Annotated in this window: 45 protein-coding genes and 2 tRNA genes (2 of these 47 running past the window's edge); 16 read left to right on the top strand and 31 right to left on the bottom strand. The window is 66.2% G+C overall.

Going from position 1 to position 57,671, the window contains the following annotated elements; all coding sequences use genetic code 11:
* Window positions 1-930 carry the 5' portion of a hypothetical protein gene (locus J2S97_RS01900; protein WP_307046026.1) on the bottom strand. 711 nt of this gene lie to the left of the window's left edge, so 930 of the gene's 1,641 nt are visible here — the first part of the coding sequence; the start codon lies at window positions 928-930; the stop codon falls past the left edge of the window.
* A gap of 147 nt (window positions 931-1,077) precedes the next feature.
* On the bottom strand, window positions 1,078-2,199 hold the full coding sequence (mnmA, locus tag J2S97_RS01895; RefSeq protein WP_307046542.1) for a tRNA 2-thiouridine(34) synthase MnmA: 1,122 nt from the start codon (window positions 2,197-2,199) through the stop codon (window positions 1,078-1,080).
* A gap of 242 nt (window positions 2,200-2,441) precedes the next feature.
* Here mnmA and J2S97_RS01890 point away from each other — a divergent pair, with 242 nt between their 5' ends.
* Window positions 2,442-3,692, top strand: a complete 1,251-nt coding sequence (locus J2S97_RS01890; RefSeq protein WP_307046024.1) for an NAD(P)/FAD-dependent oxidoreductase — start codon at window positions 2,442-2,444, stop codon at window positions 3,690-3,692.
* On the opposite strand, the gene J2S97_RS01885 is transcribed toward J2S97_RS01890, so the two are convergent.
* Complete coding sequence (locus J2S97_RS01885; RefSeq protein WP_307046022.1) at window positions 3,671-4,900, bottom strand: cysteine desulfurase family protein; 1,230 nt, start codon at window positions 4,898-4,900, stop codon at window positions 3,671-3,673. The genes J2S97_RS01890 and J2S97_RS01885 overlap by 22 nt on opposite strands.
* A 57-nt stretch (window positions 4,901-4,957) precedes the next feature.
* Here J2S97_RS01885 and J2S97_RS01880 point away from each other — a divergent pair, with 57 nt between their 5' ends.
* Entirely contained in the window at window positions 4,958-5,836 is an 879-nt protein-coding gene (locus tag J2S97_RS01880; RefSeq protein WP_307046020.1) for a DMT family transporter, read from the top strand.
* On the opposite strand, the gene J2S97_RS01875 is transcribed toward J2S97_RS01880, so the two are convergent.
* On the bottom strand, window positions 5,823-6,485 hold the full coding sequence (locus J2S97_RS01875) for a helix-turn-helix transcriptional regulator (RefSeq protein WP_307046018.1): 663 nt from the start codon (window positions 6,483-6,485) through the stop codon (window positions 5,823-5,825). The two genes, J2S97_RS01880 and J2S97_RS01875, sit on opposite strands and share 14 nt — an antisense overlap.
* A gap of 89 nt (window positions 6,486-6,574) precedes the next feature.
* Here J2S97_RS01875 and J2S97_RS01870 point away from each other — a divergent pair, with 89 nt between their 5' ends.
* Window positions 6,575-6,997, top strand: coding sequence for a hypothetical protein (locus J2S97_RS01870; protein ID WP_307046016.1), 423 nt, complete (start codon window positions 6,575-6,577; stop codon window positions 6,995-6,997).
* Window positions 6,998-7,007: 10 nt separating this feature from the next.
* Here the strand turns inward: J2S97_RS01870 and J2S97_RS01865 are convergent, their stop codons facing one another.
* Complete coding sequence (locus J2S97_RS01865) at window positions 7,008-7,661, bottom strand: hypothetical protein (protein WP_307046014.1); 654 nt, start codon at window positions 7,659-7,661, stop codon at window positions 7,008-7,010.
* Window positions 7,662-7,943: 282 nt separating this feature from the next.
* Here J2S97_RS01865 and J2S97_RS01860 point away from each other — a divergent pair, with 282 nt between their 5' ends.
* The 4 genes from J2S97_RS01860 (at window position 7,944) to J2S97_RS01845 (ending at window position 11,153) form a co-directional block, all read left to right on the top strand.
* Window positions 7,944-8,891 (top strand): J domain-containing protein, encoded by a 948-nt coding sequence (locus J2S97_RS01860; RefSeq protein ID WP_307046011.1) that lies wholly within the window; start codon window positions 7,944-7,946, stop codon window positions 8,889-8,891.
* A 48-nt stretch (window positions 8,892-8,939) separates the two neighbouring features.
* Window positions 8,940-9,407, top strand: a complete 468-nt coding sequence (locus J2S97_RS01855; RefSeq protein WP_307046009.1) for a tRNA (cytidine(34)-2'-O)-methyltransferase — start codon at window positions 8,940-8,942, stop codon at window positions 9,405-9,407.
* Between the two features lie 245 nt (window positions 9,408-9,652).
* The gene (gene sigK / locus J2S97_RS01850; RefSeq protein WP_307046007.1) at window positions 9,653-10,258 is read left to right on the top strand and encodes an ECF RNA polymerase sigma factor SigK; all 606 of its coding nucleotides are present in this window, start codon (window positions 9,653-9,655) and stop codon (window positions 10,256-10,258) included.
* A gap of 10 nt (window positions 10,259-10,268) precedes the next feature.
* The gene (locus J2S97_RS01845) at window positions 10,269-11,153 is read left to right on the top strand and encodes an anti-sigma factor (protein ID WP_307046004.1); all 885 of its coding nucleotides are present in this window, start codon (window positions 10,269-10,271) and stop codon (window positions 11,151-11,153) included.
* A 247-nt stretch (window positions 11,154-11,400) separates the two neighbouring features.
* Here J2S97_RS01845 and J2S97_RS01840 read toward each other — a convergent pair whose 3' ends face one another.
* From J2S97_RS01840 to J2S97_RS01820, 5 genes are all read right to left on the bottom strand, one after another.
* Window positions 11,401-11,934, bottom strand: coding sequence for a gluconokinase (locus tag J2S97_RS01840; protein ID WP_307046002.1), 534 nt, complete (start codon window positions 11,932-11,934; stop codon window positions 11,401-11,403).
* Between the two features lie 74 nt (window positions 11,935-12,008).
* Window positions 12,009-12,785 (bottom strand): PIG-L deacetylase family protein, encoded by a 777-nt coding sequence (locus J2S97_RS01835; protein ID WP_307046000.1) that lies wholly within the window; start codon window positions 12,783-12,785, stop codon window positions 12,009-12,011.
* A 4-nt stretch (window positions 12,786-12,789) separates the two neighbouring features.
* Window positions 12,790-13,743 carry an electron transfer flavoprotein subunit alpha/FixB family protein gene (locus tag J2S97_RS01830; protein ID WP_307045998.1) on the bottom strand — a complete coding sequence of 318 codons (954 nt, stop codon included), beginning with the start codon at window positions 13,741-13,743 and terminating at the stop codon, window positions 12,790-12,792.
* Between the two features lie 13 nt (window positions 13,744-13,756).
* Window positions 13,757-14,557, bottom strand: coding sequence for an electron transfer flavoprotein subunit beta/FixA family protein (locus tag J2S97_RS01825; RefSeq protein ID WP_307046541.1), 801 nt, complete (start codon window positions 14,555-14,557; stop codon window positions 13,757-13,759).
* Between the two features lie 262 nt (window positions 14,558-14,819).
* Window positions 14,820-16,475, bottom strand: coding sequence for a trypsin-like peptidase domain-containing protein (locus tag J2S97_RS01820; protein WP_307045996.1), 1,656 nt, complete (start codon window positions 16,473-16,475; stop codon window positions 14,820-14,822).
* Window positions 16,476-16,775: 300 nt separating this feature from the next.
* Here J2S97_RS01820 and J2S97_RS01815 point away from each other — a divergent pair, with 300 nt between their 5' ends.
* Both J2S97_RS01815 and J2S97_RS01810 read left to right on the top strand, forming a co-directional pair.
* Window positions 16,776-18,815 carry a TPM domain-containing protein gene (locus J2S97_RS01815; RefSeq protein WP_307045994.1) on the top strand — a complete coding sequence of 680 codons (2,040 nt, stop codon included), beginning with the start codon at window positions 16,776-16,778 and terminating at the stop codon, window positions 18,813-18,815.
* Between the two features lie 113 nt (window positions 18,816-18,928).
* The gene (locus J2S97_RS01810; RefSeq protein WP_307045992.1) at window positions 18,929-19,720 is read left to right on the top strand and encodes a PspA/IM30 family protein; all 792 of its coding nucleotides are present in this window, start codon (window positions 18,929-18,931) and stop codon (window positions 19,718-19,720) included.
* A gap of 102 nt (window positions 19,721-19,822) precedes the next feature.
* Here J2S97_RS01810 and J2S97_RS01805 read toward each other — a convergent pair whose 3' ends face one another.
* Entirely contained in the window at window positions 19,823-21,064 is a 1,242-nt protein-coding gene (locus tag J2S97_RS01805) for a hypothetical protein (RefSeq protein WP_307045990.1), read from the bottom strand.
* Between the two features lie 209 nt (window positions 21,065-21,273).
* On the opposite strand from J2S97_RS01805, the gene J2S97_RS01800 reads away from it, so the two are divergent.
* Entirely contained in the window at window positions 21,274-22,698 is a 1,425-nt protein-coding gene (locus tag J2S97_RS01800; RefSeq protein WP_307045988.1) for a cryptochrome/photolyase family protein, read from the top strand.
* Window positions 22,699-22,746: 48 nt separating this feature from the next.
* Here J2S97_RS01800 and J2S97_RS01795 read toward each other — a convergent pair whose 3' ends face one another.
* From J2S97_RS01795 to J2S97_RS01775, 5 genes are all read right to left on the bottom strand, one after another.
* Entirely contained in the window at window positions 22,747-23,685 is a 939-nt protein-coding gene (locus tag J2S97_RS01795; protein ID WP_307045986.1) for a cytochrome b/b6 domain-containing protein, read from the bottom strand.
* A 341-nt stretch (window positions 23,686-24,026) separates the two neighbouring features.
* Window positions 24,027-24,103: transfer RNA gene (locus J2S97_RS01790), tRNA-Met, on the bottom strand.
* A gap of 201 nt (window positions 24,104-24,304) precedes the next feature.
* Window positions 24,305-24,378, bottom strand: a tRNA-Met gene (locus J2S97_RS01785).
* A gap of 279 nt (window positions 24,379-24,657) precedes the next feature.
* Window positions 24,658-27,663 (bottom strand): UPF0182 family membrane protein, encoded by a 3,006-nt coding sequence (locus J2S97_RS01780; protein ID WP_307045984.1) that lies wholly within the window; start codon window positions 27,661-27,663, stop codon window positions 24,658-24,660.
* Between the two features lie 157 nt (window positions 27,664-27,820).
* Window positions 27,821-28,984, bottom strand: a complete 1,164-nt coding sequence (locus tag J2S97_RS01775; RefSeq protein ID WP_307045981.1) for a YlbL family protein — start codon at window positions 28,982-28,984, stop codon at window positions 27,821-27,823.
* A 220-nt stretch (window positions 28,985-29,204) separates the two neighbouring features.
* On the opposite strand from J2S97_RS01775, the gene J2S97_RS01770 reads away from it, so the two are divergent.
* Entirely contained in the window at window positions 29,205-30,653 is a 1,449-nt protein-coding gene (locus tag J2S97_RS01770; protein ID WP_307045979.1) for a zinc-dependent metalloprotease, read from the top strand.
* A gap of 20 nt (window positions 30,654-30,673) precedes the next feature.
* Here the strand turns inward: J2S97_RS01770 and J2S97_RS01765 are convergent, their stop codons facing one another.
* From J2S97_RS01765 to nudC, 3 genes are read right to left on the bottom strand one after another with little or no spacing between them, the layout of a single operon-like run.
* Window positions 30,674-31,360 carry a M48 metallopeptidase family protein gene (locus J2S97_RS01765; protein ID WP_307045977.1) on the bottom strand — a complete coding sequence of 229 codons (687 nt, stop codon included), beginning with the start codon at window positions 31,358-31,360 and terminating at the stop codon, window positions 30,674-30,676.
* Window positions 31,360-33,540, bottom strand: a complete 2,181-nt coding sequence (locus tag J2S97_RS01760; RefSeq protein WP_373460479.1) for an ATP-dependent DNA helicase UvrD2 — start codon at window positions 33,538-33,540, stop codon at window positions 31,360-31,362. Before J2S97_RS01760 ends, J2S97_RS01765 begins: the two co-directional genes overlap by 1 nt.
* Window positions 33,541-33,596: 56 nt before the next feature.
* On the bottom strand, window positions 33,597-34,688 hold the full coding sequence (gene nudC / locus J2S97_RS01755) for an NAD(+) diphosphatase (RefSeq protein ID WP_373460478.1): 1,092 nt from the start codon (window positions 34,686-34,688) through the stop codon (window positions 33,597-33,599).
* Between the two features lie 176 nt (window positions 34,689-34,864).
* Here nudC and J2S97_RS01750 point away from each other — a divergent pair, with 176 nt between their 5' ends.
* Window positions 34,865-36,205 carry a macrolide 2'-phosphotransferase gene (locus tag J2S97_RS01750; protein ID WP_307045975.1) on the top strand — a complete coding sequence of 447 codons (1,341 nt, stop codon included), beginning with the start codon at window positions 34,865-34,867 and terminating at the stop codon, window positions 36,203-36,205.
* On the opposite strand, the gene J2S97_RS01745 is transcribed toward J2S97_RS01750, so the two are convergent.
* Genes J2S97_RS01745 through J2S97_RS01735 form a run of 3 tightly spaced genes read right to left on the bottom strand, consistent with a single transcriptional unit; the run spans window position 36,177 to window position 43,689 of the window.
* On the bottom strand, window positions 36,177-39,839 hold the full coding sequence (locus tag J2S97_RS01745; RefSeq protein WP_307045973.1) for an ATP-dependent helicase: 3,663 nt from the start codon (window positions 39,837-39,839) through the stop codon (window positions 36,177-36,179). The genes J2S97_RS01750 and J2S97_RS01745 overlap by 29 nt on opposite strands.
* Window positions 39,836-43,276, bottom strand: a complete 3,441-nt coding sequence (locus tag J2S97_RS01740) for an ATP-dependent helicase (protein ID WP_373460477.1) — start codon at window positions 43,274-43,276, stop codon at window positions 39,836-39,838. The genes J2S97_RS01745 and J2S97_RS01740 overlap by 4 nt, the downstream gene beginning before the upstream one ends.
* Complete coding sequence (locus J2S97_RS01735; protein ID WP_307045971.1) at window positions 43,273-43,689, bottom strand: MGMT family protein; 417 nt, start codon at window positions 43,687-43,689, stop codon at window positions 43,273-43,275. Before J2S97_RS01735 ends, J2S97_RS01740 begins: the two co-directional genes overlap by 4 nt.
* 129 nt (window positions 43,690-43,818) lie before the next feature.
* Between J2S97_RS01735 and J2S97_RS01730 the strand changes: the two genes are divergently transcribed.
* The 4 genes from J2S97_RS01730 (at window position 43,819) to J2S97_RS01715 (ending at window position 47,598) form a co-directional block, all read left to right on the top strand.
* Entirely contained in the window at window positions 43,819-44,598 is a 780-nt protein-coding gene (locus J2S97_RS01730; RefSeq protein ID WP_307045969.1) for a 3'-5' exonuclease, read from the top strand.
* 295 nt (window positions 44,599-44,893) lie between these two features.
* Complete coding sequence (locus J2S97_RS01725) at window positions 44,894-45,943, top strand: methionine ABC transporter ATP-binding protein (RefSeq protein ID WP_307045967.1); 1,050 nt, start codon at window positions 44,894-44,896, stop codon at window positions 45,941-45,943.
* A complete protein-coding gene (locus J2S97_RS01720; RefSeq protein ID WP_307045965.1) occupies window positions 45,940-46,611 on the top strand; it encodes a methionine ABC transporter permease in 672 nt (223 codons plus the stop codon). The genes J2S97_RS01725 and J2S97_RS01720 overlap by 4 nt, the downstream gene beginning before the upstream one ends.
* Window positions 46,612-46,755: 144 nt before the next feature.
* Entirely contained in the window at window positions 46,756-47,598 is an 843-nt protein-coding gene (locus J2S97_RS01715; protein WP_307045963.1) for a MetQ/NlpA family ABC transporter substrate-binding protein, read from the top strand.
* 105 nt (window positions 47,599-47,703) lie between these two features.
* Here J2S97_RS01715 and hemL read toward each other — a convergent pair whose 3' ends face one another.
* The 9 genes from hemL to J2S97_RS01670 form a co-directional block, all read right to left on the bottom strand.
* On the bottom strand, window positions 47,704-49,044 hold the full coding sequence (gene hemL, locus J2S97_RS01710) for a glutamate-1-semialdehyde 2,1-aminomutase (protein ID WP_307045962.1): 1,341 nt from the start codon (window positions 49,042-49,044) through the stop codon (window positions 47,704-47,706).
* 13 nt (window positions 49,045-49,057) lie between these two features.
* A complete protein-coding gene (locus J2S97_RS01705; RefSeq protein WP_307045960.1) occupies window positions 49,058-50,200 on the bottom strand; it encodes an LLM class flavin-dependent oxidoreductase in 1,143 nt (380 codons plus the stop codon).
* The gene (gene hemB / locus J2S97_RS01700; protein ID WP_307045958.1) at window positions 50,200-51,180 is read right to left on the bottom strand and encodes a porphobilinogen synthase; all 981 of its coding nucleotides are present in this window, start codon (window positions 51,178-51,180) and stop codon (window positions 50,200-50,202) included. The genes J2S97_RS01705 and hemB overlap by 1 nt, the downstream gene beginning before the upstream one ends.
* Window positions 51,177-52,103: a uroporphyrinogen-III synthase gene (locus J2S97_RS01695; protein WP_307045956.1), complete on the bottom strand. Its 927-nt coding sequence runs from the start codon at window positions 52,101-52,103 to the stop codon at window positions 51,177-51,179. The genes hemB and J2S97_RS01695 overlap by 4 nt, the downstream gene beginning before the upstream one ends.
* Before the next feature lie 18 nt (window positions 52,104-52,121).
* On the bottom strand, window positions 52,122-53,120 hold the full coding sequence (hemC, locus tag J2S97_RS01690) for a hydroxymethylbilane synthase (protein ID WP_307045954.1): 999 nt from the start codon (window positions 53,118-53,120) through the stop codon (window positions 52,122-52,124).
* Complete coding sequence (locus J2S97_RS01685; protein ID WP_307045953.1) at window positions 53,117-54,388, bottom strand: ferrochelatase; 1,272 nt, start codon at window positions 54,386-54,388, stop codon at window positions 53,117-53,119. The genes hemC and J2S97_RS01685 overlap by 4 nt, the downstream gene beginning before the upstream one ends.
* A complete protein-coding gene (hemQ, locus tag J2S97_RS01680) occupies window positions 54,385-55,086 on the bottom strand; it encodes a hydrogen peroxide-dependent heme synthase (protein WP_307045950.1) in 702 nt (233 codons plus the stop codon). The genes J2S97_RS01685 and hemQ overlap by 4 nt, the downstream gene beginning before the upstream one ends.
* A 128-nt stretch (window positions 55,087-55,214) precedes the next feature.
* Entirely contained in the window at window positions 55,215-56,135 is a 921-nt protein-coding gene (locus J2S97_RS01675; protein ID WP_307045948.1) for a hypothetical protein, read from the bottom strand.
* 72 nt (window positions 56,136-56,207) lie between these two features.
* On the bottom strand, window positions 56,208-57,671 hold the 3' portion of the coding sequence (locus J2S97_RS01670; RefSeq protein ID WP_307045946.1) for a protoporphyrinogen/coproporphyrinogen oxidase. 75 nt of this gene lie beyond the right edge of the window; only the last 1,464 of its 1,539 coding nucleotides appear in the window; its start codon lies beyond the right edge, outside the window; its stop codon occupies window positions 56,208-56,210.

Below are 57,671 nucleotides of genomic sequence, written 5' to 3'. Positions count from 1 at the left end.
CCTTTCCAGCCGCTGCAGCCAAAGCCTGACAACGGCGTCCAGCACCCCCTTCACGGCGATCTCACCCCGGCGATGAGGTTCAGGATCCAGCTGCCACTCGAACGGCACATCGATATCGAGCGGGCGCCGGGCGGCACTCCGGGAGAACAGTCCGTCAGCCAGCCCGAACAGCCCTGACGTCAGAACTTCCTTTTCCATGTTTCGGGCGGGCACGCCAGCCCGCTTTCCCTCTGCGCCCGGAACGGCAACTGACAACTGTTGTTCCACACGCTCGGGAGATGAAAAAACGCTCAGCATGGCCACGACATCCGCTATGCACTCGTGCAGGGCATAGCCGTCGAGTAAGGCATCGTTGTCCGTCCACTGCCGCCGGTAACCGTCCAGGACCGCGTGTGTCACCTCATGGGCCACAAGGTCGTGATAGAGCGCCAGCGGGACGGAACGCTGAGAACGGTTGTCGGTTCTGTGCCCAAAACGGATCAGACCGCGCTCGCGGTCATAGCCCGTGGATGTGTAGGGGATTTTGTCATAGACGCTGATGACCAGCCGGTGCCCCGAGGCCCAACCCATTCGACGTCCCAAGGTGACTTCAAAGGCCTGCAGAGTGGCCGTCGCCACCGCATAAACATGCTGTGCCAGGAACCGGCTGTCGGCCAGCAGCTCTTCGAGCCCGGAAGGTGCGGGTTGGTCGTCGATGCACCATTCGTTGCGGTCTACGGACAGGGAAATAGGCCGTGGCCCGTCAGCCCCCGGAGCCCTGACCCGGAGCGCCAGACGTGCACCGGCCGGGCCGTTGACGACTCGTTCCACGGGAACCCGGATGCTGGTGGTGAGCGGTTTTCCTGATTTGCGCGTAAAGGGGCCCTCAGCGAGCGCAGTAAGCGCGACCATTTCGAGGCCATGCCCGATTCCGAGCGCTGCAGAGACCATGGCGGACCCGCTTTCCTCAACTGTGCAGCCTCACCTGGTGAAGGGGCGGTCTGCATCAAGTCTGGTTCCCCAAGCCTCAATTATTGCGGTCACGGGCATAATTGACCACGGCGCCACGCGCCGGAGGTTCAGGAAAGTGCCGCCTTGCTAGAGGGCCGCGCGCTGCAGCGAACGCGCTGCGTCGATGGTGGCCTGCCCCAGGACCCGGCTTCCCTGGTAAAGCACCACGGTCTGCCCGGGAGCAACACCGCGCAGCGGCGTGGTGAGCGTGACCACAAGGTTCGTCCGCTCCGCGCCGTCGTCGTCCGTCAGCAGCTCCGTGTGGGCCGTAGCAGGGACGGGGTCACCGTGGGCACGGACCTGGGCGTGGCAGTCGAACTCTTCGCCGGTGGCGATTTCCGCAATCGGCAGGCCGGCCCAGGAAACTTTGATGCCGCGGATTTCGTCGATGGCCAGGAGCGCCTCCGGCCCCACCACCACTTTGTTTTCCTTGGGCCGGATCTCCAGCACGAACCGCGGCTTGCCGTCGGCTGCGGGGGTGCCCAGCTTGAGGCCGCGGCGCTGGCCAACAGTGAACGCGTTCGCGCCGGGGTGCTCGCCCACCTTCGCCCCGGACTCGTCCACGATGTCGCCCGTGGTCATGTCGATTTTTTCCGCCAGCCAGCCGGCGGTGTCTCCGTCCGGAATGAAGCAGATGTCGTGGCTGTCCGGCTTGTTGGCCACGGACAGCCCGCGGCGCTCGGCTTCCGCCCGGACTTCCGCCTTGGATGGCGTGTCCGCCAGCGGGAACATGGAGTGCTTGAGCTGCTCGTGGGTGAGGACACCGAGCACATAGCTCTGGTCCTTGGCCCAGTCGGCCGCGCGGTGAAGTTCAGGATTTCCGTCGGCGTCGGTGATGACCTTGGCATAGTGGCCGGTGCAGACGGCGTCGAAGCCCAGGGCGATGGCCTTCTCCAACAGCGCCGCAAATTTGATGCGTTCGTTGCAGCGCATACAGGGATTCGGCGTCCGTCCGGCAGCGTATTCGTCGATGAAGTCCTGGACCACATCCTCCTTGAACCGCTCCGAGAAGTCCCACACGTAGTAGGGAATGCCCAAGACGTCGCAGGCGCGCCAGGCATCACGGGAGTCCTCGATGGTGCAGCACCCGCGGCTGCCGGTCCGGAGCGTCCCGGGCATCCTGGAGAGCGCCAGGTGGACACCGACGACGTCGTGTCCCGCCTCGACGGCGCGGGCGGCGGCAACGGCGGAATCGACTCCGCCGCTCATGGCTGCAAGAACTCGCATGCTGGCTTTCTTTAGGGGAAGGGTTTGATTGTGGGGCTGCAGGGCGTCCCAGGCCACGGCCGGACACACTGCATGCCCGTCTATTCTACTGCCTCGGTAAAGGGGCGATTGTAATCCGGTGTGCGGGACCCTTGACGGCCGAGCCCCCGGCTTCTATGGTCAGGATTACTGTTTTTAGAAAGCCCCGGCCGGATGCGCCGGCTTCCAAGGAATCGAGGGGCACCATGCCTGTCGAACGAACCATCGAAAGCATCGTGATCGCCGGAGCGGGCCTGGCTGGCGCCACCGCTGCCCGCACCCTGCGCGGCGAGGGATTTTCCGGCCGGATTACCCTCATTGGCGCGGAGCTGCATCACCCCTACCTACGGCCGCCGCTGTCCAAGGAGTACCTGCTCGGCAAAGCCGGTGAGGAAGCCGTCCCCGTTGCGCCCGAGTCCTGGTACGAAGAGAACAACGTCGACCTCCGCCTGGGCGTGCAGGTCGCCGGCATCGATCCTGGCCCGCACACGGTACGGCTCAGCAGCGGCGATTCTCTGGACTACGGCGCCCTCCTGCTGGCCACCGGCGCCCTCCCCCGGCACATTCCATTGTCAGGGAGCACATTGGATGGGGTCACCACGTTCAGGACGCTGGATGACAGCCGCCGCCTCCGGGAACGGTTGTCGCCGGGCGGACGGGACGTCGTGATGATCGGCTCCGGCTGGATCGGGATGGAACTTGCCGCCGCGGCCAGCAGCTACGGCAACCGCGTGACACTGCTCGGCCTCGAGGACATTCCGCTGGCAGCCGCCATCGGACCCGAACTGGGATCGTTCTTCCGCTCGCTCCATGAAGCCAACGGGGTGCAGTTCCGGCTGGGCGCGACTGCCGCCGGCATGCTGGGCGAGTCCGGCCGCGTCACCGCAGTGGTGACCGGATCGGGTGAGGCGCTGCCGGCCGACGTGGTAGTCATTGCCGTGGGCGTGGCCCCCGAAACCGCCCTCGCGGAACAGGCCGGCCTGGCCCTGCACAATGGAATACTGACCGACGCTGCGCTGCAGACCAGCGGACCGGACATCTTTGCGGCCGGGGACGTGGCAAACCCCCTGCACCCCTTTACCGGCCAGCACCACCGCAGCGAGCACTGGTCAAATGCGCTGAACGGCGGCAAAGTCGCAGCAAAGTCGATGCTTGGCCAGGACGCCGCGCTGGACACCATCCCCTATTTCTACACCGACCAGTACGACGTCAGCATGGAGTACTCGGGATTTCCCACCCTGGCGGCGGGCGCCGAGCCGGTCATCCGCGGCTCGTTGGCCAGCAGGGAGTTCATCGCATTCTGGCAGCACGAGGGCAAGGTGGTCGCAGGCATGAACGTCAATGTTCCCCGCACGCAGAAAGCCATCAAGGCACTGATCTCAAGCCGGACCGCCATCAGGGCCAGCCGCCTGGCAGACCCTGCCGTCGCGCTGGATCAGCTCCTGGCGGACGACTGACGGGCCACGGTGGCGGCTGTCTGTATGGTCGATTCGTGGCCGGCCATCCCTGCCTGGCGGGCACGCTCATAGGCGCCCGGAAGCGCTGCCAGGAGGGCCTCGACGTCGGCTTCCGTGGAGGAGTGGCCCAGGGAGAAGCGCTGTGCACCCCGGGCGGTCTCCTCGTCCAGCCCCATGGCCAGCAGGACATGGGAGGGCCGCGGAACGCCGGCCGTGCAGGCGGAACCCGTGGATGATTCAACGCCGGCAAGGTCCAGCAGGAACAGCAGGGAATCGCCCTCGCAGCCCGGAAATGTGAAGTGTGCGTTGCCGGGCAGGCGTCCATCCCCGGGCGCGCCGCGCAGGACCGCGTGCGGGACGCAGTCCAGCACGCCGGCAATCAGCCTGTCCCTCAGCCCCGCGATCCGTGCCGACTCCCCGGGGAGGTCCTTCGTCACGGCTTCCGCCGCGGCGGCGAAGGCGGCGATCGATGCCGTGTCCAGGGTCCCGGACCTGACATCGCGTTCCTGCCCTCCCCCGTGCTGCACCGGTGTCAGCTTTACGGAGCGGCCGAGCAGCAGGGCACCCACTCCTACCGGGCCGCCGATCTTGTGGCCGGAGACGGACATGGCGTCCAGTCCGCTCGCCCGGAAATCCACGGGAACCGACCCAAAGGCCTGGACGGCGTCGGAATGCACGGGCACGCCGACGGAATGGGCCGCCTCAACCACCTCCCGCACCGGCTGGATGGTACCCACCTCATTGTTGGCCCACATCACCGACACGAGCGCGATGGACTCCGGGTCCCGGCGGAGCTCAGACCTCAGCACCCCAAGGTCCACGACGCCGTTGGAATCTACGGGCAGCCAGGAAACTTCTGCCTGCTCGTGCCGTTCCAGCCATTCAACGGTGTCCAGGACAGCGTGATGTTCGACGGCGGAGCAGAGGATGCGCGTGCGTCCCGGATTTTCGGCGCGGCGGGCCCAGTAAAGTCCCTTCACGGCCAGGTTGTCCGCCTCCGTGCCGCCTGACGTGAAGATGACCTCTGATGGGTGGGCGCCCGCGGCGGCGGCAATTGCCTCGCGGGCGTCTTCTACCGATCGGCGGGCACGGCGTCCTGATCCGTGCAGCGATGAAGGGTTTCCGGTCCTGGCAAGCTCGCGGGTGAGTGCTGCCAGAGCCTCAGCGGCGATGGGCGTGGTGGCGGCATGATCGAGGTAAACGGACACAAGCCAATTCTAGCCGCGGCAACGCGGGAGGCTCCGGCGCCGGTGTAGATTCGAGCGGTGAAGGCCTCGATTTACCTGGTGCTGGCCACCCTGTTCTGGTCCGGCAACTTTGTGGTGGGGCAGGCGGCTGTGGCCACCATGACGCCGCTGGAACTCACCTTCTGGAGATGGGCACTGGCCGCGCTGCCGCTCGTGTTGCTGGCCCACTTCGTGGAACGTCCGGACTGGCGTGCCGTGCTGGGCCGTTGGCGCGTGCTCCTGCTCCTGAGCTTGCTGGGCATGAGTGGCTACACCCTGCTCCTCTACACTGCCCTCCAACACACCTCGGCGCTGAACGCTTCCCTGATCACTGCCGCCAATCCGGCGCTCATCGTGGTCATGGCGATCTTCTTTCTCGGGGAAAAACCCGGCCCGTACGGCTGGCTGGGCATCGCCCTCGGCCTTGCCGGCGTCGTCCTGGTCCTGACCCGGGGCGAGCTGCACCGAGCTTTCAGCATTACCTTCAATGCCGGCGAGCTGCTCATGATCGGTTCGATTGTGGTGTGGGGCTTCTACACCATCATTGCCCGCAGGCTTGGGCTCCCCGCCATTGCCGCCACGGCGGTGCAGGTGGTGCTGGCCACTGCCATCCTCTGTCCGTTCGCCCTCGTGGCGGGAACTGAATTCCCCGCGACGGCGGCCGAACGATGGTCGCTCGCGTACATCGCCGTCTTCCCGTCCTTGGGGGCGTACCTTTTCTGGAACCTCGCACTCAAGACAACGGCCCCGGCGACGGCGGGAAACTACCTGAACCTTATGGTCGTCTTCACGGCGGCCATCACCGTCATCATGGGGATCCCGGTCAGCGTGCCCCAGGTCATCGGCGGGCTGCTAGTCATAGCGGGCGTCCTGATGGCCAGCCGGCCCAAGCAGCCGCTGGAGGTCAGGGCGGCGTAACCCTGGCGCAGCACTCGCCAGGAACGTTGTTGCCCGCTATGCGGCCTTCCGCCAGACCGCAACCGGCAGCAGCGCCGCTCAGGAAGGCGCCGTTCATTGCGCAGACCACTTCCGAATGGCTGTCCGCGAGCCGGTGGAACGGGCAGTTCCGGAGGGCGTAGCCTCCGGCGCCGTCGGGCTCCGGCACGTAGCCTTCCGCCGAGAGGAACTCCTCGAGGCTTCCACTCCCCTCCGCCATTGCCAGGCCCTTCGCGTAGGAAGTGGCCAGCAGTGCGTCCCGGACCGGCTCCCCGGCGGCACTGGACTGTTCGATGGCCGTTGCCATCAGTTCGCCGGCCAGGTCGTAGTTGCGGTCCGGCACGGAAGCGCCCACCTCTGGCTGGGCCATCCCGTACATTTTCGCCGGCCGGCCTGAGCCGGGCCCGGCCTTGCCGCCGAGCTTGCGGAACTCAACGGTGAGCACGCCGTCCTGGACCATCCTGTCCAGGTGGAACGACGCCGTGCTTCGCGGGATTCCGAGCGCGCCGGCAGCATCGTCGCGCCCCACCGGGCGGGGCGATGAAGCGACGAATCCGAAAAGGTTCCGGCGGTTCTCATCGCCCAGGGATGCCACGGCTGCGATCCGGCGGGCCCAGGGAAGTCTGCGCATGGAACACCCTAACTCTAAAAACAAGATTCATTGCTTTATACCCCAAAGCTCTCTAAAATTATGATACCTACTTTTAGAAGGAGCCCGTCATGAAATCCTCCTCGGTGTTGAGTTCGTCCGGCAGCACGCTGGCTGCCGACCCGGGCCGGCAGGCCTTCCTGCTGCTGCGCACGGTCTTCACGGTCGCCCCGATTGTTTTTGGCCTCGACAAGTTCACCAATCTCCTTGCCGACTGGACCGTCTATCTGGCCCCGGTGGCAACTTCAGTGGTTCCACTCCCGGCCCAGACCATCATGTACATCGTGGGCGCGGTGGAAATCATCGCCGGAATCGCGGTCGCAGTCCGGCCGCGTTTCGGATCGATGCTGGTGGCCGTGTGGCTGCTGGGCATCATCATCAACCTGCTGCTGCTGGGCAGCTTCTTCGACATCGCACTTCGCGATTTTGGCCTGCTCGTGGGCGCGTTGGCCCTCAACCGGCTGTCACCGCTGAATTCCCGCAGGCAAAGATAGCTGGGCCGGTTCAGTTCGACGGCGGAACTACAACCAGGCGTTCCGCCACATCCGCCCGGGCCGCGGCGAGCGCGGCCCGGTCCGGGCACGAGAGCGAAATGTAAACGGACGAACCCGCTTTACCAAAAAGCCTCGCCAGCACTGCGGTGGGCTTTGCCCCCGGCGCGGAGCCGCTCTCAAAGACCAGGACCTCGACTTTGGGCCCCGGCTTTTCCGGTTCACCGCCCCAGCGGAGGGTGTCGGTTGTCAGGCGGTTGGGGAGGATCGTGGGATCCAGATATTCGAACAGTTCGACCGTGGAGGCCCTGTCATCTCCGGACACGGCAAGTGGCGTTTGGTTCACACGGACGCGGGCCGATACCAAGCAACCGTCGGCTTTGAGGTAGCGGTTCTCCCCCGCCACGTTCTCCTTGACCGGCTTCCATCCCGGTGCCTCACGGAGCCCGTCCGAGAGGCCCACTGCGACCCCTGCGGCCAGCGAATCACCGGCCGTGAAAGGAAGGTCCCTGGCCGCCACCGCCGCCGCATCGTGGCCCGGGGTAATCGTCGGGGTTGCAAGCGCGGGGGTGGTCTGGACATCGCGCGGAGCGGCCGGATCCGGAACGCCCACGCTGCACCCGGCCGCGCCGGCAAGTATCACCGCCAAGGTGAGGGGCAGGGCCATCCGCCGCCCCACCCCGTAAATAGCTTGTGTCCGGTTCGCAGCGAGTCGCCTGCCCATCGCTGTCACATCGCCCCCACATACCGTCTGCCGGCGGCGCTGCCCCGGCCGGTCCTCCGCAAGAGTCTAGACGCTGCAGCCGTCCACGGTGACATCAAGTGTTTCCGCCCGCACAGGAAGGGCGGGAACCAAGGCCACCGGCACGAACGTTGAGTGTTCAGACGGTTAAACTGGGCGGACCGGACTGCCTGAGTGGACTGGAATCAACAAGAAAAGGATCAGTGCTTGACCCAGGGCAGCAGCTCCCATTACCAAGTCCTTCGGCTTCCTGTGACGGCGACCGACAAAGAGATCAAGGTGGCCTACCGCAAGGCTGCCCGGCGGGCGCATCCCGACCACGGCGGGGACGCCGCCGTCTTCCGGCAGGTAACGCTGGCCTATGAGACCCTGATCGATCCGAAACGACGAGCCGCCTATGACCGCTCGTATGCCCACGGGTCAGCGGAAGCGGCAACCGCCGACGGCGCGCATTTCGACGCACCGGCCGCCGGGAGCCGTGCTTCGGCGACTGTCCATCGGCCCAACACCCCTCGCAACACGGCGGGCGATCCGCCGGTGTACGTTCCGCCGTTCGAGCACCCTGAATCCGGCAGCGTCCCGCTGATTCCGGAGGAACTGGCCAGCCGGCAGGTCCATGGAATGCCGCGGAAACGCGGAATCTTCGGGGCGGAAGCCCGCATCCAGCGGGAGATGCGGACAGTCCAGCTGATCAGCCGGCAGGTCCTCCCCGCCATTCCCGCGGCCCGGCTGATCAACGGGCTGCAGTCACCCGCAGACAACAGCGACATCGACCACGCGCTGCTGTCCGGCTACCGGCTGGCGCTGATTGGATCCATGCTGTTGCCGAAGGGTGCCTACGCCTGGAACGGAAGCACGCTGACGCACGGAGGCCGTGCCATTGCGCCGCCGCAGCTTGCCCATATCGTGCGGCGCATGCAGGACATCTTCCCGGAGCTCAACGTGACGGGCTGGACCGTGATCCATAGCCCTGATGGCAATCTCCATGAACCGGTGATCGACCACCACCGGCGCTCACCCCGCGGGCATGAAACGGTCCAGGTGGTCAACGGAGCCGGGCTGGTCCGCGGGCTCAAGGAGTTCCTGAGTTCAGGGCCGGCGCCCAATACAGTCAACGTCCCGGCCCTGGCACGGCTGCTCCGCGGTATGCACTAACGCTTCGGCTGCGCGCAGGAGGGCGCCCGCCTTGGCTAGGATGGGACGGTGTTCCGCATCCTCTTCCACACCCCTGAAATCCCGGGCAATACGGGCAACGCCATCCGGCTCGCTGCCATCACGGGCGCCGAACTGCACCTGGTGGAGCCACTGGGCTTTGACTTTTCCGATGCCAAGCTCCGCCGGGCCGGACTGGACTACCACGACCTCGCGGTGGTGACGGTGCATAGGAGCATCGAGGCTGCCTGGGAAGCGTTGCAGCCCGAGCGCGTCTATGCCTTCACGTCCGACGGCGAAACGTCCTACGCGGACATCAGTTACCTTCCCGGCGACGTTCTCCTCTTCGGCCAGGAGTCCGTCGGACTTCCCGAGGACCTCAAGCATGACCCGCATGTCACGTCCCGGGTGCGGCTACCAATGCTGCCGTCCCTCAGGTCGTTGAATCTTGCCAACGCGGCCTCCATCGCGGTCTTTGAAGCCTGGCGCCAGAACGGCTTTGCCGGCGCCAAACTTTAGGGTCCTCTTCCCGGGTTACCCCTTGACCCGGGGGCCGCCGTCGGTGGAACTCCCGCCCATCCATCCGCCCACGCACTCCGAACTACCTGTAAAGGCCAATCCGGGCCCTACAGGATCGCGAGGTGCGGCAGGTGGCTACGTTGCAGGTCCGCAGGTCCCCTTCGAAGGAAGTCGCCCCGCACAGCGCGCCCGCATCCGGTGCCGATGCCAGCGGGACGTCCAAGACCGACTTATGCTTGAGAGTGATGGAAACCCCCAACGCCGCAAACCCAGAGGCTACCGCTTCCCCTGGCACCGCTACCGACGTGAACCGCCGGCTCGGTGACCTGCTGGCACAAATCGCCACCGGGGACCAGGGTGCCTTCGCGGAGTTCTACGAACTGACGTCCCGGCGGGTCTTCGGCATGGCGCGGCGCGTCCTGATAGACCCCGAGCTCAGCGAGGACGCCACGCAGGAAGTCTTTCTCCAGGTCTGGCAGAACGCTGCGAAGTTCAATCCGGAGGCCGGCAGCCCGCTGGCATGGCTCATGACTATTTCGCATCGGCGGGCAGTGGACAAGGTCCGTTCCTCGCAGTCATCAAACGACCGCGAGGCGAAATACGGCGCGAGCAGCCAGGAAATTGACCATGACTCCGTCTCCGACGAGGTCGGAAGCAGGCTGGAAGCCGAGGCCGTCGTCAGGTGCCTGGACACCCTCACCGAGACGCAGCAGCAATCCGTCCGGCTGGCGTACTATGGCGGGCTGACGTACCGCGAAGTCGCGGAGAAACTGGACGCTGCCGTGCCCACCATCAAGTCCCGCATCCGTGATGGACTGATCCGCTTGAAGACCTGTCTGGGGGTGAGTTGAGATGACCGACATGAACCAACCGAACAGCAGCAGCCGTTCCTCCGGGATGTTTGCCCACGATATCGCCACGGACCTGGCCTCCGGCCGGGCAGTAGAGCTGGCCGAGCTGTATGCACTGGACGCTGTGAGCCCCGCAGAGCGGGCTGCCATTGAGGAATACCTCTCGGCCGCGCCGGGGCCGGAACGGAACACATTCTATGAGCGCGTCCGCCAAGCACGGGAAACTCTGGCCGCCACCTTCACAGCGGAAGAGGAACCGCCGGCAGGTCTTTTCGACCGGATCGTGGCCCAGCTCCCTGCCCAGCCGGAAGCAGCCCAGCCGGAAGCAGCCCAGCCGGGAGCGGCGCCAGTTCCTTCTCCTGCCACTCCGGGGCATCCCGTCGAAACAGACAGCACTCCGGTCGCCGATGACCTCAGTGCCGCCCGCCAGCGCCGTGAGGAGCGGCGCCGGGCTCCCGGGCTCCGCAACTGGCTGGTGGGCGTGGCCGCTGCCGCCGTCATCGCGCTTGGCGGCGTGGGCGTCGGGGCCTACGTGGCCAACCAGAACGATCCGCTCAACCAGGTCCTCCAGGCGCAGGATGTCCGGCAGGCAACCGTTGAGGTGAGTGGCGGAGGCACGGCGACCGTCTCCATTTCGTCGTCCAAGGACGCTGTGGTGGTCAAGATGAACGGAGTCCCGGCACCTCCCGCCGGCAAGGTGTACCAGATGTGGCTGATCCCGAAGGATGGTTCCGCCCCGGTTTCACAGGGGCTCATGGATGCCGAAGCATTGTCCAAGCCCGCTGTAGTGAAGGGCATTGGTTCGGCGGCTGCGTTGGGTATCACCGTTGAACCTGTGGGCGGCTCCGCTTCGCCCACACTGCCGACAGTGGCCGCAGCCCCTCTCGGAGCCTAGCCGGCCGGGCGCCGGCATCACATCACCGGGCCTGCCGGTACCCGCCTTCGCGGCGCGTACCGGCAGGCCGCGGCATTTAGGACACCTGTATGAGGACGAAGGCCGGCAACGCCGGGGCGACCAGGCCGCCGTCGACCGCCCCTACAAGTGGGTGTACGTTGCCCAGCGCCAGCGTGGTGCCAAACTCTGCCTTCACCGCGCTGATCGCAATCAGGGGTCCGGGGCGCGGCCGTTCGAGACCGTGCAGCTATAGGGTCGCGGCGTCTGCCGTTTCCAGGTTGAGCCGTTCGATGACTTCCTGGGCCTCTTCCGACGGCGTGGCCGAAACGCACAGGGAAATGTGGTTTTCGTCCGCAGTCGGTTCTTCCAGCGCGTCAAACTGTGATTCGAGCAGTGCGGGAGGCATGAAGTGCCCGTGCCGCGACGCCAGGCGGTCGGAGATCCTGTCCTTGCTTCCCTGCAGGAAGACAAACATCACGCCCTCGCCGCGCAGGACGTCCCGGTAGCGCTTTTTCAGAGCGGAACAGGTGACGACGCCGGGAGTTCCGTCCTGGGTGTGCGCCCGGATCCATTCGGCGATGGATTCCAGCCAGGGCCACCTGTCCTCATCGGTAAGGGGCTCACCGGCCTGCATTTTTGCGACGTTCGACGCCGGGTGAAGGTCGTCGCCCTCCGCCAGGTCCCATCCGAGCTTCCCGGCCACGAGGCCGGCCACAGTTGATTTGCCGGATCCTGAGATGCCCATGATCACCAGTACCGGCTGCTGTGCAGTCTTCGCCATCAAAGTCTGCCTTTCCCGAATAAATATGATTTAAAGAGAGGCCAGCATATGACATGGGTTACACCCGGGCAACCTTAGAACCCGGCGATGGTCCCGGAACCGTTGATTGTGACGACATGAAACGCCTCGGCACTGCGCCCGTCGGCCAGCCCCGCCCGCGCTCCGGTCTCCAGCATGAGCGCGCGGACTGTGCGGTCCATGGCGTCCAGGTCCGGGTGCTGGCTGGCGTGCACATGGATCGCCGCCAGCTTTTCCTCCACGTGGCCGGTGACATCCACAAAATGGTTTTCACGCTCCTCGGGCCCGGCAAACAGCCATAGCCATGGCAGTTTGTAGGCCTCAAGGCCCGCCTCCGCCAGGTCCGGATAGGCGAAGGGGTTTTCCAGGGCCGGATAGACCGCCCGTGTGACGGCCTCGCCGACGGCAAGGTGGTCCGGGTGGCTCTTCTGGATGCGGTTCCAGTTTCGTTCGGGATGCATGGAAAGCACGACGTCGGGCCGGATCTCCCGGATCAGCTTCACCACTCCCCTCATCACCTCGTGCGTCGGCTCCAGGTAGCCGTCCCGCTCATGGAGATAGTGGATATCGGTGACCCCGACCAGCGCAGCGGCCCGGAGTTGTTCCTCGGCCCGCATGGCCACGATCTCTTCTCGCTGCGCCGGGTCGAAGCCGCCGGCGTCGCCGTCGGTCATGATGCAGTAGCTGACCTCAACTCCTGCCGCGGTCCAGGCAGCGATTGTTCCGGCGGCGCCGAAGTCGACATCGTCCGGGTGGGCGGTAAAACAAAGGACCCGCTCAACCCGGTGGTGATCCGGGCTGAACGGGCTCTGCGCCGTGGCGTTGATGCTCAACTAATCAGCCTTTGCGTTTCTTGATCTCTTCGGTCGCCTGCGGAAGGACCTGGAAGAGGTCACCGATGATGCCGAAGTCGGCGATCTCGAAGACCGGCGATTCGGCATCCTTGTTGACGGCCACAATGACCTTTGCAGTCTGCATGCCGGCCTTCTGCTGGATGGCGCCGGAGATGCCGGCGGAAATGTACAGCTGCGGGGAAACCGTCTTGCCGGTCTGGCCCACCTGCGCGTCGTGGCCGATCCAGCCGGCGTCGGTCGCGGCGCGGGACGCACCCACGGCGGCACCGAGGGCGTCGGCCAGTTCCTCCACGGGGCCGAAGTCGCCGTCGACGCCGCGGCCACCGGCCACCACGATCCTGGCTTCCGTCAGGTCCGGACGGCCGCTGGCGGGCTTGTCCTTGCGGCCCGTAATGCGGGCAGCGCCGGCCGAGGCCGACTCGGGAACGTCGACAGTGAGGATTTCCGGGTTCGCTGCTGCAGCGGCGGGCTCCGGGGTGACGCTGTTCGGCTTCACGGTCAGCACGGAGACTGCCGTGGTGGCCTTGGCCGTGGTGGTGTAGGAGCCCGCGAGCACCGACTTGTGGGCGGTGCCGTCCTGGTCCACGGCCACGACGTCGGTGATAACGCCGGCGCCGAGCTTGATGCCCAGCCGGGCTGCGATCTCCTTGCCGTCGAACGAGTTCTCGAGGAGCACGGTAGTGGCGCCCGAGGCTGCAACGGCCTCGGCCAGGTAGGCCGCCTTGGGGCCGACCAAATACGCATCCAGGTCGTCGGACGAGGGCCGGAAGACGGTGGTGGCGCCGTTGGCACCAAAGGCGCCGGCGACGTCGTCGTTCAGCGGTCCGTTGACGGCGACGGCCGCGTCACCGAGTGAACGGGCGATCGTCAGCAGTTCAAGGCTGCTCTTTTTGAGGGCGTGGCCGGGGTTGTCAATGAATACAAGTACTTTTGCCATGTCTGGAATCCTCTTAGAGCAGCTTCTGGGCGGCCAGGAACTCGACCAGCTTGATGCCGGCGTCGCCTTCGTCGGTGATGATGGTGCCGGCGGTGCGCGGCGGGCGGGCGGCGGCCGTCTGCACTGCCGTCCAGGAACCGGCCTTGCCCACCTGTGCGGGGTCGACGCCGATCTCCGCGAGCGTGAGGGTGGTGATGGTCTTGCGCTTGGCCGCGATAATTCCCTTGAAGTTCGGGAAGCGCGGCTCGTTGATCTGGTCGGTCACGGACACGACGGCCGGCAGCGTTGCCTCGATCGTGTCGTAGTGCGTGTCGCTGTCGCGGCGGGCGATGACGCGACCGCCGTCCACTTCCAGTTCGGAGGCGAAAGTGACCTGCGGAAGGTCCAGCCGCTCTGCCAGCTGCGCAGGCACAAGGGAGGTCTCGCCGTCGGTGGACGCCATCCCGGTAAGGATCAGGTCCACCGGGCTGTCCGCTCCAAGGTGCCGGACCGCTGCTGCCAGCGCGAGGGACGTCGCAGCCGCATCGGAGCCGGCCAGCGCGTCGTCGCGAAGGTGGACGCCTTCGGTGGCACCGATCTGAAGGGACTTCTTGATGGCATTGACGGCGCCGGCGGGGCCCATGCTCAGAGCGATGACCTGGTTGCCGGCTTTTGCTCCGCCGCGGGCCTCTGTCAGCTGCAGCGCAGCCTCCAGGGCGTATTCGTCCAGCTCGGACAGGATGCTATCGGCGCGGTCCGTGGTGTTGTCCTCGCCGCTGAGGTGACGGTCCAATTGCGCGTCTGGTACATGCTTGACCAGAACGATGATCTTCAATGTCTGTTCCACTTTCTGTACAGCAGCCTTCCATGCTTGTGGATAGCCAGCCGGGTGAGGTGATGGCCGCGGATCTCCCCCGGGGTGCGGGTAGAACCAAGCTAACCATATAGCGGGGCGCCCGCGCCGTCCCGTTAACGCCTGTGTCAGGCAAGCGCGCAGGATGCGGTTACACAGCTGAGGCGGGGGAACCGTGCCGGTGCCCCCGCCTCAGTCCTGCGGTCAAATCTTGCTTATACCCTTGCCGGATCCGGTCCGGGGCTTACTGCTCGGCTGCCGCGCCGAGCGTCACATCCACTTGCTGTTCCTTGCCGCCGCGCAGGATCGTGACTTTCACCGAGGCGCCCGCCGGCTGTTCCCGTACCGCCGCAGTCAGCTGGTTCGGATCGCTGATGGCAAGGTCGTTGAACTTCGTGACGACGTCGCCCACCTTGAGGCCGGCCTTGGCGGCCGCGGAGCCGGACTCGACGGTAGCCACTTCGGCACCCACCGAGAAGGACGAGCTTGAAGACGTGGATGACTTCGGCTTGACGCTGACTCCGAACTGGCCGTGCGTTGCCTTTCCGGTGTCAATGATTTCGTTGGCCACCCGCTTGGCGAGGTTGATGGGAACGCTGAAACCGACACCGATGTTGCCGCTGCTGCTGGATTCGCCGCCGGCCGAAGCAATGGCCACGTTGACGCCGATGACCTCGCCCTTGCTGTTGACCAGCGCACCGCCGGAGTTGCCGGGGTTAATGGCTGCGTCCGTCTGGATAACGTTGAGCGAGATGGATCCCTGGTTCGGGGTGCTCTGGCTCTGCCCCCCGTCCGGCGGTGCGAACTGGAAGCCGCCTTCGTCGTCGCTTTGTGAGTCATCCGCGCCTTCCTTCGGCGCTGCCGAAGATGCCACGCTGATGGTCCGGTTCAGCGTGGAGACAATGCCGTCGGTGACAGTTCCCGTCAGGCCGAGCGGTGATCCGATGGCGATGGCGGTGTCCCCCACATTGAGTTTGCTGGAGTCACCAAGTGTTGCCGGCGTCAGCCCGGAAGGATTGTCCACCTTGATGACGGCCAGGTCGCTCAGGGGATCGGTGCCGACGATTTTCGCGGTGAGGACCCGGCCGTCGCTGGTCCGGACTTCAATGGTGGCGTTGGCGGTTTTTCCGTCCAGGGTCACGACGTGCGTGTTGGTCAGGACGTGGCCGTCGTCGTCGAGGATGATTCCCGACCCCGTGCCGCCCTCGCTTCCGCTGGTCGCTTTGATGGTCACGACGCTTGGTGACGCCTTCACCGAGGCTGCGGTGATGACATTGACGTCGTCTTTGTTGTTGACGATCACGGTGCCGGGCTGGCCGCCCGTGCTGCTGGTCGCAGACGTGGACCCGTTATTCAGGAAGGCGTCACTGGCGGCTACTACTCCGCCGCCCACGAGGCCGGCGGCCAGGATGCTGGCCACCAAGGTTCCCACGCCGAAGGCCGCTTTGCGCTTGGGCGTGCTGGCGGGGTCGGAGGCGTACATGCTGCGCTGCTGGTGCTGGTTGCCCTGAACGGGGTAGGAACTGCCGCCCGGGTAGGGACCGTTGCCCTGATGGGATCCGTACCCCGGGTGGGATGAGTGCTCGGCGGAAGGTCCGGCTTGCTGGCCGTAGAAAGGCTGGTGCTGGGGATAGACCGGCCGCGGAGCCCCGTCGGCGTCCTGCTGCGGCTGTGCCTCGGGCTGCGCGTGCGTCTGTGCCTCGGGCTGCGTCTGGCCGATCCGGATGGTCGGGTTGTCCTGGGCTGAGTCCGCGGCTGGCTGCGCCGCTGTTTGGGGCTCCCGGTGCCCCGCATCCAGCGGCTGCGTGTCCGCATGAGGAGGCTGTGCCGGCCAGCCTTCGCGAGGCTTTTCCGGATCCCTGTTCTCAGGCGATGCACCCTGTGCTGGGTTCTCAGTCATTAGACTTCCTTTCATTCCTTGTCTGCCTTTAACTATGGACCCTCTGACTGAAGCTAAAGCGCAGGTTTGCTGGGAGGTTCCTGAACGCGGTCGGGTTGCTCTTTCCGAGGGCCCGATTCACGGGTGAAGGGCTTTTCGCTGGTGGCATATTCGCCGTTGTGGACGGGCAAATAGGTGCACCATAGAATCAAATGGAATTGCCACAGCGACCTGCGGCTTTACACATGCGTGGGGGCGCTGCTGCATTCTGTGACGACTGGCTCGGCCCGAATCAGTCGCAGAAGTGCTGAAGGGTTGCACATGCGGTCTAAGTTCAAACGTCTCCTCGCCGTGATCGGCCTTGCCGGGTTGATGGCGGTCCCCGCCACGTCAGCCTGGGCCGAAGACCCGGTGACTCTCGACCCAGCGTCCAAGATCGTTGACTCCGCCGGTGTCCTGGGCGGCAAGAAGTCCGACGTCGAGGCTGCCATCAAAAAGCTCGGCGCGGATCACGCCACGGTCCTCCACGTCGTCACCGTCAAGAAGTTCGAAAACCCGACTGACCGGGAAGCCTGGACGGACGAGGTGGCTGAAAAAGCCGGTCTTGGACCGAACGCTTTGATTCTTGCGGTTGCTACTGACACCCAGCAATACATCCTGAATAAAGGTGGAAGCAAGATCACCGCGGCCCAGCTCGAAAACATCAAGAGCACCGCTATCGGCCCGGAACTGACTAACAAAAACTACGCTCAAGCGGCAATAAACGCAGCGACGGCCATCGGCGACGCAGCGGGTGGCGGCAGTGGCAAACTTTCCTCCGACAACGGCGCCGGAACTGCCGTCCTGGTTGGAACGGGAGTAGTCGCAGCCGGCGGAGTCGGCGCCTATCTCTACTTCCGGAACCGCCGGAAGAAGGCCGCCGTCGCTTCGAGCGCCAGCTACGGACCGCAGGGCGCAGAGCTCGACCCGCTGGCTTCGCTGAGCGTGGACGACCTGCGTAAGAAGAGCGGTTCGCTGCTTATTGAAGCCGACAACGCCATTAACTCGAGCGAGCAGGAACTCGGCTTCGCCCAGGCACAATACGGCGACGCCGCCGTCGGGAACTTCACCAAGGCTCTGCAGGAAGCCAAGGGCCACATGTCCGAGTCGTTCAAACTGCAGCAGCAGCTTGACGACCACATCCCGGACACCGAGGAACAGCAGCGGAGCTGGCTTGGCGAGATCATCCGCCGTTCAGAAGCCGCCTTGGCCTCCCTCCAGGAGCAAAAGGCTGACTTCGATTCGCTCCGTGAACTCGAGAAGAACGCACCCCAGGCCCTGGCCGCGGTGAACGCCGGCGCCCGGGAAGCTGACGCACGGATCGCGACTGCGGAACAGACCCTCACCGCACTGCGGGCCAAGTACGCGGACAGCGCCCTCATCCAGGTGTCGGACAACATCGGCCAGGCCAAGGAGCGGCTCGCGTTCGTGCAGAACGCCACCTCAACGGCGCAGGACAAGCTGGCGTCCGGTGAAGGAAGCTTGGCTGCCGTGGCCGTCCGCGCCGCCGAAGAAAGCCTGCACCAGACCAAGGTACTGATTGATGCCATCACAAAGGTCTCCGGGAGCTTGGACGAGGCACGCAACAGCCTCGAAGCCGCAGTGGTTGACACCTCCCAGGACCTGGCGCAGGCCAAAGCCATCATCCAGTCCGGCGCCCATCCGGAGCTGGCAGGACCGGTGGCCGGCGTGGAGGCAGCCCTGTCGCAGGTCAAGGCGGAGATTCAGGGCGGAAAGATCGATCCGATCGCCACCTTGGAGCGCGTGGAGACAGCCCATCAGTCCCTGGACCAGGCCCTTACGGGAATCCGCGACCAGCAGGAACAGGCCCGCCGTGCGCAGGCATCGCTGCAGCAGACCATCATGTCTGCTCAGGCGCAGATCAGCGCCACCTCGGACTACATCACTGCACGCCGCGGCGGAGTGGGGACAGAGGCACGGACCCGCCTCGCGGAAGCCCAGCGCAACCTGGACTATGCCTTGTCCATATCCCGCAATGATCCCGTCACGGCCCTCACGTACGCCCAGCAGGCCCACGCCCTCGCGGCCCAGGCCGCGCAACTCGCCCAAGGGGACGTGGACAGCTTCGGCTACGCCGACCAGGGCTACGGCCGCGGCGGCATGTTCGGAGGCGGCGGCGGTGGCGGCCTCGGCGGCGCCATCCTCGGCGGCATCCTGATCAACTCCATCCTCAACGGCGGCGGCGGAGGCGGCTGGGGCGGCGGTCACAGTGACGGCGGCGGCTGGGGCGGAGGCGACTTCGGCGGCGGCGGCGACGGCGGTGGCTGGGGCGGCGACTCCGGAGGCGGCGGCGATTTCTAGCTGATCCCAAGACTAGGCGGCGGCCGGTTTCCGACTGGCCGCCGGATAGAAGCGGTACATCAACTGTTCACTGAATTCAGTGGCGACCACTGAGCAGGATGAAAGGCATCACCATGGTAAAGCAGTCCATTTTCGGCCGTATGGCGCAGCTGGCAAAGGCGAACATCAACTCCTTGCTGGACCAGGCCGAAGATCCGCAGAAGATGCTGGACCAGATGGTCCGGGACTACACGAACAACATTGCCGAGGCTGAGTCCGCCGTTGCGCAGACCATCGGTAATCTGCGGATGCTCCAGGACGACTACAACGAGGACGTCAAGAACGCCCACGACTGGGGCAACAAGGCCCTGGCAGCGTCCCGCAAGGCTGACGAGTACCGGAGCAGCGGCGACACAGTCGACGCCCAGAAGTTCGACAACCTTGCCAAGGTGGCGATCCAGCGCCAGATGGCAGCCGAGAACGAGGCGAAGGCTGCCGAGCCGAGCATCGCTTCGCAGAGCGAGGTTGTGGACAAGCTCAAGACCGGCCTGGACCAGATGAAGGGCAAGCTCAACGAGCTGACCAGCAAGCGCAACGAACTCGTGGCGCGCTCCAAGACCGCCGCTGCCCAGTCCCAGGTGCATGACGCACTCAAGAGCATCGACTTCATGGACCCCACCAGCGAGGTCGGCCGCTTCGAAGAAAAGATCCGCCGCGAAGAGGCCAAGGTTCGCGGCCAGCAGGAGCTCGCCGCTTCCAGCCTGGACGCACAGTTCAACCAGCTTGAAGACCTCGGGGAGCAGACCGAGATCGAAGCTCGGCTCGCTGCCCTGAAGTCCGGCGGCGCGAAGCCCGCCATCGGATCGTCGGCCAACTCCTCGGCTGCCGGTTCCACGGTTGAAGAAGCTGATTTCGACAAGCTTTAGGCTGCTGCTCCGGATCGGAATTCGGACGACAAAGAGGCCGGGGTCCCGCTGAACTGAACTGGGCCCCGGCCTTTTTGCTGCCGCACTGACGGCAGCGGTGGACTATCGCAAAGTGACGGCCGGCTCGCCGGCTGCCGTCAGCCCGGCTTCTGCCGTGCAGCTCCCGGAACGGACGGCGCCGTCGTCGTAGATCTGGCGCAGGCAGTTCCGGAGTGCCAGCTGGCCCCAATAGTTCGGATGCAGGGATTCCTGGATGTAGTAGTCGCTGAAGGCGGTACTGGCCGTCCGGATCTCGTTGATCCACTCGCTGATGTCCGCCGCGCCCGCGCTCCGCCAGTCCGCCAGTGCGGTGTTGTTCAACTTCTTCGTCGTGTCCGCGCACAGTTCATGGCCGCTAAAGAGTGAAGCCACATCCAGGGTTTGAACGCCGTCCACGCCGGAAGCGGAGATGCCGGCCGAAATGGTGGAGTTGATGGCAGGCACAGCGGTTCCCGAAGCCCAGTCCAGGTCTGCGTTCCAGAATCCGCAGCCGTAGGTGCTTTGCCGGCTGAATCCTGTTTCGGGGTAGGTAATATCGGCGCTTCGCGGCAGGGGTGAGACGTAGTTCTGTACCACCAGGCTGTACTCGTCAGGCGTGTACCCGGCGGCAGTCATCGCCTTGGCTACATTCCCGAGTGAGCTCCCGATCCGTGATGCCACAGCCGCCCGGTTGGCGGCTGAAAAGTTCGTGGCAACCGTGGCGGAGTCCTTGCAGTAGCTCGGGGACCACCACGGGCTGGTCATGAACTTGGAGACACACGTGGCGATGATGCCCGCGAACCCGAGATCGTTGCCGCCGATCGAAACCACAACCATACTTACGCGGTTGGCCGATGCGAAGTTCTGCAGCGCCAACGCCTGCCCCACGTTGCCCGCACCGTCGCTGTAAAAGTCCAGCCCCGGTTTGAAGTGCCCGGAAGAGTTCCAGGAAGTGGCCGTCTTGGCACCGGAACAGGACAAATTCAGTGCCTGGGCCTGCCCGATTCTGATCTCTGCCGAACTGGAGCGGTGGCAGCCGACAGTGCTCTCCGACCGGCCGGCGTCAAGATAGGCGGCGTCACCCAGTGCATCCGTCTGGGCCGGGTCACTCGAATTGCCGGCCCAGCGGCCCGCCTCGCCCGAAATATAGGAATCCCCCACACTGACCACCCACCCGTCACCGGCTGGGGGAGCCGCGTGCGCAGCAGGTACTGTCAGGGCAGAAACGGTGACGGCGACAGCCAGGGCGGCGACGAGCATCCGGTGGGCCGGACACATGTGGACCGCGGTCCGGGTCCGTTCGGCCGATGCAAGGAATAGCTTCATTGGTCATCCTTTTTCCTGCCCGCGGCACCATCGCGGCGGACAGGTTGCCGGCATCCGGCCGCCTCCAGCCGGATGCCGCTGTGAACAGAAAATGGCCTGATCCGAACGGAACCGTCCGGCGAAGAAATCGCGCACCGGACGGCGTGGAGCGAGTCTACGGCTAAGTTACCGGCCAGTAAATAGCACTGCCGGGCGTGTACCGTGGAACCATGCCTTCCACCATCGTCTGGCTTCGTGACGACCTCCGCCTGGATGACAATCCCGCCCTGGCGGACGCGGCAGCCCTGGGCCACGCCATGACCGTCATCTATGTTCTGGATGAGGAATCAGATGGCGTGCGGCCACTTGGCGGCGCCGCGAAGTGGTGGCTCCACCATTCCTTGGCGTCCTTGGCCGGCAGCCTGGAAGCCGCGGGCTCCCGCCTGGTACTCCGGCGGGGAAGTGCGGCCGCGATCATCCAGGGGCTGGCAGCCGAAACCGAAGCCACGCACCTGAGGTGGAACCGCAGGTACGGCGGGCCCGAACGCACCATCGACGCAGGGGTCAAGGGCTGGGCCGGAGACCATGGCCTCGATGCTGCAAGTTTCCAGGCCAGCCTGATGTTCGAGCCCTGGACTGTCCGCACCGGAGCGGGCGGACCGTACAAAGTATTCACGCCCTATTGGCGCGCCTGCCTGGAGAACGGCGAGCCGCGCCTGCCGGCTGACGCCCCGGACAAGCTTCCGGCACCGGCCCGCGACAGCCACCGTGCGCTGCCGGACAGCGATGACCTGGACAGCTGGGGGCTACTCCCCCGCACCCCCGACTGGAGCGCAGGACTGGCGGAAGTGTGGACCCCCGGCGAAGCGGGCGCGCACAGCCGCCTGCAGGACTTCCTTGACGGTCCTGTCGAGGAGTACGCGATCGGCCGCGACCGGCCAGGAGTCGAGGGCACCAGTCGGCTGTCGCCCCACCTTCGCTTCGGTGAGATCAGCCCCTTCCGCGTCTGGCAAGCGCTCCGTGAGCGGTTCCCCCGCCAGGCCCCGGCCGACGTCGGGATCTTCCGGTCCGAACTCGGCTGGCGGGAGTTCTGCTGGCAGATGCTGTATGAGAACCCAACGCTGGCCACCCGCAACTACCGTCCCGAATTCGACCGCTTCGAGTGGCAAACGCCGTCGGACGCGGAACTGGAGGCCTGGCAGCAGGGCCGGACAGGCTATCCGCTGGTGGACGCCGGAATGCGTCAGTTGTGGCGGACGGGCTGGATGCACAACCGTGTCCGGATGGCGGCGGCGTCGTTCCTGGTAAAGAACCTGCTGGCGGACTGGCGGCTGGGGGAAGCCTGGTTCTGGGACACCCTGGTGGACGCCGATGCAGCCAGCAATCCGGCCAACTGGCAATGGGTGGCCGGATCCGGAGCAGATGCATCCCCCTACTTCCGGATCTTCAACCCCGTGACGCAAAGCAAGAAGTTCGATGCAGCAGGCCGGTACCTGCGGGAGTTCATCCCCGAACTCGCCGGCATGGGCGACAAGGAGATCCACGAACCATGGAAGGCGCCGGAACGGGCCACCGGCTATCCGGAGCCCGTGGTGGGCTTGCCGGAGTCGCGCGAGCGGGCCCTGGAGACCTACCAGAGGCTCAAGGACGGCTGAGCCGCATCCGAAGCCGCGGACTGATCTGTCGGCCTGCCAGCGGGCCGGTCAGCGGCTGCTGACCTTGCCCATCAGGGAGGCACTGGGGCTCAGGAAGAGCGGCCGGGCCAGGAACCAGGCCGCGACCATCACTGCGACCGACACGGCAAAGATGCCGAAGCCCACCCAACTGACGTCGTCGCTGCCGCCGTACATGTGGTTGAGGTTCCGGAGCGCGCCAGTGGCCAGGACCAGGAACACGTGGACGACGACGAACGCAACAAAGTAGATCATCACCGGGAAGTGCACGGCACGGGCGGCCTCGATCGGGTAGGCCTTGTTCAGCGCCTTGGCGTTCTTGGGCCAGGCCGAAGACATCCGCAGGCCCGTGATGAAGGCCAGCGGTGCGGCGATGAACACGGTGACGAAGTAGGTCAGCAGCTGGAGGGCGTTGTAGTTGACCCAGCCGTTCTCCGTGGGCCAGTTCAGCGACGCGTACTGCAGGGCAGCCGAGAGCGCGTTGGGGAAGACGTCCCAGCTCGTGGGCACAATCCGCACCCACTGGCCGGTGGCGAACAGCAGGACAGCGAACACGACGCCGTTCAGGATCCACAGTGCGTCCAGGACGAGGTGGAACCACAGCGCCAGGCTGATCTTCGTCGGCGCATTCCTGGTGCGGATCAGACCCTTGTTGTTCCGGGTCCAGTAGGCCTCAGGGCGGGTCTGCGTACGCACCTGCCAGCCGGAACGGATGATCAGCAGCAAGAAGAAACCGTTGAGGAAATGCTGCCAGGCCAGCCATGCCGGGAAACCGGCGGGAGCACCTTCCGGAAGCGCTGAATGCCCCGGGTAGTCCGCCAGGAAGTCTTTCACGCCGGCAAGCCCTGTGGCCCACTTCGCCAGCAGCACCACGAGAACCAGGGCAACGAGCACGGCCGGCACTGCCCAGTACAGTTTGGCCCACCTGCTCTTCGCAGTTCCGGACTTCTTCTTGGTTGGTAGTGACATCGAACAGCATTCCTCTCGAGAATGATCGACCAGTGACGTGGGCGGTTCCGCCCCGGCCGGGCTGCACCGGCAAGGGCGACGGCCTGGTTAAGCGCGCCTTAATAGCTTGAATCATGAACAGCAGAAGAGCGAACCCGGGTGCGGCCGCGGTCATGCCCCGCAACATAAGATCCGTTCCCTGGAGGCGACGGCTCGCTAAAGCGGTGATCATCATCGAAAACCACGTGGCACCGTAGGACGTTGCCCCCGGGAATGAGAATACTAGGAAATGCTAGTAGTTGGAGCACCTGCAGATAAAGAAAGAGGCCCTGACCGGTCATTCCCCGGTCAGGGCCTCTCATTGGTTGCGGGGACAGGATTTGAACCTGTGACCTCTGGGTTATGAGCCCAGCGAGCTACCGAACTGCTCCACCCCGCGTCGCTAGATCAACACTACCCTACTTTTTCGGCGGTCCCGACCACTGCCATTTCGGGCCGCCGGCCCGGTCGCTAACTCGGCCCATAACCGGACCCGTTAGCCCGACCCGTGAAGGGACACATGGCCCGACCCAAACCGATCCCCCGGCGACAAAGCAAAAGGCCCGGAATTCCTTTTGGGAATTCCGGGCCTTTACTTCAGTTGCGGGGACAGGATTTGAACCTGTGACCTCTGGGTTATGAGCCCAGCGAGCTACCGAACTGCTCCACCCCGCGTCGCAAGAACAACATTACCCGCCAGTGAACTTCAGGCCAAATCGAGGGGACGTGATCTGTGTCTCCGCGGCGACCGGATGGTTCAAACGAACGTGGCCCGGAGGGGGTGGACCGGAAAATCGGACGCGCGGTCAAACCGGCAACACGCCCCCTCAAACACGCCCCCGGGCGACTGTGCCCCGGTGGCCGCCTCAATGGCAAAGGCCGGCCTCCCCTGTCCTGGCGGAAGGGGAAGCCGGCCTGTCCGGGCTGCAGGCTATCGCTAGCCTGCTGCCTGGGTCAGTTCGTCGGAGTTGGCGACGGCGTCGCGGCAGCCGACGGGTCAGCCGTGGGAGCCGGTGTCGGTGTCGCGCCCTCGGTACCCAGCTTCGCCTCGGCGTCGATGGCCTTTTGCAGAGCCGCGTTCAGTTTCTTCTGCTGCTCTCCGTAGGCTGCAAAGTCACCCTTGGCGAGGGCTTCCTGGCCGGCCCGAATGGCTGCGTTCGCTTCTTCCAGCGCGGCCTTCAGCTCCGCCTTGGCATCCGTGCCGCCGGCGGGAGGAGGCGTGCCGCCGGGCGCGGGGGGTGGCGTCTGCCCGTTGTTCTCCGAATCACCCGCCGAAGCGCCGGAGTCACCGCCGAACAGCTGGTTCAACGCCTGATCCAAGGTTGGCGCAAAGCCAATCTTGTCACCGAAGGCCACCAGTACGCGCTGAAGCGTGGGGTAGGACGTTTCGCCGGTGGACCGCAAGTAGACGGGCTGCACGTACAGCAGACCGCCGCCCACCGGGAGGGTAAGGAGGTTGCCGTTGAGGACGTCGGACGCGCCCTGCCGGAGCAGGTTCAACGCTTGGGACACCGTGGGATCCGAGTTGAACTTGTTCTGGGCCTGGCCCGGGCCGGGTACCTGGGCTTCCGGCGGAATCTGCAGAAGCCTCAGCTGGCCGTAGCTTTCGGCCTTCACGCCCTTCTCGTTGCCGGCGTCGGAATCCGCGGCGAGGAATCCGTAGAGCACGTTGCGGGCGGTGCCGTTGACCACCTGCGGAATGAACGACGACGTGAGCTGGAAGGCCGGCTTGTCCTGGTCCGGCATCTGCAGCGACATGTAGAACGGCGGCTGCTTGACCGGTTCAGTCACCGTGGGATCGTTCGGAACGGACCAGGCGTCGTTGTTCGTGTAGAAGTTGTCAACCTGGGTGACGTGGTAACGGCCCAGCAATTCGCGCTGGACCTTGAACAGGTCCTCGGGGTAGCGGACGTGGCTCATGAGCGCCCCGGACATCTCCGAGTACGGCTTCAGGGACGTCGGGAAGACCTTCTGCCAGGCCTTCAGCACCGGGTCCTGGTCATCCCAGGCGTACAGCGTCACGGAGCCGTCGTAGGCGTCAACAGTTGCCTTCACGGAGTTGCGGATGTAGTTCACCGAGCTGTTGGGCAGGGCGACGGTGCGCCCGGCGGTCGTCTGTGAATCGGCGGTGGCCGAGGACAACTGTTCCTGCTGCGAGTACGGGTAGTACTGGCTCGTGGTGTAGCCGTCCACGATCCACTTCACCCTGCCGTCCACGACCGCAGGGTAGGCGTTGCCGTCGACAGTGAGGTAGGGGGCGACCTTTTCGACGCGGTCCCGCGGGTTGCGGTCGTAGAGAATCTGCGACTCGGCGTTCACGCCATCGGACAGCAGGAGGTCGGAGGACTGGAACTTGATCGCGTAGAGAACCTTGTTGAAGAAGCTGCCGACGTTCGGGCCGCCGTTTCCGCTAAAGGTGTACTGGGTTTCGCCGTCGCCTTCCCTGCCGGCGGGTCGGTCCTGTTCACGGTTCGGAGAGCCATCCGGGGCTCCGACGATCGAGTATTCGGGCGAGTTCTCGCCGAAGTAGATCCGGGGCTGATAAGTCGTGTCGTTGCCGAGGACTCCCGTTGACGGAATGCCGGCCTGAAGGAACTCCGGTTTGCCGTCGGCGGTGAACTTATTGCCCTTGGCGGCCACTACGCCGTAGCCGTGGGTGTAGACCACGTGCCGGTTCAGCCAGGACTGCTGGTTGGCGCTGAGCCCGTCCGGGTTCAGCTCACGGACGGCGATCACGGTGTCCTGGACCTTGCCGTCAACTTCGTACCGGTCAACGTTGAGCGCGCTCGGGAACTGGTAGTAGGGCCGGTACTGCTCCAGCTGGGAGAAGGCGTCCGAAATCAGGTTCGGGTCCAGGAGCCGGATATTGGCAGTGGTTTGTGCATCGGGTGCCAGTGCGCCCGTGGTGGCGGTGGTGGTGGCGTTGTACCGCTCCTCCTTGATCTTGTCGAGACCATAGGCAGCACGGGTCATGCTGATGTTCCGCTCGATGAACGGCTTCTCGAGGGTCTGTTCGGACGGGCGCACCTGGAACTGCTGGATGACCCACGGGTAGACACCGCCGGCAAGGATGGAGGTAATGACCAGCATTGCCGTGCCGATAACGGGCAAGCGCCACTTACCGATTACGGCCGCGACGATGAACAGGATTGCGACCAGGGCGGCAGCCACGGCAAGGATGGACTTCGTAGGGATTACCGCATTGACGTCCGTGTACAGGGCGCCGGACCAGCGTCCGTTGCTGTTCTGCACTGCGGAATAGCGGTCCAGCCAGAAGTTCACGCCGAGCAGCAGCAGGAAGGCAGCGCCTGTCACGGCGAGATGGATCTGGGCAGCCCGGCTGGTGAAGATGCCGCGCTCCATGATCCGGATGCTGCCGTACAGGTAATGCGTGAGGATTCCCGCGATACCGGCAACCACAACGACGCTGATGAGGAAGCCCGTCACGAAACCGAGGAACGGCAGGGTCATCAGGTAGAAGCTGATATCCAGGTTGAACTGCGGGTCGTTCTGGCCGAAGGACTCCTGGTTCAGGAACAGCAGCACTTTTTGCCACTGGCTGGCGGCGGCGCTTCCGGCGAAGAGGCCGAACAGCACCGGCAGGCCCACCATGACCACCCGGCGAACGGGTTCCAGTTGCGCCTGGTAGCGGTTCAGGTTGTCCCTGATCTCCGAATCAGGGGCGTAAACGGGGCGCGCGTGATAGGCGATGCGGATGGCATAGAACATGGCCAGGAACATAAGGGCGAAGCCGGCCAGGAAGATGACGATCCGGGCCACGTTTTCGGTCAGGAAAACTTCAATGAAACCAAGCTGCTGGTACCAGAGGACATCGGTCCAAACATTGGCGAAGAAGATGAATCCGACCACAACCAGTGCTACGACGATCAATGTCGGCGTCAAGGCACCTCGCCTTGGCTGGGGTCTTCCGGGCGGAGTGGAGCTGGCGGGACGGGACAAACTCGGTACCTCATAGCTGGTTGTCAGTTACTGGTCTTGTCAAAATTCAGAGCGCGAGTGATGGTGTTGCTCGGACTGACGCTGCACTTCGGATGTGAGGTCCAGAGTCAGTCATTAATGCCACGAGTGGCGGTGGTGCTTAGTTCCTGCAATTAGTCTAGTTGCTGGTGCACGCGGGAAGGCCGGATGTGTCGCCGCCTGAACCGACCACACTGACGGCTTCCCGTGCCTCAGCCAGGTTTTCGACTTTGACCACCTGCAACCCGTCCGGAATGTGTCCCACCACTTCCGCGCAATTGGCGGCCGGGGCCAGGAATACCGTGGCGCCGTCCTCCCTTGCCCCGTACATCTTCTGTCCGATCCCGCCGATGGATCCCACGACGCCGTCGGGCGTGATGGTGCCGGTCCCTGCGATGTGCTTACCACCGGTCAGGTCGCCCGGAGTCACGGTGTCGACGATGCCCAGGGCGAACATCAATCCCGCGCTCGGCCCGCCGACCTTGTCGAGGGAAATCTTCACATCAAAGGGGAACTTGAATTCGTACTGCAGCAGCACGCCGAGGATGAACTTGCCGGCAGCGTTCTCAGTGGGAGTGATGGTCTCCGTGACGGGAGCGCCGTCGCGGGTGACGACGACGGTGGCGGGCCTTCCGTTTCCCGCGGCCAGTTCCTCCTGGACAACACGAAGCGAGGTCACGGGCTTGCCGTTCACGGTGGAGAACACGTCACCGGCCTGCAGCTTGCCGGCCGAGGCCGACTGGTCCGCAAGGTCCGCCACCCGCAGCTTTTGTTCAAACGGGATGCTGAGTTCTTTCAGCGCGGAGGCCGTGGCGTTTTCCTGGGACGTCGTCATCGCCACCGCGCTCTCCTGTTGGGACTCCTCTTTCGTGACCCCCGTGGGAAAGATAAGTTCCTCGGGATAGACAGCCTTTGATTTGTCCAGCCATGCGGAGAAAGCCTCGAAGACACTGACAGGGCCGTTGGGTCCGCCGTCAACGTAGACAGTGGTGAGGTCGAGGTTTCCCTTGGCCTGAAACGTCTCGCGGCCTGTCACGCTGATGACCGGCTTGCCGTTCTCATTCGCCAGGGTATTGAAAGTTGGCCCCGGCGACTCGACAACATACGGCACGGGGAGGCTGGCAGCTGTGATACCCAGCGCGAGTGCCAGCAGGCCGGAGGACACCATCGCCGGGAAGCGGTTGTCGCGGGCTTTGGCACGACGGGACTTGGACCGCCGGTTAACCGTGCCGCGCGTGGTCCGGTCGTCGCTTCCCGATTCCGCGGGATCCCCGGGAACCTGGCCACCCTGAGTAATTGTCAATTAAGGACCTCTCCGCACCTGCGCCAATGGACGCGGCACTGTGGCTGCGCCCAATCAGAATGCCGGCAGCCTGCAAATATTCCGATTACTAACACTACGCGTTTGAGCCGGCCAGTATGCTCTTTGCCCACAGCGAACGGGGCCGGATTCGGCAGACAGCCGCCGACGCGCCGGGGTACCGTGAAGGTGATCAACAGTCACACCGACGATCGGCGGGATCATGACCTCCAACCCACTCAATCCGCCCAATGGCGACGACGACACCCCGAAGGATCCGCTAGCGGAAATGCTTCAAAACCTCATGGGTGGCAAGGGCATGGGCAACATCGACCCCGCCGAACTGGCCAAGGCCGCTGGCCTCCCGGACGATCCGAACCTCCTGGCCCAGATGTTCTCGCAGGTCCAAGCCATGATGAGCGCATCCTCGGAGGGGCCCGTCAACTGGCAGCTTGCGCACGAGAACGCCCGCCGGGTGGCCGCCAGCGGCTCTGACCCGTCCGTCACATCACAGCAGTCACGTGAAATTGACGAAGCCCTGCGCCTGGCCGAGTTGTGGCTGGACCAGGTGACCGAGCTTCCCGCCACCGGCCTGATTGGCCGGGCCTGGTCCCGCGCGGAATGGGTCGAGGAAACACTCGGGACGTGGAAGCGGCTCACCGAGCCGGTGGCCAACAGCATTGCCAATGCGCTGTCCACCGCCATGACCGAGCAGATGCCCGAGGAAATGAAGTCCATGATGGGCGGGGCTTCCTCCATGCTGCAGAACATGGGCGGCGCCATCTTCGGCATGCAGCTCGGCCAGGCCATCGGCGCCCTCTCCGCGGAAGTTGTGAGCTCAACGGACATCGGAGTGCCGCTGGCCGATTTGGAGATGGCCCTCCTGCCGGCCAACGTGGCCAAATTCGGCGAGGGCCTGAGCCTGCCCGAAAACGACATCCGGCTATTCCTCGCTGTCCGGGAAGCTGCCCATGCACGGCTCTTCGTCCAGGTGCCTTGGCTCCGCGGGCACCTCCTGGGTGCAATCGAGGCCTATGCCCGGGGCATTCACATTGACACCTCCAAGATTGAGGAACTCGCCAGGGAGATCGATCCCAGCAACCCCGAAGGCATCCAGGAGGCCCTGTCCCAGGGCGTTTTTATGCCCCAGCGGACCCCCGCACAGGAACAGGCACTGGAAAAGCTCGAAACAGCGCTGGCCCTCGTGGAAGGCTGGGTGGACGAACTGACCGCGGCAGCCACGGAGAAGTTCCTGCCCTCCGCCTCTGCGCTCCGCGAGACAGTCCGCCGGCGGCGCGCAACCGGCGGCCCGGCGGAACATGCCTTCTCATCCCTCGTGGGACTGGAACTGCGTCCCCGCCGCCTCCGCGAAGCTGCCACCCTGTGGGCTTCCCTCAAGGAGGAACGCGGCACCGAAGGCCGGGACGCCATCTGGCACCACCCCGATCTCCTGCCCACCGGCGAGGACCTGGATGATCCGCAAGGGTTCAGCGCACGCCGCAAACTCGCCGAAGCGAGCGACACGGAGGTGGATGACGCCCTGCAGAAACTGCTGAACGGCGGATTCGACGAACCGGCCACGGACAACGGGTCCGGCAAGGAAGACACAGAGACCGGCAAAGATGACGACGGTGAGGGCAGGGACCAAGCCGGCGGAACGCCGAAGGCCTAACGCGCCGGCCAGGCAATGAATCAGCCAGGCATTGACGAAACCACGGTTTCGTCAATGCCTGGCTCTTTTGTCCCGGGCGTCGTGTCCGGGTCGCACGTCATGTCGGCATCACCGTCCGACGAGTCGGAGTCCGGTGCCATGCCCCGCGAGGTGGCGAACGCAACGCCTTCGAGGAAGGCCTTTGCCCGTTGCGTCTCGGGATAAGCCTCCAGGAGCCGCCAAAACGCGGCGTTGTGCCCGGCCACAAGCAAGTGCGCCAACTCGTGCAGCAGCACATAGTCGATGACCCACTGCGGCATGGTCCGCAGCTTGTCCGAGAGCCTAATGGTTCCGTCTGCGGGAGTGGCCGAACCCCAGCGGGAATTCTGGTTGCTGACCCAGCGCACGGACGACGGCACGGATCTCCCACCAAGGTACTTCGCCGACAGCCCGGCCGCATGCGACGCGAGGGCGGCATCCGTGGTCGGACGGCGCCGTCCGGCCCCGCGCGAGCGCCGGACTCCCTGCAGCCGGAGTTTCTCCAGCATCCGGTGCACCCACTCGCTTTCCTGCGCCTTCGTGAAATGCGCCGGAATGGCGACCACAGCCGTGCCGTTCTCCCAGAACGCTGCCACGGTCCGGCGGCGGCGCGCGGAACGCCGCACGACGACGGGGGCTCCGTCGGGAGTGGTCAGCGGAATCGCGTGGGGTTTCGCTCCCCCGGCCATCAGGTGCTACCGCTTTCCGTGAGTACTTCAAGGACCGCTTCGCCATACTTTTCCAGCTTGGACGGGCCAATGCCGGCCAGCTGGGCCAATTCTTCGAGCGATGCCGGCCGCGCCTCCGCGATCGCCGTCAGCGTCGCATCGGTGAACACCACGAACGCCGGGACTTCGGCGGCCAGGGCCACGTCCTTCCGCCACTGGCGCAGCGCCTCGAAGGTCTGCTCCTCGTAGCTCGGCGGGCACTGGCTGCAGCGGCCTACCTTGCGTTCGGCACCGGTGGACAGCATGCTGCCGCAGACCCGGCACATCGCAGGGGCCGCCGCCTTCCGCCGCGGGGCGGGACCCTTGCCGCGCGCCGTCGAGCTGGCTACAGAGTCCGGCCGAAGGCCGTCAAGGAAACGCGAGGGCTTCCGGTTGGCCCTTCCGCCGGGAGTCCGGGCCAGGGACCAGGACAAAGAGAGGTGCTCGCGCGCCCTGGTGATGCCCACGTAGAGCAGTCGGCGTTCCTCGTCCACGTCTTCAGGGGAGTCCGCGAAGGAGATCGGCATGAGCCCTTCGCAGAGCCCAACGAGGAAGACGGCGTCCCATTCCAGCCCCTTGGCGGCATGGAGGGACGCCAGGGTAACGCCCTGCACGGTGGGGGCGTGCTGGGCAAGCGAGCGTTCCTGGAGTTCGTTGACAAAGTCCGAGAGGTTGAACTGCGGACCACGGCTCAGCACCAGCTCATCGGCCAGTGCAACCAGCGCGGCCAGGGATTCCCAGCGTTCGCGCAGCGCTCCGCCGCTGTGCGGGGCGGATTCCGTGTAGCCAAGGGATGCCACGATGTCCCGGACAAGTTGTCCCAGGGGTTCGGGGGCCGAGGTTTCGGAAGCAGCCCGGGTGGCAGCCCGGAGCTGGAGGATTGCGTCACGGACTTCCTTGCGGGCAAAGAACCGCTCTCCCCCGCGCAGCTGATAGCCGATCGCGGCCGACGCCAGCGCCTGTTCATACGCCTCGGACTGTCCGTTGGTGCGGAACAGCACGGCGATCTCGCTGGCCGGCGTGCCGGCGTCGAGCAGTTCGCGGATCTTGATCGCTACGGTGGCGGCCTCGGCTTCGTCGTCGGCGCACTCGGTGAACTGCGGCTGCGGCCCGGGCTGCCGCTGTGCAACCAGTTTCAGCGGCGCCGCCCAGGCGGCGTCCGCCACGGGCCCTCCGCTGCGCCGGCCGGCGAGCAGGTCATTTGCGAGCTTGACCACCTGCGGCGTGGAGCGGTAGTCCCGGATCAGCTTTACGACGTTGGCGCCGGGGTACATGGCTTTGAAACCCAGCAGGTGCTTGGGCGATGCGCCGGTGAACGAGTAAATGGTCTGGCTGGCGTCACCCACGACGCAAAGTTCATCGCGCCCTCCCAGCCAGAGTTCCAGGAGCCGCTGCTGCAGCGGCGAAACATCCTGGTATTCGTCCACCACAAAGTGCCGGTACTGTTCGCGGACGGTGGCCGCCACTTTCGGGTCCTCCTGCAGGATCCCCACAGTGATCAGCAGGACGTCCTCGAAATCGATGACGTTGCGGTCGGTTTTCACGTCCTCATAGGACTGGAACACCCGGGCCACAGCTGTGAGGTCGAATCCACCGGGGTTGCCACGGTCCTGCGCATTCTCGAGGTAGTTCGCAGGCGTCAGCATGGACACCTTGGCCCACTCGATTTCCGAGGCAAGGTCCCGGATGGACGCGCGGTCCGTGCTGAGCCTCAGGCGCCGCGCAGCTTCGGCGATCATCTGCGCCTTGTGGTCGAGGAGATTGGGCAGCGCGCCGCCCACCGCCTGCGGCCAGAAGAACTGAAGCTGGCGCAGGGCCGCGGCGTGGAAGGTCCGGGCCTGGACGTTGCCCACGCCGAGGTCGCGGAGCCGGCTCCGCATCTCCGCCGCGGCGCGCGAAGTGAAGGTCACGGCCAGCAGCCGCTGCGGACTGTAGACACCGGAGTGAACCCCGTAGGCAATCCGGTGGGTGATGGCGCGCGTTTTACCCGTACCTGCACCGGCAAGCACGCACAGCGGCCCGTTCAGCGTGCTCGCGACTTCCCGCTGCTCGTCGTCCAGACCGCCAAGAATGCGGTCTTCCAGGGACCGGTTGTCCAGCGGGGCGGGATCGGCGGACACACTGTCGCCGGGGGCGGTGCGTTCAAAATTGTCAGTTGTCACTTGCTGCTCAGTCGATCGATGGTTTTAGGTGGTGGAATCCGCTGTGTGCGGGCAAGTCATTCGTCGGCGGGACGGTCCTGGATGACGCCGCCGAACCAGTGCTCAATCAGGGAACGGGCGATGGACAGCCTGCTCGAGATGACGATCTCCCCGCTCAGCACGGCGTCCTGGAGTTCCGCGCGGCTGAACCATCGCGCCCGGGTGACCTCCACACCGTCGGGCGTTGCCTCGGTATCGGGTGTCCTCGCCGTGAACCCCAGCATCAGGGAGGCCGGAAACGGCCATGACTGCGAACCCAGGTACTGGGTTGCGGTAATCCGGACTCCCACTTCCTCCTGGATCTCGCGGACGACGGCCTGCTCGAGGGACTCGCCCGGCTCCACGAAGCCGGCCAGCGTGGAGTAGTTCTTCGCGTCGATTGCACCGCCGCCGCCCAGCAGCAGCCGGTCATCAGGTCCCACCACCGTCACGATGATGGCGGGGTCGGTCCGGGGGTAATGTTCGGAATTGTCCGCCGGACACCGGCGGACCCATCCGCCCGCCTCAACGAGCGTCGCCGCACCGCACCGCGGACAATGCACATGCGTGGCATGCCAGTTGGCGATCGCGCTGGCTTCGACGAAGAGGGCGGTATCGGTGGCGTTCAGGCGCGCCGCAACGTCGCGGAATCCCGTCCACACAGCATCGGCAGGGATGCCGGCAATGCCGCGTTCAAACTGCTCCGCCCGGACCTCAAAAGGTTCCTCGAGGACGAATAGGACGATGTCCGTACCTTCTCCGATGTCCGAGCTGCCCAGAGCGGAACCGAGGTAGATGATCATTGCCGGCGGCGACCCGGCCTCGGCGAGGCTCTCCGCGAGGCCGGCGGCTTCCGTCAGCAGCAGGCTGTCGCCGCGGACCAAGGCCTGCCGGTGCGAGAGGACCATGGCCAGCGCCCGTCCGGAGCTGACAACGGAATCGACCATGCCCGGCTTCATCCTGGCGCCGGATCCACGGTCTATCAGCGCGGGACGGACCGGAAGGACGGTGTCCATCAGGTGGTTTGCCGGGAGCCGCTTCAACGGGGCCACACTGCCCGGAGCCGCACTCTCGGCTGCCTTATTTTGTTCTGCCTTATTTTGGGCTGCCGGGGACTCCGCAAGACTCATGTACCCACCGTACTGACTCCGACAGACAATTGACATTTGCTCCGGCGGCCGCCGACGCCCCGCGAGGGTGGTTTTGATCGTGTGTGGCAAGGGAAATTGCAAGCTAAATCGTCCTGATATGGAGACTCGCCGCAGTACATCGCCGTCTTAGGCGCCAGTCAATCTACCGTGGATGCGTGAGAAGAAAACCGATCGAACTGGCAGCTGTAGCAACTGCGGCAGTCCCCGGACTGACGCCCACCGCCGTGAGCTCCGCTCCCGACGATCCGGCGGACTTCGATTCGGCACTTCTCCTGGACTCCGAGGGGAAGCAGTGGCGGGTCCGTTCGCCCCGCCACGCCGAGGCAAGCGCCCGCCTGGAAACGGAGTTCATGGTCCTCCGGGCCTTTGCACCTGGAGTCAGGGCCGAGCTGCCCTTCCTCATGCCCACGGTGGCAGGCACGGTACGGCAGGGTGCGCTCAGTACATTCGTGTACTCGCACCTGGCGGGCACCACGCGCAGCGTCGAGGAGCTGACGGCCGGTTCGGAAGGACTCGCGAAGGAAGTGGGCGCGGCGCTGGCTGCCATTCACGACCTCCCCCAGTCCCTCGTCAGCAATGCCGACCTCCCCAGCTACACCCCCAACGAGTTCCGGCAGCGGAGGCTCAACGAGCTCGATCAGGCTGCCACCACCGGGAAGATCCCTCCCGTGCTGCTGCGCCGATGGGAACATGCCCTCGAGGACGTCTCGCTGTGGCGCTTCAATCCCTGCGTGGTCCACGGCGACCTGCACGAGGACAACCTCCTGGTGGACGGCGACCGCGTGACAGCGGTGACCGGGTGGACCGATCTGCGCATCGGGGACCCGGCCGACGACATGGCCTGGCTGGTCGCCTCCAACGAACAGAGCTTCGTCGATTCCGTACTCCGCCACTACACGTCGAGCCGCAGGGACGCACCGGACGCCCATTTGCTGCGCCGTGCAGCGCTCTCCGCCGAATTTGCGCTGGCCCAGTACCTGGTGAAGGGCCTGGCTGCCGGGGACCAGGCAATGATCGCCGAAGCTGAAGAAATGCTGGCTTCCCTGGCGGAAGACATCACCGAGCACGGCGGACAGCCCATCAGCGTGGAACCTTTGCCGCAAGCCGTCCCGGCCGTACATGTCGAACCGGTGCCGCAGGATAAACCGGCCGGTGCCGCCGGCGTGCCCTCTGCCGCGCTGGCCGCAGAGCAGATTTCGGGGTTGTCGGGCGCCCCGTCGGCGGATGCCATGCCTTCGGTGCATGTGACACCGATCCCGGCCGACGCCGCACCGGCAGCACCGGCCACGCCGGGCCGCGACACAGCAACCCCCGGCCACGCTGGCCATGCCGGCCCGGCCGGTACGTCCGGCGGCAACGATGCATCCCCCGAGACGGACGGGAACAGCGGAGCGGGCCGGGCGGCCGACGGGCAACAGGCCACTCCCCCGGCCACGCTTTCAGCGGATGACACGTCCACCGCAGCCCTCAAGATTGTGGACGCAAAGTCCCACTAGCCGAAGCGGGCACCTTGGCCATCCCGGTGGTTCCCGCGAGGGCCGCTGTAACGATGTCTTCCAGCTGCTCGGCCGTGCCAAGGTCGTGGGGGCGGACCACCTGGTCTTCACCCACGTAGTAGAACGCCGCCCGGACACTGTCAAGCGGGACTCCCTTCAGCCGGGCCCAGGCAAGCCGGTAGACCGCCAGCTGGACAGCCTTCACCTTCAGCTGTCCCGCTGCGGGGCGGCGGCCTGTCTTCCAGTCCACCAGGTCCCAGCCGCCATCGGCGTCCCGGAACACGGCATCGATCCGGCCGCGCACCACCACGTCGCCGATGCGCGTCTCCACTGGAACCTCGACATGGGCGGGCGCGCGGTGCGCCCACTCCGAGTTCCGGAAGGTTTCCACCATCGAGTCCAGCCCGTAGGCCTCGTCAATGTGGCTGTCCGAACCAGGTGCCTCGTCCAGCTCCAGCATGCCTGCCGCGCCGAAGTATTCCTCAACCCAGGCATGGAATGCCGTGCCTTTGCGCGCTGACATCCCCGGCTCCCTGGGGACCGGCCGGCGAAGCCGCGCCAGCACGGATCCGGGATCGTCACCGAGGTCCACAAAGGTTGACGCGGAAATGTGGCCGGGCAGGTGGACGTCCTGCACGGTGGCCCGCCGGAAGCGGCGTTCCAGCAACAGCGCTGCTTCGTGCGCCCAATTGGCGGCGACGCTACGGAGCTGCCGGGCTTCCTGCGCCGCGGCCGCAGCCTCGGCTTCGGCGTTCCCTGCGGAGCCCGCGGCCATGGTTCCGCGCACCCGCGCGGCGGCCAGTTCCATCGCTGCCCGCCGGCCCGGGACCAGCCTGAGTCTTGCGCCGGTGCGCGGATCAGCAGGTCCTTCCAACGGGTCATACGGCCATAGCGCCAGTTCGAGGTCCTGGGTCAATGGGCTTTCGGCCGGCAGCGATGCCTCCTCCACCGATGCAGCGTGCACGACGGCGGCGAGCTCCTGCGGTTCTTCCGCCAGCCCTTCGGCGGGCAGGGTTTCCCCGGCGCCAGTTGCGTCGGCGCCAGTTGCGTCGGTGCCAGTTGCGTCGGCGCCGGGGTGTTGGACCCCGGCGAGGGGCGCCAGTTCCGACAGGAACGGCGACATGTCCGCCATTCCGGCGCGGGATCCGACCCAGGCCGCACTGGAAACCCACAGCACGAACTTCGCGCGGGTGTAGGCCACGTATGCGAGCCGGCGCTCCTCGGCCTCGCCGTGCGCCTGGACGTCGGCTTTGAAGTCCTTCTCCGCATCCAGCCAGCCCTTTTGGTCCGGCTGGTCCAGGTCCCACTGCGGCAGATCCGCGCGGTCCCCGCGCAGCGGCCAGGGCAAGGCGGCGCTCCCGCTGCTCCAGCGCGAATCCCGGCTGCTGGGAAATGCTCCGGCGTTCAGCCCCGGAACGAACACAACGTCCCACTCCAGGCCCTTTGACGCGTGCACGGTCAGCAGCTGGACGGCTTCATGATTGACGTCCGGGGCGGCAACGTCGAGTCCGCCCTCCTCCGTCGCCGCGGCTTCGAGCCAGGCCAGGAAAGCCAGGACGTCAACGCGGTGGGAGGTGTGAAGGAACCCTGCCGCGGCGTCCTGGAATGCATCCAGGTTCCTCCGGGCCTGGTGGATGCTGATTCCGGGGCGGGCTGCCACCTCGATGTCAAGGAGCATGGCCCGCTCCACTTCGCCCAGAAGGGTGGTGAGGTCATCACCCATGAAACCCCGGAGCTGCCGGAGTTCGGAGGAGAGGACATGCAGCCGGTTCAGCGCCTCCGTGCTCAACGTCCGGCCGTGGGCCGACGTCCAGCCTTCGCGCGGCAGCCAGTCCAGTGCCTCCACGAGGCTCGGCGAATCGGTGATGTCGCTCTCGATCACGGCTGATTCGGCCTCGTCGACCTCATCGGCGCCTGTCTCCGGACGCCCGCGGCGCCGCGCGAGGAACGAAGACCAGTCCCGGAAGGCCATAAGGTCGGAAGGACCTATCCGCCAGCGCGCCCCGGCCAGAAGCCGCATGAGGGAGTCCGAACGTCCCGGATCCGCGAGGACCCGCAGTGTAGCGACGAGATCCACGATCTCCGGGGTGTCCAGGAGTCCGCCAAGGCCCACGATCTCGTACGGGATCCCGCGCACTTCGAACTCACGCCGGACGCATTCCATCTGGGCACGCCGGCGGCAGAGGACTGCCATGGCCGGAGGAATCCGGTCCTCTCCGGCGGTGTCTTCGAAGTCCGTGACGCGATAACGCAGAACGTCGGCCGCGATGGCCTTGGCTTCGTCCTCGTCCGTCGCGAAGCGCCCTATGACGACCTTCCCCTGAGCCGCCGCGGGGCTGGGCTGCAGCGGCGGGACCTCGACGGACTCTCCGGACTCCCGCTCCCCCGCCGGACCGGTCCGGGCGGCAGCGGCGCTCAGCGGCGCGGAGATGACGTTGGCCGCGGCCAGGATGTTGCGCCCGTTGCGCCAGGCAGTTGTCAGGTACGACGTGGGCGCCACCGCGAACGAGCCGCTGGACGGCTCTTCACCGTGCCCGGTTCCGGCCGGACCGGTATCCGATGCGCCGGCCATATTCCCTTGTGCGCCAACGAGGACCGGGAATTCCCGGACAAAATGGAAGAGCTGGCCGGCTGAGGCACCGCGGAAACCGTAGATGGACTGGTTGGGGTCGCCCACGGCCGTCACGGCATGGCCGCCGCTGAAGAGCCTGGAGAACAGCACGAGCTGGGCATGCGAGGTGTCCTGGAATTCGTCCAGAAGAACCACTTTGAATCGCTGGCGTTCCACTTCGGCGGCCAACGGAATCTCGCTGGCAACCCGTGCGGCGAGGGCCACGAGATCGCCGAAGTCCAATGCGCCACGGACCCGCTTCGCTTCTGCGTACCTGCCCACCATTTCAGCGACGCTGGCCCGGGTTCGCAGCATCGCCCCAAGTTCGCCGGCGGCCTGTGTCGGGTTCTTTTTGGCCCCGGCCACGTACGGCAAGGCTTCAAATTCGGCCACGCGGTCCATCAGCCAGCCCTGCACCTCCTGGGGATCCCGCAGGTGTTCAGCGCACTCGCCCGCCAGCTGGATGACTGCTTTCACGAGGGTGGACTTGGCAGCGCGGAAATGCTCGTATTCACCGTCGAAGGCCTCAACAACTTCGCTGGCGAGCTGCCAGGCCTGCGCTCCGCCCAGGAGCACAACATCGCGTTCGACACCAAGCCGGAGCCCGTAGTCGGAAACGATGCCACTGGCGTAGGAGTGATAGGTGGAAACCTTGGGTTCCAAGGCATCCTCGCTGAGCAGGCCTGCCGGAAAAATCCTGTGGTCGGTGTCCTCGGCGGCAATGCGTTGAAGGGCGGCCAGCTTGGCCCGGATCCGGCTGGCCAGCTCACCTGCAGCCTTCCGCGTGAACGTGACACCCAGGACTTCTTCCGGCCGGACCCAGCCGTTGGCAACAAGCCACACAACCCGGTCTGCCATCGTGGCGGTCTTGCCGGATCCTGCCCCGGCAATCACCAGCCGTGGCGTAAGTGGCGAGGAAATAATGGCTGACTGCTCGGCGGTGGGGCTGTTGCGTTCGCCGAGCATGGCAGTCAGCTCTTCCGGCGAAAAGCGCGGGGCCGGGACGTCGTGGGTCGTCGTCATTCGGTTACCTGCTTTCCTCGCGGACAAAGGGGACAGACTTCGGGCAGCCGGCAGCCGTGGCCGCCGTGGCCTGATTTGGCCGGATCGTGGCGCGCCTCGAAATGGCTGCCGGACATGAGCTGCGCGGCCTCGTCCACCATACCGAGAGCCCAGTTGCCTGAGTCGTCCAGTGGCTCCTGGACCTGGATGCCGGGGTTCTTGTTGCTGGTGCCAAGCTGGGCCAGCACGGCCCCTCCCGGCTGAACACTGCTGGCCGGGGCGCCCGGCTCAGTGAATCCCCCGGCCAGCACCGCGGCCTGGTAGGCGCCCAGCTGCGGGTGGCGGGACAGTTCGGCCTTGGACGGCTGACGTTTGCCCGTTTTGAGGTCAACGATCACCAGTCGCCCCTCGGCGTCGATCTCCAGCCGGTCCACCTGTCCGCGCAGTACCGAGAACCGCACTGCAGGTTCAGCACCGGCGCCTTCCGGCGACGCGATGCCGGGCTGAGGATCATCGACAATGTCCGGCAGTTTCACTTCGAAGTCCCGTTCGACGCCGACGAGGCTCCTTCCTTCGCTCCGCATGACCAGGATGTATTGGGCCAGCTTCCGGACCATGGCTTCGGCGCGCTGGAAATCCAGTTTGCCTTCCCAGTTGTCCTTCATGCCGAGCGTCGGCCATCGCCGGACCAGCTCTGCCACATATTCGGCTCCAGAAGCATCCGGCAGGTCCTGTGCAATGGCATGGACCAGGGTCCCGAGACTTCTGGCGAAGTCGGTGGCGGCTTCCCCGCCGGCCGCCTGGATGAACCAGTCAAGCGGCGACTTTTGGACGGTTTCCACTTTGGACGGCGAGACGAACACCGTCCCGCCTGGAGGCACAATCCGCTCATCGGAAGACAGCGGAGCAAGCCCCCACCACGAATCAGGATCGGCACCCGGTACGGACGGTTCGGCAGCGGCAAGGCCGGCAAGCACCTTGGCTGCCTCGACCGACTCGGCGGCGTGCCTCCCGTCCAGCTGCGCGTACTGCCGAAGTTCGGCGACGAGCGCGCGAAGCGTCAGCGGCCGTTCCACCGGCGTGAAGGTCCGGCGGTCCTGCCCGGGACGCAGCGGCGCAACGTAGTCGAGGAACGAGGAGGGCTGTTCGTCCTCTGATGAAACGGCGGTGCAGATCAGAACTTCGCGGGCCCGGGAGACAGCCGTCGAGAAGCTGCGGAGTTCGTCGTACCGGATCTCGCGCAACCGGCTGATGGGTCCCAGCTGCAGGGCGTGGTCCACGCCGTGCTCCACGGCGTCGGCGAATAGCGTGCTGCCGAGGAGCTCCCCGCGGAGCCTGGTGTTGGGCCAGACTCCTTCCTGCAGCCCGGCAACAATGACAACGGGCCATTCGCGTCCGGCAGCACTGGCGGGCGTCATGAGTTCCACGGCGTCCTCCAGCTGTGCCCGGGCTGCCAGGGTGTCCATGGGCAACTCCTGGCTGAGCAGATATTCAAGGAACTGGTCAGGCCCTGAACCCGGCAACTGGTCCACATAGCGTTCCGCGGTGTGGAACAGGGCCATCATGGCGTCCAAGTCGCGGTCGGCCCTGGCTCCTGCCGCTCCGCCGGCTAATGCCGCTTCGGTCCAGCGCCCGGCAAGGCCCGTGGAGTTCCAGAGTGCCCACAGCACGGTTTCCGCGTTTCCTCCGGGTTCGCGCGCCGCCACCCGCCCGGCGTGGATCATCCGGGCGACGCGGCGGGCAGAGTGGCCCTCGATGCCCATCGTGGCCAGGGCGCCCGGCTCGAGCAGCGACTCGACAAGCAGGGCATCGCTGGTGCGGCCTCCGCCGCCGAGAATCTCCTCTCGGCGCAGCGACTGGCGTAGCCGGCGCAACTCGATGGATGTCGCTCCGCCGATTCGGGAAGTCAGGAGCGAGACTGCGGATTCCGGCGTAAGCACCGCGGGATCCAGTGCCACGGCATAGGCGTCCAGCAAGGGCCGGACTGCCACTTCGTCCCGGACGGCCGATTCCGCCACGGAAACTCGCACGGGAATGCCGTGGCCGGCCAGGTGCCGCTGCAGCTGATTCAGCTGCCCACCGTTCCGCACGATCACGGCGATGTCGCCAAGCTCCCGTCCGTGGTTCACGTGCGCATCCAAAATGCGCTGCGCCACGTACCGCAGTTCATGGACCGGAGACGGAAGGACATGGCCCTCAACAATGCCGTCCCTGGCCGCTGTGGACTGCTCCGGATGCCCGGCAGCTGATCCTGAACCGTCCAGCCGGCGGGCTGACTGGCCGCCTGCCCGCTGCGAGATCCGTCCGGCAACGGACAGCCACGCCTGGGCAACGGCGGGACGGTGGCGGTGGGTCATCCAGAGCGGCCGCTCCAGGACCGTGTCCTTGCCGGCCTGGTCCGCCGGGCCGGCGTCCGCGGCGCCGGCAGGAGCGAGCAGGTGCGGCAACTCTGCAGTGAGGTCGGGCCTGGCCCCGCGGAACCCCTGGACCACCGTGTCAGGCGACGACGTTACGTACACGTCCTTGCCCGCCGCTATATCCGCCAGCAGCTCGAACACGGCCGGGTTGGCTTCCTGGATGTCGTCAACAAGGATCAGCTGCAGGCGGTCCCGCTCGGCGGCCAGGAATTCCGGTGCGTCCTGGAATATCTGGCGGGCCGCCGTGATGATTCCGGCGGGGTCGAAAGCCTCCGGCATCCGCAGGTCCAGTACGTCGCGGTACTCGGCGTACAGCGCGGCGGCCGCGACCCAGTCCGGGCGGCTGCACTGCTGCGCCAGTGCCACGAGGTCATCGGGTGTCCGGCCGGATTCGATGATCCGGTCGAAGAGCTGGCGTACCTCCTGGCGGAAACCGCGGGTTTCCAGCGCGGCCGCCAGATCATCCGGCCAGGGCAGCTCCAGGCCGGGCAGCGCGTGGCCATCGAGCAGTTCCTTGATGATGAGGTCCTGCTCGGGGCCCGAGAGAAGCCGCGGTGGCCGCGGCAGCGGCAGGATGCCTTCTGCTTTGGCACGCCGGATCAGGTCGAAGGCGTAGGAGGCCCAGGTGCGGGCCGGAGTGGTGCTGAGGCTCCTGTTGAGCCGGGCGGTGAAGCGATCCCGGAGGGAATCGGCGGCAAGCCGGCTTGGCGCCAGGACCAGCATCCGTTCCGGATCCACCCCGTCGCGCTCGGCCCTGCGGACGGCTGCCTCTATGAGCACCGTGGACTTCCCTGTTCCCGGGGCTCCAGGGACCAGGACCGGACCGGAACCGTGCGGCACGTCCACTGCGGCCTGCTGGTCCGGTGACAGTACCGGAACCGCGCTATGGAGCTGCCGGGGAGGCAGGAGCCGCAGGCCTGCGGTTGTGCCCGCGGGCCGGGCCACGGCCAGCTGGCCTGGTTCCTGGCGGGGTTGCTTGACTGGTTGCCGGGCCGGTGGCTGACCGGCCCGGATGCCCGAAGAGTCGAAGGTAACTGTCACACAGTCATTTCATCATTCGGGGCCGACATTTTATGGAGCCGGCGCTCCAGCCTCTCGGCGATTGCGTCGATGAGGTCAAAGTCACCGTCCTCCGGGGCCCACCGGGCCGCCATAAGGTCAACGCGCCATCGTCCTTCGCCTGTGTGGAGGAAGTCCTGGTGGCGGCCAAGGAGCGGCGTCCCTTCCTGGATATAGAACTGCAGGGCTTCGGCTTCGAGCCCCTGTGGAGCCTCGCCGGTTGCCCTCAGCACGCGCCACCACGGAATTCCGCTGCCGTGGTGGCTCATGACGGACCCGACCTGCCGTGCACCGCCGGAACCAAGGAGCTCGGCGACATCTCCGTAGGCCACCACTGCTCCCGGAGGGACGAGCTCAACGAGGGCGAGCACCGCCTCGACATACTCCGTGCGCATGAGTCCATCTTAACTGTCCGGCTGTTGCCCCGGGGCCGCGCGGCCCGCTGGACCGGCGGTCCCCGTGGCAGCGGCGCCACGCCAGCGGCATGGCACAAAACTGTCTGTGGCAGCAGGTAGTTTTGAAGCATGAGCACCTCGATCACCAGCACCACTACGATCACCAGCACCTCGGACACCATCAGCACGAACAACACCACCACCACCTGGGACAAGCGGCCCCGGGCAGCTTTCGATCTGGAAACCACCGGCCGCAACTCGCGGGCCGCCCGGATCGTCACCGCGTCTGTCACTGTGGTGGATGCCGGGGGCAGTGTCGTCAAGGAGCACGAGTGGCTGGCGGATCCGGGAGTCGAGATCCCTGCGGAGGCCAGCGAAGTCCATGGCGTGACCACCGAAAAGGCAAGGCAGGAGGGCCGTCCGGCCGCGGAGGTCACCCGCGAGCTGGCTGCGGTGCTGCAGGGCCTGTTCGACGACGGGGTTCCCGTGATCGCTTTCAACGCCAGCTATGACTTCACGGTGCTGGCTGCCGAGTCCGCCCGGTACGGCATTCCGCAGCTGAACCGCTTCCCGGTTCTGGATCCGTACATCATGAACAAGCAGGTGGACCGGTACCGCAAGGGCAAGAGGACCCTGACCGCACTTTGCGAGGAGTACAACGTCAGCCTTGACAACGCCCACACCTCCGCAGCTGACGCCCTCGCAACGCTCCGGATGCTGGACGCCATGGCCGGAAAGTTTCCCAAGCTCCGGATGCCTGCGAGCCAGCTGCACCAGCTGCAGGTCGGCTGGGCAGCAACCCAGGCCGCGGACTTCCAGACCTACCTCCGCAAGACCAAGCCCGCCGCCGTGATCGAAGGCGAATGGCCGGTCCTCCCGCCTGAAGACGCCAGCCGGGGCGACTTCTAGCCGCCCGGCCCGGAGCAGGGCTTCAGCCGGGGCGCCAAGCCGCCTCACTCTGGGATGAGGATCACACAGTCCAGAAGGCCGGCAGCACCTCAAAGCTCATTAGGGCGATTTTCCATGTCGCTTTGACGCCGCACCAGCAAACCCCCAGGCATGGTTCAGCTGCAACATTCTGCAGCTTCTCGGGCATAGAACCGAATTTTATGCGGAAGTGACTCTCCCGGGGCTTCGCTGACATAATTAAGTTCAAAAGCGTGCTTGTGCTATGCCCTGCCCGAGGCCAACCTCCTGAGGATAAATGATCACAGTTACCGACCTTCGAAAGGTCTACCGCCAGGGGAAAAAGGAAGTGGTGGCCCTCGACGGCGTCACCCTGTCCGTTCCCAAAGGTTCCATTCACGGAATCATTGGCCATTCCGGCGCCGGAAAGTCGACCCTGGTGCGTTGCCTCACGCTGCTGGATCGTCCGACAGCCGGGTCAGTCAGCATTGACGGCACCGAACTGAGTTCCGTCAGGGACTCCGAAATCCGTGCGGCACGACGCCGCATCGGCATGGTTTTCCAGCATGCCAACCTCATGGACTCCCGCACTGCCGCGGGCAATGTGGCGCACCCCTTGGAGCTCGTCAAGACGCCCAAGGACAAGATCCGGTCCAGGGTCGCGGAACTGCTGTCCCTCGTGGGCCTCGAAGGGTTCGAAAACGCCTACCCTTCCCAGCTTTCCGGTGGCCAGCGCCAGCGCGTAGGCATCGCCCGCGCCCTAGCCGCGGACCCCGACGTCCTGCTGTGCGACGAACCCACTTCTGCCCTGGACCCGGCAACCACGGACGAGATCCTCGACCTCATTCAGGACCTCACCAGGCGGTTGCAGCTCACCGTGCTCATCATTACGCACGAAATGAACGTCGTGAAACGGGTCTGCGACTCCGTGTCCCTGCTGTCCAAGGGCCGCATCATCGAGCACGGGGCGCTGCAGGACGTGGCTGGCGACCTTGAGAGCAAACTGGCCAAGGCACTCCTGCCGCTGCCGGCATCCGAGCCACTGAAGGGCGCACTCCAAGGCGGACCGGTCCTGGAGATCCTGTTCGCCGGCGACAACGCCAAGGAGCCCGTCCTCACCGGCGTTGCACGGCATTTCGACATCGACCTCAACGTCCTGGCAGGCAGTGTCGAGACGCTGGGTGGCCAGCAGTTCGGGCACCTTCGCGTGCAGCTCGCCGAGAATGCCGACTACGACGCCGTCCTCGCCTACCTCCATCAGCGGGGAATTGGCGCGAAGCTGGCCGAGACCAAAACAGCAGCCGGCGATGCTGCTGAATTGAACGACGTGACGGGAAGGAACTCGTGAACGACATCTTCAGCAACCCCGTCCTGGCCAAGGCCCTGCCCGAAGCAATCGTTGAAACCCTGCAGATGGTCGGAATCTCGGCCTTCTTTACGGTGCTGGTGGGCCTGCCCCTGGGCGTCTTCCTGCACGTAACGGCTCCGGGCGGCCTCCGTCCGATGCCCGTCACCAACCGGATCATGAGCGACGTCATCGTCAACATCACCCGGTCCATCCCGTTCGCAATCCTGATGGTGGCGCTGATCCCGCTGGCCCGCCTGCTCACCGGTACAAGCCTCGGCCCGATTGCGGCGTCGGTTTCGCTGTCCATCGGCACCATCCCCTTCTTTGCCCGCCTGGTGGAAACCTGTCTTCGGGACGTCCATCACGGCAAGATCGATGCCGCCCAGGTCATGGGTTCCACCAAGATGCAGGTCATCAACAAGGTGATGCTGCGCGAGTCGCTTCCCGCCCTCGTTGCAGCCACCACCACAACCGTGGTCACGCTGGTCGGCTACTCAGCCATGGCAGGCCTGGTAGGCGGCGGCGGACTCGGCAAGCTGGCGTATAACTACGGCTTCCAGCGATTCGATGTCACGGTCATGATCGTCACCATCATCCTGATCATCGTCCTTGTACAGGTCATCCAACTGGTGGGCGAATGGATCTCCCGGAACCTGGACCACCGCTAAGCCACCCTCCACCGCTGAGCCGTCGTTGAACGGCCCACGGCAATCTTCACCGCAGCAGGTAGCCGCCGGCTGCATCTATGCCGGAGACGGCGCCGGGCGCAAGCCCGCCGTCGAACTCCCAGCAATTCGAAAGGAACGCATCAGATGCGTAAATCACTCTCCCTTCTGGCCACCGGTATTGTCACCGCGCTGGCGCTGACGGCCTGCGGCGGTTCGTCCAGCCCCAGCACCGACGTCAAGACCCTTGACCCGGCCAACCCTGTCACCCTGTCCGTCGGCGCCAGCCCGGTCCCGCAGGCGAAAATCCTGGAGTTCATCAATCAGGACCTCGCCCCCAAGGCCGGCCTGAAGCTGGACATCAAGGAGATCGAGGACTACCAGACGCCGAACACCGCACTGAGTGACGGCTCGCTGGACACCAACTACTACCAGCACCTGCCCTGGTACGAAGACCAGGTGAAGACCAAGGGCTACAAGTTCGGCCACGGCGAAGGCGTCCACATCGAGCCGTACGCCGCGTTCTCCGAGAAGGTCAAGGACATCCAGGACATCCAGGACGGCGCAAAGGTTGCCATCACGAACGACCCGTCCAACCAGGTCCGGGCGCTTAAAGTCCTCGAGGTCGCCGGGCTCGTGGAGGACATCAAGGACGACTCCTCCGTGCTGACCCTCACCGACGAGCAGAACCCCAAGAAGCTCAAGTTCTCCGAAAACCAGCCCGAACTGCTGATCAATGACCTCAAGGATCCCTCCGTAGACCTGGCCCTGATCAACGGCAACTTCATCCTCAAGGCCGGCCTGAGCACCAAGGACGCCCTCGCAGTTGAGTCCGTTGAGAACAACCCCTACGCGAACTTCCTGGCCTGGCGCGAGGATTCCAAGGATGACGTCCGGATCAAGAAGCTCGACGAACTCCTGCACTCCCCCGAGGTCAAGGCCTTCATCGAAAAGGAATGGCCCAACGGTGACGTGACCGTGGCTTTCTGAGCCTCCGGCACTCAGCACTAGCAGAAAATCCCCGTCTCCCGGACATTTCCCCTTCGCTTTTGGCGGGGATTCGTCCGGGAGGCGGGGATTTCTGTTAAAGGCCGTTTAGACGGCGGGCACGGCTGCCGATGCCGCAGCCCGGGCTGCGGCCGGGAGCGCGTCGAAGATCCGGTTCATGGCGGCGTCGTCGTGTGCCGCCGAAAGGAACCAGGCCTCAAAGACCGACGGCGGCAGGTAGACGCCGGAGTCCAGCATGGAGTGGAAGAACGGCGCGTAGCGGAACACTTCCTGGCCCTGGGCGTCCTCATAGTTGCGGACGCCGCGGGCCGAGGTGCCGAAGGCCACCGAGAACAGGTTCCCTGCCCGCTGGATGGAGTGGTCCACTCCGGCGGCGTCCAGCGCCGAGGACAGCGCAGCGGAGAGCTCCAGGGAGCGTGCGTCGATGAACGAGTACACCTCGGGAGTGGCGTGGGTCAGCGTGGCGACGCCGGCAGCCATGGCCACCGGGTTCCCGGACAGGGTACCTGCCTGGTAGACAGGGCCCAGCGGTGCCAAGTAGTCCATGATGTCGGCCCTGCCGCCGAGGGCCGCCGTCGGCATGCCCCCGCCGATCACTTTGCCGAACGTCAGCAGGTCCGGGCTCCACGGCTCGGCGGCATCTGCGGCGCCGCCGGTGAGGCCCCAGTAGCCCGAGTAGCCGGTACGGAAGCCCGTGAGGACTTCGTCCACGATCAGCAGGGCACCGTGTTCGCGGGTGATCCGCGAGAGACCGGCGTTGAAGCCTTCGCCGGGCGTGACCACACCCATGTTGGCCGGTGCCGCCTCCGTGATGACGGCGGCGATGTTGCTCCCGTGTGCGGCGAACGCGGCCTCCACGGCGGCGAGGTCGTTGTAGGGCAGCACCAGCGTCTCGGCGGCGGTGGCCGCGGTGACCCCGGCGGAACCGGGCAGTGCCAGGGTGGCCACGCCGGACCCGGCCGCGGCCAGGAGTCCGTCGAGGTGGCCGTGGTAGCAGCCGGCAAACTTGATGACCAGGTCGCGTCCGGTGAAGCCGCGGGCCAGCCGGATGGCGGTCATGGTGGCTTCGGTGCCCGTGGACACCATCCGGACGCGTTCGGCGGCAGGCACCCGTTCCTTGACGATCGCGGCCAGGTTTGCCTCGTCCGGCGTCGAAGCGCCGAAGGAGAGTCCGCGGTCCACTGCGGCGTGGACTGCTTCGAGGACGGCGGGATGGGCGTGGCCCAGCAGCGCGGGACCCCAGGAGCACACGAGATCCACGTATTCGGCGCCGTCGGCATCTGTCAGGTACGGGCCTTTGGCGGACACCATGAACCGCGGGGTCCCGCCCACGGATCCGAAGGCCCGGACGGGTGAGTTGACGCCGCCCGGCATGAGCTGGCGTGCACGGTCGAAGAGTTCCTCGTTACGAGGAGAGCTGGAAGTCATGGTTCTTATTCTTTCAGTTTGCGGGCGCGTGCCCGGACAGGAGCTCGGCCACCCGGGGTGCCACCACGGTGCCGAACAGTTCGATGCAGCGCATCATGGCGGCGTGCGGGAGCGTGCCGTTGCCGTATTTCAGGTCGAAGCGGTCAACACCCAGATTGCGTTTCAGCAGGACGATCTTCTGTGCCACGGTCTCGGGCGACCCCACATACAGCGCACCTTCCGGCCCGCACATGGCATCGAACTCCGCCCTGCTGGCCGGACCCCAGCCGCGCTCGGCTCCAATCCGGTTGCGCTGCGCCAGCCAGTGCGGGAAGAGCTCCTCGCGGGCGGCCTCGTCCGTGTCGGCGATGTGGCCCGGCGAATGGGTGGCGATCTGCTGCATCGGATGGCCGTACTTCGCCATCGCCTCGCGGTACAGGTTGACTAGGGGCGCAAAGGAGCGGGGCTGGCCGCCGATGATGGCGAAGATGATCGGGTAGCCGTACTCGGCGCACCGCAGCACGGATTCCGGCGTGCCGCCCACCCCGATCCAGGCCGGCAGCAGGTGGTGCTCCAGCGGCGGATAGACGCTGAGACCGCTGAGGGGCGGCCGGGTCCTGCCCTCCCAATGGACCGGGTTCTGGGTACGGACCTTGTCGAAGAGATCCAGTTTTTCCTCGAACAGGACCTCGTAGTCCGCCAGGTCCAAGCCGAACAGCGGGAAGGATTCAATGAAGGAGCCGCGCCCCAGCATGACTTCGGCCCGGCCGTCGGAGAGGGCATCGACGGTGGAGAAGCGCTGGAAGACGCGCACGGGGTCATCGGAGCTGAGCACGGTCACTGCGGAGCCGAGCCTGATGTGCTTGGTCCTGGCCGCCGCGGCGGCCAGGAACACCTCGGGCGCCGAGACGGCGAAGTCCCGCCGGTGGTGCTCCCCCACACCAAAGGCGTGGAGTCCGACGTCGTCCGCCAGTTCCGCCTGCTCCAGCAGCTGCCGCAGCACCTGCGCATGCGGCACCGGGTGCCCGTCGGGGTACACGCCCACGTCGCCGAAGGTGTTCAGGCCAAGCAGGATCTTCCCGGGCCCGATGGGCGCAGTCGGGCTGGCGTCCAGTGTGGTGGGGGCCGCCGCTGGGGCTGCGGAACCGTCGGTCTCCGGAGCAGGAGCGTCGCTCATCAGGACTCCTTCAGCCAGCCGGCCAGCTCGGACGCCCAGTAGGTCAGGACCATGTTGGCGCCGGCGCGCTTGATGCCCAGGACCGACTCGGTGATGGCGGCGCGGCGGTCGATCCAGCCGTTGGCGGCAGCCGCTTCGATCATGGAGTACTCCCCCGAGATCTGGTAGGCGGCAACGGGAACCGTACTCATCGCCGCGACGTCGGCGAGGATGTCGAGGTAGCTCATGGCGGGCTTGACCATGACCAGGTCCGCGCCTTCGGCCAGGTCCAGTTCCACCTCGAGGATGGCTTCGCGGCGGTTGGCGGCGTCCATCTGGTAGGTGCGGCGGTCGCCCTTGAGCTGGGAATCCACGGCTTCCCGGAACGGGCCGTAGAACGCCGATGCGTATTTGGCGGCGTAGGCCACCACGGCCGTGTTCGTGTGCCCGGCGCCTTCCAGCGCCTGCCGGATCACGCCGATCTGGCCGTCCATCATGCCGGACGGTCCAAGCATGTGCGCGCCCGCGTCCGCCTGCGCCACGGCCATAGCGGCGTAGATTTCCAGCGTCGCGTCGTTGTCCACATAGCCGTCGGCGTCGAGGACGCCGCAGTGGCCGTGGTCGGTGAATTCGTCCAGGCAAACGTCGCTCATGACCACGAGTTCATCGCCCACCTCGGCACGGACGTCGCGGATGGCCTTGTTGAGCACGCCATCCGGGTCCAGGGACGCGGTGCCGCGCGCATCGCGCTCGGCCGGAATGCCGAAGAGCATGATGCCGCCGACGCCCAGCTCCACGGCCTCGGCCGCTGCCCGCTTGAGGGAATCGGTGGTGTGCTGCACCACGCCGGGCATGGAGGCAATCGGGTTGGGTTCCGTGAGCCCCTCGCGGATGAAGGCGGGGAGGATCAGCTCCGGAGCCGCCAGCCGGTGTTCAGCCGTCATCCGGCGCATGGCCGGGGTGGTGCGAAGCCGGCGGGGGCGGTGGGTCGGGAAGCTCATGTTCTATCCTTCGCGTGGTTCTCGGAGGCGGGCGTGGGTGATGCGGAATGTCCTGGAACCAGCGCCTCGATGAGGGCGGATACCAGGCCGGACGTGGTGGGTTGCTCGGCGACGGCGGCAACCGGCAGTCCCAGCCGCTCCGCCTCCGCGGCCGTGGAACGCCCGATCGCCACGAACCGGCAGTCGCCCAGCGGCCAGAGGCCGGCGTGGATGCGGCGGGCAGCGCTGGGTGAAGCGGCGACGACGGCGTGGAGCCGCCCGGCGGCAAGCTCGGCTTTGGCGTCGGACGCGGTGAGGACCGCCGAGCGGGGCTGCCGGCCCGCACCGCCGTCGGGGGTGAAGCTGCGGGCCGGATCCGCCGGATAGTCCACGGTGTGGTACGCGGTAACGGCCTGGACACTTGCCCCCAGGGACTCCAGCCCTTCGGCCAGCCTGCCGTCCGCGATGTCCGCCTGCGGCAGGAACACGCTGCCTTGGCCCTGCGGCCAGATGTCGAGGAGGCCTCCGCCGGACTGGAGCCGGGCCGGGGCCAGGTCAACAGTGATTCCCCGTGACTCGAGTTCACGGCGGGTGGCAGGCCCGATGGTGGCGACCTGGACAGTTCCGGGCAGCCACTGGCTCAGGGTAGCGCCCCGTTCCCCTGCAAGTTCTTCCAGCGCCTGGACGGTGGTGACGCTGCTAATGACGAGCCAGCTGTACGCGCCTGCGCCCAGGGCGTCAAACGCGACTTCCAACGAATGCAGGTCCCGGGCACGTTCGAAGTCGATGAGCGGAAGCAGGAGCGGTTCGGCGCCGGTTTCCCGCAGGGCAGCGACAAGGGACGCGGCCCGCTCCGGGCTCCGCGTGACGAGGACGCGGGCGCCCTCGAGCACCCGCAGGCCTGGCTGGCCCTCCGTGTGGCGGGCGCTGCGCCGTCCCATCATGTGCCGGGGTCCGCCGGTTCAGGACGCGGCCAGGTCCGCGATGTCGGCGGCTCCGGCCGCCAGCAGCACCTCGGCCAGCTCAATGCCCAGAAGCGTGGCACCCACCTCGGTGAGGCCGTCCGTGGCCCGCTTGTCACGGATCGAGGCTTTACCGTCAACGGCGCAGACCACGGCCTCCAGGTAGAGCATGCTTCCCTTGCGGAAGGCGTAGGCTCCCACGGGGGCGGCGCAGCCGGCCTCGAGCCGCGCCAGCAGGGCGCGCTCTGCTGTTACCGCCAGGCGCGTATCCGTATCGTCCAGGGCCGCGAGGGCCTGGGCCAGCGGCCCCTGGGAGCCCTCGGTGGATCCGGGCTTCCGGGGTGCGTCTGCGGTGCGGCACTCGATGGCGAGCGAACCCTGGCCGGCGGCGGGAAGCATGACGTCAGTTTCGAGGTATTCGCTGATGGCGTCCAGCCGGCTGATGCGTTCCAGGCCGGCTGCCGCCAGAACGACGGCGTCGAGGTCGCAGGATTTACCTGCCACCACTGCGTCGGTGGCGTTGCCGGGCAGGCCGGGGACGCGGCCCAGGCGGGTGTCCACGTTGCCGCGGATATCCACGATGTCCAGGTCCGGGCGGGCAGCCCGAAGCTGCGCCGCGCGGCGGGGTGAGCCGGTTCCCACCCGGGCGCCCTGCGGGAGGTCTGCCAGCTTTAATCCGTCGCGCGCGCAGAGCACGTCCCGGACATCAACGCGCTTCGGCGTCGCAGCCAGGGTCAGTCCGGGAGCGGCCCCGGTGGGCAGGTCCTTCAGCGAGTGCACGGCGACGTCGCACTGGTCACGCAGGAGGGCATCGCGCAGCGCCGCTACGAACACGCCTGTGCCGCCCATCTGAGACAGCGAGCCTGTCAGGACGTCGCCGTCGGTCCTGATGTGGACCAGTTCCACGGGGAAACCGCCAATGGCGGCCAGTTGGTCAGCTGTCTGTTGGGTCTGGGTGAGCGCCAGCTTGCTGGCACGCGTTCCGATGCGGACGGTCACGGTGCTTCCTGTCCGGCCGCCGGCGTGGCCGGGCCGGCCTGCGATTCCGAGGGGTACCCGTCGTGGCCGGTGCCCACGGTGGTGTCGGCTCCCGCGATGGTGGGCTTCTCGCCCCGGAAGTTGGAGCAGCAGCCGGGACGGCAGACGTCGTACCAGGGGCCCAGATCGGTCATGTGGGGCCGGCCGGAGATGTTGTTCGCTGCGGTGCGTTCACAGATCAGGTCCACAATGCCGCCCACGAACTTGGTGTGCGTGCCGGGCGTCGGGACCCGGGTTGCGGCGAGGCCGAGGTTCCGGCAGGTCTCCAACGCTTCGGTGTCCAGGTCCCAGACAACCTCCATGTGGTCGCTGACGAAGCCCAGGGGAACGATCACAATTCCCTTGACGCCCTGGCCGGCGAGTTCCTCGATGGCGTCGTTGATGTCCGGTTCGAGCCACGGCACGTGCGGGGCACCGGAGCGGGACTGATAGACGAGCGACCACGGCGCGGTCAGGCCGGATTCCTCGCCGACCCGGCGGATGACCTCGGCGCCGGTTGCCAGGTGCTGGGCAACATAGGCCGAATCTTCAGCGAACTGGCGAGGCTCACCCTCCGAGCGTCCGGCGGCTTCGGCGTCACGGGTGGGAATGGAGTGTGTGGCGAACAGGATGTGGACCGGCGCGTCCGGCGTGCCGGCTGCGGCAAGCTGGGCGCGGACGCCGGCAAGCCCTGCGGCGGTCCCTTCCACGAAGGGCTCCACGAATCCCGGGTGGTCGAAGTACTGGCGGACCTTGTCCACTTCCAGCTTCCCGTCCAAGCCGGTTTCGGTCAGTGCCATGCCGATGTCTTCGCGGTACTGGCGGCAGCTGGAGTAGCAGGAGTAGGCGCTCGTGGTGACCATCAGCACTTTGCGGTGGCCGGCGTCGTACACGTCCTGGAGGGTCTGCGGGATAAACGGGTCCCAGTTGCGGTTGCCCCAGAACACGGGTAGGTCGATGCCGCGGGCTGAGAGTTCAGCTTCGATTCCTGCTTTGAGGTCGCGGTTCTGTTGGTTGATGGGGCTGATGCCGCCGTTGGCGCGGTAGTGGTGCGAGACCTCTTCGAGCCGCTCGTCCGGAATTCCGCGTCCGCGGGTCACGTTGCGGAGGAACGGGATGACGTCGTCCTGGCCTTCGGGGCCGCCGAAAGAGGCGAGGAGGACGGCGTCGTACTCCTTCGGCGCCATCCGGCCGGCTTCGGTGACGGGATTGACGGACGTGACCGACGCCTGGGATTCAAGCGTACTCATGCAAGGACCTCGGAGATCTCGGCAGCGGTGACCCGGCGGCCGGTGTAGAACGGAATTTCCTCACGGACGTGGTGGCGGGCCTCGGTGGCGCGCAGGTGGCGCATCAGGTCCACGAGGTCTACCAGCTCGGGGGCCTCCAGGCCCAGGATCCACTCCCAGTCGCCCAGGGCGAACGAGGACACCGTGTTCGAGATGACCTGCGGGAACTCCCGGCCCAGCATGCCGTGGTCGCGAAGCATGGCGCCGCGCTCGGCGTCCGGCAGAAGGTACCACTCGTAGGAGCGGACGAAGGGGTAGACGCAGAGCCATTCTGCGGGTTCCACGCCGCGGGAGAAAGCGGGCGTGTGGTTTTTCGCGAATTCCGCTTCGCGGTGCACACCCATGGCTGACCAGACGATCTCCGTGCCGGCAAAGAGCTTGCTGCGGCGGATGTCGCGGACCGCCTGCTGCAGGGCCTCCGGCTTGGGACCGTGGAGCCACACCATGATGTCCGCATCCGCACGCATGGCCGAGACGTCGTAGCTTCCCCGGAGGACCACCCCGGCCCCTGCCAGGCGGGCCGTCAGCTCGTCAAACTCCTCGGCAGCATCGGCGCCGCGGAGGATGTCGGCGGAGCGCTTGAACACGGTCCAGAGGGTGAAGAACTGCTCGGCTGATTCTTCGGTTTTAGTGACAGATTCGGCAGAAGTGTGGCTCATAGCTACCAGTCTGCCCCTTCATTGCAGCTAAGTCGAAACCGAGTACTTCTACAACGCGTAGAAGTGCTTAATTTCACATTACGACCGAATCCACGCAACGCCTGCCCGGTGCTCGGCGGGCAACAGCCTCAGATTCGCCGCATCCGGACGTAGGCGATCCCCGCGGCGCAGGCCAGTGCCACGAGCCCGCCGCCCCACCAGACCTGTGGCGACATGTCGCCCATCGGCGAGACGCTCACGGCAGAGCGCATGACCGGCGCGCTCGACACCCCGTAGCCGGGGCCGGACAGCGGGATGAGGCCTCCCGACGTCAGGGTCGCCATGTTGGCAGGACCGAACATGTTGGTGGTCTTCCAGGCGGACCCCGGAGCCGCCGATGCGGGGCCGGGGGCCCGGCTGCCGGCCGGCAACTGTGACGCGCCGCCCGTCACCGGGGCGTCGGCGGCAGTTCCGGGAGCAATTGTTCCTGTTCCGGGGGCGGCCGGGGCAGCAGTTCCGGGAAGCGCTGGAGAAGGGGCCGTGGGCGTGCCGGCAGGAGCCGCTCCGGTGGCGGGCGTGCCCGGCGTCTGCGTGGGACCGGTGGACGGAGCTGCCGCACCGCCAGTGGGGGACGGTGCGGGAGTCTCCGACGGCGGCAACGTGCCTTCGGACGGCGACGGCGCAGGTGACGTCGGGGTGGTGGGTGACGGTGACGGCCATGCCGGCTCGGTCGTCGGAGAGGGGGACGGGGTGGGCTGCGTGCGGTATCCGGGCCGCGTCGGCTTGCCGGTGCCGGGTGCGGGCGAGCCGGAAGGCTCAGGCTTCGGTCCCAGGACCACCGACGCCACGGCGTCCAGCAAGGGAACACCCGCCTCCAGGGACGTGGTCGTGGCGGCTTCTGCGCCGTCTGTTGTGGTGTCCGGAGCCGGAACGAGGGACACAGCGTTGGATGCAGGAACACCTGCGGATAGGACTAGTACCGCTCCGAGCGCCGCTGCTGCCGTGCCGCGCCGAAGACCCCCATGGAAACCAGTCAGCGTTCGAGTTTCTTCGGACTTCTGATTGACCATAGTCATCGACCCTAGCCAGAAATGCGCGTCATTAGAAACTTGCGAAGAAGCCCTGCACGCGGTACTCGCGGGCTATCGGATGAGGTCCGCCAGCTGCCTTTTCGTGTCGGCCACGACGGCGGCCAGGCCGTTTCCCGCCAGCCAGCCGCCCACCATCACCAGGTTTCCTTCGGCGGCGCAGACCCGGCGGACGTCAGCCACCCGCTGGCGGTGCCCCACGGCGGCGAACGGAAGCGCCCCGCCCCAGCTGACGACGTCCCAGTCGAGCACGTCATTCGACGTGACAGGTACGGTCAGGAGGGCCGACGCATCCCGTAAGGCCGCGTCAAGAAGCCCCTGGTCACCGGCATCTGCTCCGGTGCCGCCCGGCAGTCCGGAATCGGCCCCGCCCGCGCGCGGCTTACCGGCCCGGGTGTCCCCGCCGCGGCCGTACGACAGCCGGACAACATGGGTGCCAGGCCCCGCAGCAGCCGCCAGCCAGTCCCATTTGGCGGTGGCGTGGGTCAGTGCCTTGGCCTGGATACCGGGGGTCTGCGGAGCCACCAGGATGCCCGTGCCGCGCGGCCTGCGGTCCAGTTCGGGAAGGTCCACAACAAGTGTCACAAGCTTTACATCCGGACCGGCACCCGGCCGGTGCGCGGCCAAATCCGGCACGGCCTCCTGCACCAGCCCGACCGCGGACGGGCCGTCAAGAGCCACCACCAGCAGGCTGGCGTCATATGTCCGCTCCCCCGCCGAGACCCGCCACCCGTTGGCTGTCCTGGCCACCACGTCGGCCCGTGTGCTGCTTAGCAGCCTCACGCCGCACCGTCGCAGTTCGGCCACGAGGGCGGTGATCAGCGTGTGCATGCCACCCCGGAGGCCGGCGACGGCGGACCCCGCCTTCGCAGGCGGCGCTGCGGGTGCAGCTGCCGGCTGGCTGGTAGCGGCCGCGTTATCCTGCCCGGTGACGTCATCCTGCCGGGATGCACTGCCCCGCCGCTGCGCGGCCACAGCCGCGGCGAGGGAGCCGTGGGTCCGGATTCCGGCGCGGAGCCCGGGCGCCACCATGTCCACGTCGAGCAGCGCAGGATCGGCGGAATGCACGCCTCCCACCACCGGTGCCACGAGGCGTTCCAGGACACGGCGGCCCATCCGTGCGCGGACCAGGTCGGAAACACTGGTGACTGCTGCACGGGTCCCCGCAGACGCGGGCAGGAGCCTGTCCAGGGACGCACGGAGGGAACCCGCGAGCCCAAGGGTCCTGCGCACTTCGGGGTCCCACGGGTTGGCGGGTATGCCCAGGACACCGGTCTTGGGGAGTTCCCGGGCGCCTTCAGGGAGCTGCACCCACGCTCCGCCCGGGTGGGGCGCCACAATGTTGCCGGCGAGGCCGAGTTCGGCCGCCAGGTCCGCGACGGCGCTTGAGCGGGTTGCGAAGGACTCCGCCCCGCTGTCCAGTGTCAGGCCGCCCACCATGTGGCTGCCCACGCAGCCGCCCCAGCTGTCGCCTGCCTCCAGGACTGTGACGTCCCGGCCGGCCTTGGCAAGCTCCAG

The organism is Arthrobacter oryzae, from assembly GCF_030812315.1.
Classification (GTDB): domain Bacteria; phylum Actinomycetota; class Actinomycetes; order Actinomycetales; family Micrococcaceae; genus Arthrobacter; species Arthrobacter oryzae_B.
The sequence above is the reverse complement of the archived record's forward strand: the minus strand, read 5'-3'. Positions and strand labels throughout refer to the sequence as shown.

Bases quoted from the DNA above. Each gene is read 5' to 3' on its own strand.
- nudC (WP_373460478.1), bottom strand. From the start codon at position 34,688: ATGAGTCTTGCGGAGTCCCCGGCAGCCCAAAATAAGGCAGAACAAAAT.
- J2S97_RS01795 (WP_307045986.1), bottom strand. From the start codon at position 23,685: ATGTCACTACCAACCAAGAAGAAGTCCGGAACTGCGAAGAGCAGGTGG.
- J2S97_RS01845 (WP_307046004.1), top strand. From the start codon at position 10,269: ATGAACCAACCGAACAGCAGCAGCCGTTCCTCCGGGATGTTTGCCCAC.
- J2S97_RS01705 (WP_307045960.1), bottom strand. From the start codon at position 50,200: ATGAGCGACGCTCCTGCTCCGGAGACCGACGGTTCCGCAGCCCCAGCG.
- J2S97_RS01840 (WP_307046002.1), bottom strand. From the start codon at position 11,934: ATGGCGAAGACTGCACAGCAGCCGGTACTGGTGATCATGGGCATCTCA.
- J2S97_RS01810 (WP_307045992.1), top strand. From the start codon at position 18,929: ATGGTAAAGCAGTCCATTTTCGGCCGTATGGCGCAGCTGGCAAAGGCG.
- J2S97_RS01675 (WP_307045948.1), bottom strand. From the start codon at position 56,135: ATGGTCAATCAGAAGTCCGAAGAAACTCGAACGCTGACTGGTTTCCAT.
- hemL (WP_307045962.1), bottom strand. From the start codon at position 49,044: ATGACTTCCAGCTCTCCTCGTAACGAGGAACTCTTCGACCGTGCACGC.
- J2S97_RS01830 (WP_307045998.1), bottom strand. From the start codon at position 13,743: ATGGCAAAAGTACTTGTATTCATTGACAACCCCGGCCACGCCCTCAAA.
- J2S97_RS01745 (WP_307045973.1), bottom strand. From the start codon at position 39,839: ATGACGACGACCCACGACGTCCCGGCCCCGCGCTTTTCGCCGGAAGAG.
- J2S97_RS01890 (WP_307046024.1), top strand. From the start codon at position 2,442: ATGCCTGTCGAACGAACCATCGAAAGCATCGTGATCGCCGGAGCGGGC.
- J2S97_RS01685 (WP_307045953.1), bottom strand. From the start codon at position 54,388: ATGAGTACGCTTGAATCCCAGGCGTCGGTCACGTCCGTCAATCCCGTC.
- J2S97_RS01875 (WP_307046018.1), bottom strand. From the start codon at position 6,485: ATGCGCAGACTTCCCTGGGCCCGCCGGATCGCAGCCGTGGCATCCCTG.
- J2S97_RS01735 (WP_307045971.1), bottom strand. From the start codon at position 43,689: ATGCGCACGGAGTATGTCGAGGCGGTGCTCGCCCTCGTTGAGCTCGTC.
- J2S97_RS01865 (WP_307046014.1), bottom strand. From the start codon at position 7,661: ATGGCCCTGCCCCTCACCTTGGCGGTGATACTTGCCGGCGCGGCCGGG.
- J2S97_RS01870 (WP_307046016.1), top strand. From the start codon at position 6,575: ATGAAATCCTCCTCGGTGTTGAGTTCGTCCGGCAGCACGCTGGCTGCC.
- hemB (WP_307045958.1), bottom strand. From the start codon at position 51,180: ATGAGCTTCCCGACCCACCGCCCCCGCCGGCTTCGCACCACCCCGGCC.
- J2S97_RS01815 (WP_307045994.1), top strand. From the start codon at position 16,776: ATGCGGTCTAAGTTCAAACGTCTCCTCGCCGTGATCGGCCTTGCCGGG.
- sigK (WP_307046007.1), top strand. From the start codon at position 9,653: ATGGAAACCCCCAACGCCGCAAACCCAGAGGCTACCGCTTCCCCTGGC.
- mnmA (WP_307046542.1), bottom strand. From the start codon at position 2,199: ATGAGCGGCGGAGTCGATTCCGCCGTTGCCGCCGCCCGCGCCGTCGAG.
- J2S97_RS01805 (WP_307045990.1), bottom strand. From the start codon at position 21,064: ATGAAGCTATTCCTTGCATCGGCCGAACGGACCCGGACCGCGGTCCAC.
- J2S97_RS01765 (WP_307045977.1), bottom strand. From the start codon at position 31,360: ATGGCCGGGGGAGCGAAACCCCACGCGATTCCGCTGACCACTCCCGAC.
- J2S97_RS01715 (WP_307045963.1), top strand. From the start codon at position 46,756: ATGCGTAAATCACTCTCCCTTCTGGCCACCGGTATTGTCACCGCGCTG.
- J2S97_RS01695 (WP_307045956.1), bottom strand. From the start codon at position 52,103: ATGATGGGACGGCGCAGCGCCCGCCACACGGAGGGCCAGCCAGGCCTG.
- J2S97_RS01725 (WP_307045967.1), top strand. From the start codon at position 44,894: ATGATCACAGTTACCGACCTTCGAAAGGTCTACCGCCAGGGGAAAAAG.
- J2S97_RS01820 (WP_307045996.1), bottom strand. From the start codon at position 16,475: ATGACTGAGAACCCAGCACAGGGTGCATCGCCTGAGAACAGGGATCCG.
- J2S97_RS01730 (WP_307045969.1), top strand. From the start codon at position 43,819: ATGAGCACCTCGATCACCAGCACCACTACGATCACCAGCACCTCGGAC.
- J2S97_RS01770 (WP_307045979.1), top strand. From the start codon at position 29,205: ATGACCTCCAACCCACTCAATCCGCCCAATGGCGACGACGACACCCCG.
- hemQ (WP_307045950.1), bottom strand. From the start codon at position 55,086: ATGAGCCACACTTCTGCCGAATCTGTCACTAAAACCGAAGAATCAGCC.
- J2S97_RS01800 (WP_307045988.1), top strand. From the start codon at position 21,274: ATGCCTTCCACCATCGTCTGGCTTCGTGACGACCTCCGCCTGGATGAC.